The 56256-nt window shown below is 61.8% G+C and carries 56 protein-coding genes, 1 pseudogene and 1 riboswitch (2 of these 58 only partly in view); of the genes and pseudogenes, 29 read left to right on the top strand and 28 right to left on the bottom strand.

The window, feature by feature from the left end:
• The 9 genes from K1X15_RS12895 to K1X15_RS12855 all read right to left on the bottom strand — a co-directional run.
• Positions 1-656, bottom strand: the 5' portion of a protein-coding gene (locus K1X15_RS12895; protein WP_220304029.1) for a TolB family protein. It extends 238 nt beyond the left edge of the window; 656 of the gene's 894 nt are visible here — the first part of the coding sequence; it begins with the start codon at positions 654-656; its stop codon lies off the left edge, out of view.
• Positions 657-693: 37 nt separating this feature from the next.
• Positions 694-1254, bottom strand: a complete 561-nt coding sequence (locus tag K1X15_RS12890) for a cupin domain-containing protein (protein ID WP_220304028.1) — start codon at positions 1252-1254, stop codon at positions 694-696.
• 17 nt (positions 1255-1271) lie between these two features.
• Entirely contained in the window at positions 1272-1727 is a 456-nt protein-coding gene (locus tag K1X15_RS12885) for a heme-degrading domain-containing protein (RefSeq protein WP_220304027.1), read from the bottom strand.
• Between the two features lies 1 nt (position 1728).
• Complete coding sequence (locus K1X15_RS12880; protein WP_220304026.1) at positions 1729-2487, bottom strand: sugar phosphate isomerase/epimerase family protein; 759 nt, start codon at positions 2485-2487, stop codon at positions 1729-1731.
• A 50-nt stretch (positions 2488-2537) separates the two neighbouring features.
• Entirely contained in the window at positions 2538-3017 is a 480-nt protein-coding gene (locus K1X15_RS12875) for a VOC family protein (RefSeq protein WP_220304025.1), read from the bottom strand.
• An 87-nt stretch (positions 3018-3104) separates the two neighbouring features.
• The gene (locus tag K1X15_RS12870; protein ID WP_220304024.1) at positions 3105-4343 is read right to left on the bottom strand and encodes an ABC transporter substrate-binding protein; all 1239 of its coding nucleotides are present in this window, start codon (positions 4341-4343) and stop codon (positions 3105-3107) included.
• Positions 4344-4369: 26 nt separating this feature from the next.
• Positions 4370-5464 (bottom strand): ABC transporter ATP-binding protein, encoded by a 1095-nt coding sequence (locus K1X15_RS12865; RefSeq protein WP_220304023.1) that lies wholly within the window; start codon positions 5462-5464, stop codon positions 4370-4372.
• A gap of 4 nt (positions 5465-5468) precedes the next feature.
• Complete coding sequence (locus tag K1X15_RS12860) at positions 5469-6404, bottom strand: carbohydrate ABC transporter permease (RefSeq protein ID WP_220304022.1); 936 nt, start codon at positions 6402-6404, stop codon at positions 5469-5471.
• Positions 6404-7285, bottom strand: a complete 882-nt coding sequence (locus K1X15_RS12855) for a carbohydrate ABC transporter permease (protein WP_220304021.1) — start codon at positions 7283-7285, stop codon at positions 6404-6406. The genes K1X15_RS12860 and K1X15_RS12855 overlap by 1 nt, the downstream gene beginning before the upstream one ends.
• A 154-nt stretch (positions 7286-7439) precedes the next feature.
• Here K1X15_RS12855 and K1X15_RS12850 point away from each other — a divergent pair, with 154 nt between their 5' ends.
• The 4 genes from K1X15_RS12850 (at position 7440) to K1X15_RS12835 (ending at position 10658) form a co-directional block, all read left to right on the top strand.
• Positions 7440-8267: an aldo/keto reductase gene (locus tag K1X15_RS12850; RefSeq protein ID WP_240549489.1), complete on the top strand. Its 828-nt coding sequence runs from the start codon at positions 7440-7442 to the stop codon at positions 8265-8267.
• A 114-nt stretch (positions 8268-8381) separates the two neighbouring features.
• Complete coding sequence (locus tag K1X15_RS12845; RefSeq protein WP_220307540.1) at positions 8382-8822, top strand: VOC family protein; 441 nt, start codon at positions 8382-8384, stop codon at positions 8820-8822.
• A gap of 31 nt (positions 8823-8853) precedes the next feature.
• Positions 8854-9873, top strand: a complete 1020-nt coding sequence (locus tag K1X15_RS12840) for a LacI family DNA-binding transcriptional regulator (protein ID WP_220304020.1) — start codon at positions 8854-8856, stop codon at positions 9871-9873.
• Between the two features lie 392 nt (positions 9874-10265).
• Positions 10266-10658 (top strand): response regulator transcription factor, encoded by a 393-nt coding sequence (locus K1X15_RS12835; protein ID WP_220304019.1) that lies wholly within the window; start codon positions 10266-10268, stop codon positions 10656-10658.
• 28 nt (positions 10659-10686) lie between these two features.
• On the opposite strand, the gene K1X15_RS12830 is transcribed toward K1X15_RS12835, so the two are convergent.
• The 3 genes from K1X15_RS12830 to K1X15_RS12820 all read right to left on the bottom strand — a co-directional run bounded on the left by K1X15_RS12830 (position 10687) and on the right by K1X15_RS12820 (position 13765).
• Positions 10687-12153 (bottom strand): hypothetical protein, encoded by a 1467-nt coding sequence (locus tag K1X15_RS12830; protein ID WP_220304018.1) that lies wholly within the window; start codon positions 12151-12153, stop codon positions 10687-10689.
• 338 nt (positions 12154-12491) lie between these two features.
• Positions 12492-13316: a hypothetical protein gene (locus K1X15_RS12825; protein WP_220304017.1), complete on the bottom strand. Its 825-nt coding sequence runs from the start codon at positions 13314-13316 to the stop codon at positions 12492-12494.
• Positions 13310-13765, bottom strand: coding sequence for a hypothetical protein (locus tag K1X15_RS12820; RefSeq protein WP_220304016.1), 456 nt, complete (start codon positions 13763-13765; stop codon positions 13310-13312). The genes K1X15_RS12825 and K1X15_RS12820 overlap by 7 nt, the downstream gene beginning before the upstream one ends.
• A 115-nt stretch (positions 13766-13880) precedes the next feature.
• On the opposite strand from K1X15_RS12820, the gene K1X15_RS12815 reads away from it, so the two are divergent.
• The gene (locus K1X15_RS12815; RefSeq protein ID WP_220304015.1) at positions 13881-16037 is read left to right on the top strand and encodes a sensor histidine kinase; all 2157 of its coding nucleotides are present in this window, start codon (positions 13881-13883) and stop codon (positions 16035-16037) included.
• A complete protein-coding gene (locus tag K1X15_RS12810; RefSeq protein WP_240549487.1) occupies positions 16034-16672 on the top strand; it encodes a response regulator transcription factor in 639 nt (212 codons plus the stop codon). Before K1X15_RS12815 ends, K1X15_RS12810 begins: the two co-directional genes overlap by 4 nt.
• A 6-nt stretch (positions 16673-16678) precedes the next feature.
• On the opposite strand, the gene K1X15_RS12805 is transcribed toward K1X15_RS12810, so the two are convergent.
• Genes K1X15_RS12805 through K1X15_RS12795 form a run of 3 tightly spaced genes read right to left on the bottom strand, consistent with a single transcriptional unit; the run spans position 16679 to position 19115 of the window.
• Entirely contained in the window at positions 16679-17266 is a 588-nt protein-coding gene (locus K1X15_RS12805; protein ID WP_220304014.1) for a hypothetical protein, read from the bottom strand.
• Between the two features lie 9 nt (positions 17267-17275).
• Positions 17276-17536 carry a hypothetical protein gene (locus K1X15_RS12800; protein ID WP_220304013.1) on the bottom strand — a complete coding sequence of 87 codons (261 nt, stop codon included), beginning with the start codon at positions 17534-17536 and terminating at the stop codon, positions 17276-17278.
• 16 nt (positions 17537-17552) lie between these two features.
• On the bottom strand, positions 17553-19115 hold the full coding sequence (locus K1X15_RS12795) for a hypothetical protein (protein ID WP_220304012.1): 1563 nt from the start codon (positions 19113-19115) through the stop codon (positions 17553-17555).
• Between the two features lie 187 nt (positions 19116-19302).
• On the opposite strand from K1X15_RS12795, the gene K1X15_RS12790 reads away from it, so the two are divergent.
• From K1X15_RS12790 to K1X15_RS12775, 4 genes are all read left to right on the top strand, one after another.
• On the top strand, positions 19303-20091 hold the full coding sequence (locus K1X15_RS12790; protein WP_220304011.1) for a hypothetical protein: 789 nt from the start codon (positions 19303-19305) through the stop codon (positions 20089-20091).
• On the top strand, positions 20088-20690 hold the full coding sequence (locus K1X15_RS12785) for a hypothetical protein (RefSeq protein ID WP_220304010.1): 603 nt from the start codon (positions 20088-20090) through the stop codon (positions 20688-20690). Before K1X15_RS12790 ends, K1X15_RS12785 begins: the two co-directional genes overlap by 4 nt.
• 240 nt (positions 20691-20930) lie before the next feature.
• Entirely contained in the window at positions 20931-21839 is a 909-nt protein-coding gene (locus K1X15_RS12780; protein WP_220304009.1) for a tyrosine-type recombinase/integrase, read from the top strand.
• 3 nt (positions 21840-21842) lie between these two features.
• The gene (locus tag K1X15_RS12775) at positions 21843-23042 is read left to right on the top strand and encodes an IS91 family transposase (RefSeq protein ID WP_220304008.1); all 1200 of its coding nucleotides are present in this window, start codon (positions 21843-21845) and stop codon (positions 23040-23042) included.
• Between the two features lie 913 nt (positions 23043-23955).
• Here K1X15_RS12775 and K1X15_RS12770 read toward each other — a convergent pair.
• From K1X15_RS12770 to K1X15_RS12750, 5 genes are all read right to left on the bottom strand, one after another.
• Positions 23956-24936 carry an ABC transporter permease gene (locus K1X15_RS12770; protein ID WP_220304007.1) on the bottom strand — a complete coding sequence of 327 codons (981 nt, stop codon included), beginning with the start codon at positions 24934-24936 and terminating at the stop codon, positions 23956-23958.
• Positions 24929-26476, bottom strand: coding sequence for a sugar ABC transporter ATP-binding protein (locus K1X15_RS12765; RefSeq protein ID WP_220307538.1), 1548 nt, complete (start codon positions 26474-26476; stop codon positions 24929-24931). The genes K1X15_RS12770 and K1X15_RS12765 overlap by 8 nt, the downstream gene beginning before the upstream one ends.
• Before the next feature lie 5 nt (positions 26477-26481).
• Positions 26482-27645, bottom strand: a complete 1164-nt coding sequence (locus K1X15_RS12760) for a levoglucosan dehydrogenase (protein ID WP_220304006.1) — start codon at positions 27643-27645, stop codon at positions 26482-26484.
• Between the two features lie 82 nt (positions 27646-27727).
• The gene (locus tag K1X15_RS12755) at positions 27728-28846 is read right to left on the bottom strand and encodes a substrate-binding domain-containing protein (RefSeq protein ID WP_220304005.1); all 1119 of its coding nucleotides are present in this window, start codon (positions 28844-28846) and stop codon (positions 27728-27730) included.
• A 36-nt stretch (positions 28847-28882) separates the two neighbouring features.
• Entirely contained in the window at positions 28883-29698 is an 816-nt protein-coding gene (locus K1X15_RS12750) for a sugar phosphate isomerase/epimerase family protein (protein ID WP_220304004.1), read from the bottom strand.
• Between the two features lie 215 nt (positions 29699-29913).
• Between K1X15_RS12750 and K1X15_RS12745 the strand changes: the two genes are divergently transcribed.
• From K1X15_RS12745 to ribH, 10 genes are all read left to right on the top strand, one after another.
• Positions 29914-31245 (top strand): ROK family protein, encoded by a 1332-nt coding sequence (locus tag K1X15_RS12745; protein ID WP_240549486.1) that lies wholly within the window; start codon positions 29914-29916, stop codon positions 31243-31245.
• A complete protein-coding gene (locus K1X15_RS12740; protein WP_240549485.1) occupies positions 31242-32315 on the top strand; it encodes a substrate-binding domain-containing protein in 1074 nt (357 codons plus the stop codon). The genes K1X15_RS12745 and K1X15_RS12740 overlap by 4 nt, the downstream gene beginning before the upstream one ends.
• A 309-nt stretch (positions 32316-32624) precedes the next feature.
• Positions 32625-33335, top strand: a complete 711-nt coding sequence (locus tag K1X15_RS12735) for a hypothetical protein (RefSeq protein WP_220304003.1) — start codon at positions 32625-32627, stop codon at positions 33333-33335.
• Between the two features lie 36 nt (positions 33336-33371).
• The gene (locus tag K1X15_RS12730; RefSeq protein WP_220304002.1) at positions 33372-33782 is read left to right on the top strand and encodes a hypothetical protein; all 411 of its coding nucleotides are present in this window, start codon (positions 33372-33374) and stop codon (positions 33780-33782) included.
• A gap of 29 nt (positions 33783-33811) precedes the next feature.
• A complete protein-coding gene (locus K1X15_RS12725; protein WP_220304001.1) occupies positions 33812-35020 on the top strand; it encodes an EAL domain-containing response regulator in 1209 nt (402 codons plus the stop codon).
• Positions 35021-35057: 37 nt separating this feature from the next.
• The gene (locus K1X15_RS12720; protein ID WP_220304000.1) at positions 35058-37349 is read left to right on the top strand and encodes a hybrid sensor histidine kinase/response regulator; all 2292 of its coding nucleotides are present in this window, start codon (positions 35058-35060) and stop codon (positions 37347-37349) included.
• Positions 37350-37485: 136 nt separating this feature from the next.
• Positions 37486-37635, top strand: a riboswitch (FMN riboswitch).
• Between the two features lie 41 nt (positions 37636-37676).
• Complete coding sequence (gene ribD, locus K1X15_RS12715) at positions 37677-38774, top strand: bifunctional diaminohydroxyphosphoribosylaminopyrimidine deaminase/5-amino-6-(5-phosphoribosylamino)uracil reductase RibD (protein WP_240549484.1); 1098 nt, start codon at positions 37677-37679, stop codon at positions 38772-38774.
• The gene (locus K1X15_RS12710; RefSeq protein WP_220303999.1) at positions 38755-39363 is read left to right on the top strand and encodes a riboflavin synthase; all 609 of its coding nucleotides are present in this window, start codon (positions 38755-38757) and stop codon (positions 39361-39363) included. Before ribD ends, K1X15_RS12710 begins: the two co-directional genes overlap by 20 nt.
• Positions 39339-40559 (top strand): 3,4-dihydroxy-2-butanone-4-phosphate synthase, encoded by a 1221-nt coding sequence (ribB, locus tag K1X15_RS12705; RefSeq protein ID WP_220303998.1) that lies wholly within the window; start codon positions 39339-39341, stop codon positions 40557-40559. Before K1X15_RS12710 ends, ribB begins: the two co-directional genes overlap by 25 nt.
• Positions 40552-40995 (top strand): 6,7-dimethyl-8-ribityllumazine synthase, encoded by a 444-nt coding sequence (gene ribH, locus K1X15_RS12700; protein ID WP_220303997.1) that lies wholly within the window; start codon positions 40552-40554, stop codon positions 40993-40995. The genes ribB and ribH overlap by 8 nt, the downstream gene beginning before the upstream one ends.
• A 276-nt stretch (positions 40996-41271) precedes the next feature.
• On the opposite strand, the gene K1X15_RS12695 is transcribed toward ribH, so the two are convergent.
• The 5 genes and pseudogenes from K1X15_RS12695 to K1X15_RS12680 form a co-directional block, all read right to left on the bottom strand.
• Positions 41272-41580 carry a hypothetical protein gene (locus K1X15_RS12695; RefSeq protein ID WP_220303996.1) on the bottom strand — a complete coding sequence of 103 codons (309 nt, stop codon included), beginning with the start codon at positions 41578-41580 and terminating at the stop codon, positions 41272-41274.
• A 549-nt stretch (positions 41581-42129) separates the two neighbouring features.
• The gene (locus K1X15_RS12690) at positions 42130-42669 is read right to left on the bottom strand and encodes a tyrosine-type recombinase/integrase (protein ID WP_220303995.1); all 540 of its coding nucleotides are present in this window, start codon (positions 42667-42669) and stop codon (positions 42130-42132) included.
• 40 nt (positions 42670-42709) lie between these two features.
• A pseudogene (locus tag K1X15_RS21515) lies at positions 42710-42820 on the bottom strand (carbohydrate ABC transporter permease); the annotation flags it as partial.
• Positions 42821-42848: 28 nt separating this feature from the next.
• Positions 42849-43610, bottom strand: a complete 762-nt coding sequence (locus tag K1X15_RS12685; RefSeq protein WP_240549483.1) for a carbohydrate ABC transporter permease — start codon at positions 43608-43610, stop codon at positions 42849-42851.
• Between the two features lie 184 nt (positions 43611-43794).
• Positions 43795-44688 (bottom strand): helix-turn-helix domain-containing protein, encoded by an 894-nt coding sequence (locus tag K1X15_RS12680; RefSeq protein WP_220303993.1) that lies wholly within the window; start codon positions 44686-44688, stop codon positions 43795-43797.
• 152 nt (positions 44689-44840) lie between these two features.
• Here K1X15_RS12680 and K1X15_RS12675 point away from each other — a divergent pair, with 152 nt between their 5' ends.
• From K1X15_RS12675 to K1X15_RS12645, 7 genes are all read left to right on the top strand, one after another.
• Complete coding sequence (locus K1X15_RS12675; protein ID WP_220303992.1) at positions 44841-46070, top strand: amino acid ABC transporter substrate-binding protein; 1230 nt, start codon at positions 44841-44843, stop codon at positions 46068-46070.
• Positions 46071-46256: 186 nt separating this feature from the next.
• Positions 46257-47129 (top strand): branched-chain amino acid ABC transporter permease, encoded by an 873-nt coding sequence (locus K1X15_RS12670; RefSeq protein WP_220303991.1) that lies wholly within the window; start codon positions 46257-46259, stop codon positions 47127-47129.
• On the top strand, positions 47126-48058 hold the full coding sequence (locus K1X15_RS12665; protein WP_220303990.1) for a branched-chain amino acid ABC transporter permease: 933 nt from the start codon (positions 47126-47128) through the stop codon (positions 48056-48058). The genes K1X15_RS12670 and K1X15_RS12665 overlap by 4 nt, the downstream gene beginning before the upstream one ends.
• Positions 48058-48786, top strand: a complete 729-nt coding sequence (locus K1X15_RS12660; RefSeq protein ID WP_220303989.1) for an ABC transporter ATP-binding protein — start codon at positions 48058-48060, stop codon at positions 48784-48786. Before K1X15_RS12665 ends, K1X15_RS12660 begins: the two co-directional genes overlap by 1 nt.
• Positions 48779-49495: an ABC transporter ATP-binding protein gene (locus K1X15_RS12655; RefSeq protein WP_220303988.1), complete on the top strand. Its 717-nt coding sequence runs from the start codon at positions 48779-48781 to the stop codon at positions 49493-49495. Before K1X15_RS12660 ends, K1X15_RS12655 begins: the two co-directional genes overlap by 8 nt.
• A 27-nt stretch (positions 49496-49522) precedes the next feature.
• Positions 49523-50974 (top strand): aldehyde dehydrogenase, encoded by a 1452-nt coding sequence (locus tag K1X15_RS12650; protein WP_220303987.1) that lies wholly within the window; start codon positions 49523-49525, stop codon positions 50972-50974.
• A 5-nt stretch (positions 50975-50979) separates the two neighbouring features.
• Complete coding sequence (locus K1X15_RS12645; RefSeq protein ID WP_220303986.1) at positions 50980-51750, top strand: SDR family NAD(P)-dependent oxidoreductase; 771 nt, start codon at positions 50980-50982, stop codon at positions 51748-51750.
• Between the two features lie 88 nt (positions 51751-51838).
• On the opposite strand, the gene K1X15_RS12640 is transcribed toward K1X15_RS12645, so the two are convergent.
• Both K1X15_RS12640 and K1X15_RS12635 read right to left on the bottom strand, forming a co-directional pair.
• Complete coding sequence (locus K1X15_RS12640) at positions 51839-52372, bottom strand: 2,4'-dihydroxyacetophenone dioxygenase family protein (RefSeq protein WP_220303985.1); 534 nt, start codon at positions 52370-52372, stop codon at positions 51839-51841.
• A gap of 28 nt (positions 52373-52400) precedes the next feature.
• Complete coding sequence (locus tag K1X15_RS12635; RefSeq protein ID WP_220303984.1) at positions 52401-54104, bottom strand: thiamine pyrophosphate-requiring protein; 1704 nt, start codon at positions 54102-54104, stop codon at positions 52401-52403.
• Positions 54105-54323: 219 nt separating this feature from the next.
• Between K1X15_RS12635 and K1X15_RS12630 the strand changes: the two genes are divergently transcribed.
• Positions 54324-55094: an IclR family transcriptional regulator gene (locus K1X15_RS12630; RefSeq protein ID WP_220303983.1), complete on the top strand. Its 771-nt coding sequence runs from the start codon at positions 54324-54326 to the stop codon at positions 55092-55094.
• Between the two features lie 265 nt (positions 55095-55359).
• Here the strand turns inward: K1X15_RS12630 and K1X15_RS12625 are convergent, their stop codons facing one another.
• Positions 55360-55719 (bottom strand): hypothetical protein, encoded by a 360-nt coding sequence (locus K1X15_RS12625; protein ID WP_220303982.1) that lies wholly within the window; start codon positions 55717-55719, stop codon positions 55360-55362.
• A gap of 287 nt (positions 55720-56006) precedes the next feature.
• Between K1X15_RS12625 and K1X15_RS12620 the strand changes: the two genes are divergently transcribed.
• A protein-coding gene (locus K1X15_RS12620) for a DUF2087 domain-containing protein (protein WP_220303981.1) crosses the window boundary here: on the top strand, positions 56007-56256 show its 5' end (the start). The gene runs 272 nt beyond the window's last position; 250 of the gene's 522 nt are visible here — the first part of the coding sequence; it begins with the start codon at positions 56007-56009; its stop codon lies beyond the right edge, outside the window.

Below are 56256 nucleotides of genomic sequence, written 5' to 3'. Positions count from 1 at the left end.
CTGTCAAACGTCAGCTGCTCGACCCCGCTACCATCCTCGGCCTTCATCCGAAAAATCTGGGCATGCCCTGCCTGGGAGGCTGCCAGTTCGGAATTGAAATAGAGCCAGGCGCTATCGGGGGAATATTCCGGGCCGTCATTGGGCACGTTCACATGTGTGAGCCGCGTGTCCGGGCCGCCCGCGGCGGGAAGGGTGAAGATATTGACCATGCGCTCGCCCGCCGGACTTTCCACCGCGACATAGGACAGGGTCTGTCCGTCCGGTGAGATGCCGTGCAGGTAATAGTGATGTGGGGTGGCATGCTGGTTCGAGACCCGGCGCGGCGTGCCACCCGCAAGCGGCACCGCGTAGAGATGCCCATCATCCGAACTGACATAGGCGGTCGACCCATCCGGCGACAGGACATGGTCATTGTTGAGGTCGGACAGATGGCCAGTGTCGATCATTTCCGGCGTGCCACCAGTCGCTGCGATACGGAACAGCTTGCCCCCGGCATTGAACACCAAAGACGTACCGTCCGGCGTCCAATTGGGCGCCTCGATGACCTCATCGGCGGTGAAAATCACCTGCTGATTGCCGTCGAGATCGATGATGGTCAGTTCGGCAGACTGACCTTGCCCGAGGCTGCGGCCGCGGCGGGGAAATGTGAAACTCATATTGTGTCCTGAAGTATGCGCGGAGCTTTGAACCGGACTAGACCGGGTCCAGCCCGTCACGGAAATCGTTGAGGTCGGCGTCGACCGATGACGGCGCGTCGATCCATTCCTGCAGCACTTTGCCAAAGACAGGGTCCTTGGCGGGGATCGGCAGCATCATGATCCGCTTTGCTGCAGCGCGGCGGGTGTCTTCGGTGATGTGGTTTTCCTGAATATTGTCCCAGTCGCGCCCCTCTGGATAGCCACCGACGACCATGACATCATCGGAGTGCCCGACCATGGCGTGGGAAACACCAGCAGGCATGAGAACCACGTCACCGGCCGAAAATTTCAGGCGCTCGCCGCCCTTCCCAAACAGATCAAGCACCATCCAGCCGGTGGCGACGCCCAGACATTCATGCGTGGTCGAGTGAAAATGCGGATAGTCGTAAATGCCGGGATAGCGCCAATTATTGAGCCAGCCATTGGCGCGGAAGCGCTCGCGGACAGCATCTTCCCCGCCGCCCTCCACACCATTGCGATAGACCAGCAGCGGAAACCGGCTATTGGGCAGCATGCCATTGGGCTTGCTCCAATAGAGTTCAGTTGCGTTGGCCATTTTCTCCTCCGGGGTTATCACATGACGCTTCTTAGGGCGGCGACTGCCAGCTTGTGATCGTCGACATCGGGCAAGCCGCTAACGGCCACAGTTCCGACCACACCGGCACCGCGCACAATGATGGGAACGCCACCGCCACTGGCCGCGTAATCGGCTTCCTGCAACCGAAAGCGTTTGGAAAAATCCCAAGCATGGTGCTCGCATTCGAGCCGCATGGCCAGCGAACTGCGATGGAAGCGCAGCGCCACGGCGCGCTTGCGACGCGTCCAATCGGGATTGTCCGGGGTCGCCCCCGGCATGACCGCCAGAAAGACCGGCGCTGCGCCATGGGCCACCTCAATCGCGATTGGCAGATCGCGCGCCGCCGCCTCGCCGCGAATGAAGGCGCCAATCTGCCAGGCGATGGCATAGTCAAACGAGGGCAGTTGTACCTCATCCAGTTCCGCCGCCAGCGTTTCGAGGCTCGGTGTCATCTCACAGACCCAGTGAATTGAGATGCTCGATGGAGCGGCGGGCAAAGGCCTGCCAGTCGCTGGGATTGTCGTGCTCGGTGACAATGTGGTCGGCCTTGGTCTGTCTGAAGAGCGGCACCAGGCTCGCCCAGTCAATGATGCCGTCGCCGGTCGCCGTCCAGCCGTCATCCGCCTTGGTGCCGATGGGGGCCGTGTCCTTGGTCTGGATCACCACGATCCGGTCGGCGAAGCGCTGGAGTTCGGCTGCGGGATCGGCGCCCGCGCGCACAATCCAGCCGCAGTCGATCTCGAACTTCACGCCCGGCCCACCCGCATCAAAAATGTGGTCGATCGGCCGCGAGCCGTCGGACAGCCGCAAAAACTCAAAGTCGTGATTGTGCCAGGCGACCTGAAGGCCATGCTTGGCAGCGATCTCTGCACCACGCGCCAGCTTTTCGCCCAGGCCGCGCCAATACGCAACGGTGGGTTCGCGCTCTTCCAGCGTCACATAGGGCGGGATGAGATAGGTGGCGCCCAGGGTCTGGGCGATCTCAATAAAGCGCTGTGGTTCGGAAACGAGACCGGCCAACGGCATGTGAAAACCATAACAGGCCAGTCCCGCATCATCGAGTTGGCGCCGGAACAGGGCGGGATCAGCCTCATAGGCGGGCAGCCACGGCTCGATAGCGTCATAGCCCATGGCCTTCAGGATGGGCAGTTGGTCTGCGAGCGGCGGGAAATTGCGCGAGGAATAAAGCTGGTAGGCCTTGAGGTAAGTCATGGTCATCACATCCGGATCGGGGGCGCCGCTATCGGCGGCGCCGGGAGTATTCAGGGCTGGGCTTCTTTGTCTTTGTCGAACTCGAGCAGTTCGATCATGACGCCCAGATCCTTGACGGTGTCATAGTAGGCATATCGCCCATGGCTGCCGTCGAATTCGCCGCGTTGCAGCAGCTTGTGCCCCTTGGATTCGAGATAGGCATCGCGCTTGGTCAGATTCCTTGTGCGGAAGGCAATATGGTGGCAGCCGGGGCCTTTTTCTTCCAACAGATCGCGCCAGGCGCTTTTCTCCGGGCCGGGCTGAAGGAATTCGACGTCGATATTGCCGAACTGGAACATCATGATCCGGCAGCCGACATCGGCGGGCTGGCCATTATAGATGGCCTTGGCCTCTTCGGGTTCGGCGGCCTTGCCCTCTTTGGGCATGGGTTTACCGGTGAGGTCGGAGAACCACTGGGCCGATTTGACCACGTCGTGGGTGACGAAGCAGATCTGCATCACTTCGTCTTCATCAAGCAGGCGCTTGTCCATTGTCTTGTCCATGGGTTGGCGTGTGCCGGGCGGCCCGGAGCCAAAGGCTCCGGGTCGCCAGACGTCGCTGGGAGGCGTTGGGAGGGATTAGCCCAGGATGATGTCGTAGTTTTCCTGGATCTGGGCGATGGCATCATCCACGCTCATGGACGGGTCGCTCCAGAAGTTGAACACCACATCCCAGATCGAATTCTGCCAGTCCGCATCCACAGTGGAGTGTGGATTGGGGACCTGATGGTCAGCGTCTTCGAGGATATGGAGGACTTCGGTGGAGCAGGCATCCAGAACTTCGGCCGGAGCGTCGAGGCGCGTGGGAGTGGACCCCTTGGCGGCAGAGAAGTCAGCCTGGATCTGCGGATCGGCAACCACGGCGGCAAAGTCGAGTTCGGCAGCATCGACATCAGCAGGCTGGCCGCCCAGAATGCCCCAGCTATCGACGGTCACCGGAACGGCCTTGGCGCCGGGGATCTGCACGCAACCGAAATCGGTGCCCGCAACCTTGCCAGCGGCGGTCCATTCACCCTTCATCCAGTCGCCATGGATCTGCATCAGGGCCTTGCCGGTGATCACCATATTGGTGGTCACGTTCCACTCGCGATTGACCGAGCCTTCATCGGCTTCCTGCTGGAAGCGACGCAGCGTTTCGAGCAGTGTGCGCATATCGGCGCTGTCGATGACAGACGGGTCCGGCTCAGCCCCATAGAGACCATTGTAGAATTCCGGGCCGCCGGTCGCGGCCGCCAGGGCATGGGTCAGATAGCCAACCTGCCACTGCTGGCCACCGATGGCGATCGGGATATAGCCAGCATCCCGGATCTTCTGGAAGTCGGCAAACATGGCATCGAGCGAATTCCAGGATGCCGGATCAACACCGGCAGCCTTGGCCACGTCCATATTGTAATAGGCCATGCCGTCGATATGGATGGCTGTCGGGATCTTCATGATCTCGCCGTCCACCGTGATGGAGCTGACCACGGAGGTCGGGTAGTGCTCAAGAATGCCCTGCTCGGTGAAGAATTCGGTGAGCGGGCGGCCCAGACCAAGACCGATCAGATCGCGATAGACGCCGGGGCTCGATTCCAGGAACACATTGGGCGGGGTGCCGCCTGTGACCAGATTCATCAGGTTCACATTGGAGCCGGTATCGTGCGGAATGGCGATATCGGTCCAGGTGTGACCCTTGGCTTCGAGACCGGCCTTGAGGACGTTGAGCGCAGCCACTTCCGGCCCGGACGACCAGTTGTGGTAGATGATGAGGTCCGTGGCGCTGGCCGCGGAGCTGAGCATGAGAGCGGCAGTGACGCCACCCAGGATTGACTTCAACATCTTGGTTTCCTCCCTTGTGATGTTGGCTAAATCCGTTGCCCGGATTGGGCATCGAAAAGGTTGACCTTGTCGGTCTGGAACTGCACCGGCACCGTGCTGCCGACCTTGAGACCTGCGGCGAGATCAGGCGCGACGCGCAGCGCCAGCATTTCGCCTTCAAAGGACAGGTAGAGGGTCGCGTCCGAGCCTGTGCGCTCGGCCGATTGCACGGGCAGCGAAAACGCTTCGCCTGCTCCAGTCGGCTCGCCAACGGTGAAATGCTCGGGACGCATCCCCACCACGACCTGCTGATTGTTCTGCGGCTTGGCCATGAATGGATAGGACGAGACGTCGAGACGCGCTCCCGAGCCGAAAATTGCTTCGACCTTGCCACTCTCTACCGAGATCGTGGCATTGCGCATGTTCATCGCCGGAGCGCCTATGAAGCCGGCGACGAACAGGTTTGCCGGATGTTCATAGACCTCGTCGGGTGTACCGAATTGCTGGATGACGCCGCCATCCATCACCGCGATCTTGGTGGCCATGGTCATGGCCTCGATCTGGTCATGGGTCACATAGACGACGGTCGAGTTCAGCTCGTCATGCAGCTTCTTGATCTCCAGCCGCATTTCGGTCCGCAGCTTGGCATCGAGATTGCTCAAGGGTTCGTCGAACAGGAAAACGTCGACTTTCTTGATGATGGCCCGGCCGATGGCGACACGCTGGCGCTGTCCACCCGAAAGCTGGGCTGGCTTGCGGTCGAGCAGCGGCTCGATCTGCAGCATTTTTGCCACCCAGGCGATGCGCCGCTCGATTTCATCACCGGGCAGCTTGCTGGCCGCCAGACCGAATTTGAGGTTCCCGCGCACCGTTTTGGTCGGATAGAGCGCGTAGGACTGGAACACCATGGCCAGCCCGCGATCCTTGGGATCGAGCTCTGTCACATCACGCTCGCCGATCATGATCCGGCCATCGCTGACCTCAAGCAGACCCGCCAGCAGGTTGAGCAAAGTGGTCTTGCCGCAACCGGAGGGGCCCAGCAGCACAAGGAAATCCCCGTCTTCGACGGCAAGGTTCAGATCGTCCAGCACGGTGACCGCGCCATAACGCTTGACGATATGTTCGAAACTCACGGCTGGCATGGCACTAACCCTTGATGGCGCCGGCGGTCACGCCCTGGACGAAGAGCTTGCCGACGAGGAAATAGACGACGAGGGGTGGAATGGCCGTGAGCAGCGCCGCAGCCATGTTGTGGGCATAGTTGGTCGTGCCCGTGGAGATGGTTATGAGATTGGCGAGATTGACCGTCATGGGCTGGCCGCTCAGGCCGCCAAAGGTCACGCCGATCAGGTAATCATTCCAGATAGAGGTGATCTGCAGGATCAGCACGACGATCAGTATATTGCCGCTCATGGGCACGATGATCTCGAAGAAGATGCGCCAGAACGAGCCCGAGTCCATCATCGCCGCCGACATGATCTCGGTCGGGATATCCTTGTAATAATTGCGGAAGATCAACGTCAGCACGGGCATGGCGAGCACGGCATGGATAACTGCAACGGCCCAGAGCGTGCCGTAGATTTTGGTGGTAGTGGTCATCACGATCAGCGGATACATGATGATCTGAAAGGGCACGAAGGCGCAGATAAAGAGGAGGAACAGGAAGGCACCGGCCCAGCGCACATTCCACAGGGCCAAGGCAAAGCCGGTCACCATGGCCAGGGAAATGGACAGTATCAACGAGGGGAACAGAATGAAGACCGAGTTCCAGAACCCAACCTTGAGCCCCTCGCATTTGATCCCCGAACAAGCCTGGTTCCAAGCGTGATCCCAGGCCTCAAGGGTCCAGATCGTGGGCAAGCTGAAGATCGCGCCCTCGCGGATCTGATCCATCGTTTTGAACGAGGTCACCACGACCACATAGAGCGGCACGCAGAAGAACAGCGCGCAGATGGAGAGAAACACCAGAATGGCGATGGTGCGCGGCGTGATCCCCTTCTTCTTGCGCACAAAATAAGGGGCACGGGTCTGGGACATGGCGCCGGAGGCGGCTGCCCGTTCGGAGACGGAAAACTGGCTCATTATACGGCCTCCCGCTTGCGTTGCTGCCAGGCAGTGAGCGCCACCAGCGGAATGAAGATCACAAAGGTGATGGCGAGCATCATGACCGCGGCGGCCGAGGCATATCCAAGGTTGGACTTGGCCGAGAGTGCGTTGATGGTGAAATAGGCGGGCACCCAAGTGCTCTGGCCGGGTCCGCCATTGGTCATGGCGACCACGACGTCATAGGCCTTGATCACGCCGAGCGAGAGCAGGATGGCGCAGGTGATGAAGGTGAATTTCATCATTGGAATGATGATTTCGAGGTAAACCCGCCACATCGGCACGCCATCGAGCTTAGCGGCGCTCCAGATTTCCGAGTTGATGCCTTTGAGGCCTGCCAGCATCAGCGCCATGTAGAAGCCTGCGCTTTGCCAGACCGAAGCAAGAATGATGGCGTACATGGCGGTGTCGCCTTGGGCGAGCCAATTGAAATCCACATCCCAACCTAGACCGCGCAGGAAGCTCTGCGCACCCAGTGTCGGGTTCAAAATCCAGCGCCATGCGGCGCCCGTGACGATCAAAGACACAGCGAGCGGATAGAGAAATACGGTGCGGAAGAGACTTTCGCCGCGCTTTTCCTTGTCGATCAGTGCCGCGAGAACAAAGCCGAAGACAATGGCAAGTGCGCTGCCCAGACCGAGAACGATGAGGTTCCGCAGCGAAATTTCCCACCCGGCATCGCGGAACAGACGGTCGTATTGGCGGCCCCATTCAGACCAGTCGATTTCATATTCGGGCAATCGACGGCTGCGCGTGAGCGAGAGATAGGCGGTCCAGCCAATGGACCCGACAAAGGCGACAGCGGTGACCACCAAGGCCGGCGTCAGGGCGAGTTGGGGCGCAATGCGGCTCCAGCGCATGTAGATCCTCCCTTTGACCCGGCTGACCCTGTAATCGGGTTCTCTTCCGGTGTTGTATTAGCGTTAATCTAGGAGCATAATTGTTGATGCGTCAACTACCCAGCAGCAAAAGAGCAGTAACAAGACGCTGCGCCATGCAGGGCAAGGGTGCCAATTGGAGGAAAAAGATTTGAACTTACAAGAAGTTATGCCGCGTCTTGGGTTTGGCACCTATGGTCGTTGGAAGGAGGAGGGCGTCGAGGCCATTCTGGCTGCGCTTGAGATTGGTTACCGCCATCTTGATACCGCCCAGACCTATGATACGGAAAGCCAGGTCGGAACTGCATTGCGACGCTCGGGTCTGGCGCGCGGTGAGGTGTTTCTGACAACCAAGATTTCCACCGAGAACTATGGCGAGGGAAAGGTTGTTCCTTCTCTCGAAGCCAGCCTCTCCAATCTGGGTATCGATCAGGTGGATTTGACCCTGCTGCACTGGCCGTCGCCCAACGGTGCTCAGCCGCTGGCCACGTATCTCGAGCCGCTTCTTGATGCTCAGGATCGCGGTCTGACTCGCTATATTGGCGTCTCCAACTTCACCATTGCGCTGCTCGATGAAGCGCGCTCGGTTGCCGGAGAGGGGCGCATCGCCAACAACCAGGTTGAACTTAACCCATTCATTCAAAACAAGAAATTGGCGAATTACTGCGCTGAGCACGGCATTCTGGTCACCTGCTACCAGCCGATCGCTCACGGGCGTTTGGGCGAGGACCCGGTGCTGGTCGACATGGCTAACCGCTATTCCACAACCCCGGAGCAACTGGCTCTCGCCTTTGAACTCGCCAAGGGCTATGCGGCCATTCCGACGTCCGGGAAGGTGGAACGTATCCGCTCCAATTTTGCGGCGCAGCAGCTGAATCTCACGCCGGAAGACATATCGCTCATCGAAACCAGAGACCGCAATCTGCGCGCCATTGCGCCCGATTGGGGTCCGGACTGGGACTGAGGTCACGCATTGACACCTCATGGCCAAGCTGCGATGAGGCTCTGTATTAACGATCATACAATGTCAGCGTGGCTGACCTTGTTTACAACGACCCAAAAGGGTCAGGAGGAATTTATGCTTGGTGTTGTCGGCATCGGACATGTGGCGATCAAGGTCACAGACCTGGACCGGTCATTGGACTTCTATCGCGATCGCCTGGGCTTCCCAGAAATGTTGCGTCTCAAGCACGACAATGGCGAAACCTGGCTGGTTTATCTGCGGATCACCGACGATCAGTATCTGGAGATTTTCCCAGGCGCAGAAAATGATCGCGCACCCGGCTGGAATGCCAATGGCGTCAACCACACATGCTTCACCATCGAGGATTTGGACGGCACCTGCGAGCGCATCAAGGCTGCAGGCATCGCCCTCACCTCGGAAATCAAGCCCGGGCTGGATGGCAATCGGCAGGCCTGGATTGAAGATCCCGATGGCAATCGGATCGAGTTGATGGAAATGGCCGAAGACTGCCTGCAATTGCAGGCCATTCGGCGCTTGCGTACCGAGCGCGCATAAGCCATTCAGTCGGGAAACGGGGGCGAACGGGTTGGGCAGGCCGATTGTTCGATTAAAGGACGTTGCGGACAAGACCGGTTTCTCCGTGAACACGGTCAGTCTCGCCCTGCGCGGAAGCCCCCGCATTCCCGCAGACACGGCCATGCGTATCCGCGATGCGGCGCGCGATCTCAATTACATGCCCAACCAGGTGGCGAAATCTCTGGTCAGTCGCGAAACCAAGACTATCGGGTTGGTGCTGACCGACATCACCAACCCCGCCCTGACCCAGGTTGCGCAATCGATCGAACTGGCTCTGGCCGAGCGTGGCTACTCGACGCTCTTTGCCACTTCGAACAATGACCTGGACGAGGAAAAGCGCATTTTTGCCATGTTCCAGTCCCGACAGGTCGACGGCATGCTCATCTATCCGCGCAGTCACCGCGATCTGGCCCATATCAGGCAATTGCGCCAGGCCAACTATCCGGTGGTTTTGCTGGTGGCCGATCCCGATGCCGGCGTGGATGCCGTATCAGTAGACGAGCGGCGCGGCGCCTATCGGGCTGTCAGGCATCTGATCGACATGGGTCATAGTCGCATCGGTATCATCGACAGCGCCAATCCTATGGGCAATCACGAAAAGCGTGATGGTTATGTCGCCGCGCTCACCGAGGCGGGCATAGAGCCGGAACGCGCATTGTCTGCCGACCCGCAAGGTCACTCCGTCATTCGGGGGTATTGGGCCATGGATAAGCTGATGCGCCTGGCTGATCGCCCCACCGCCGTTTTTACGGCTAACGACTCCCTGGCAATCGGCGCGCTTCGCTGGACTCAGAAAAACGGCCTTAGGGTCCCCGAGGACGTAGCAATCGTCGGTTTCGACAATATTGAATTCGCCGAGCATGCGGCCACCCCGCTCACCAGCGTCAATTATGAGATCAAGCTGATCACCGACCTAGCCGTGGCTCGCCTGATCGAACTCATCGGCAACCAAGGCCCCTTGCCTGATCCAAGCGTGACCCTCATTGATCCAGAACTAATCGTCCGCGAAAGCACCCACCGCCGGTCCTAGTTAAAGCGCCAACAGTTGTTCTGCGCAGTCGACTATGCTCACTAATGGTTGCTCCTAACTCACAAAGCGCCGGAACGGCTATTGTTAGCTCCCGGCCGCTCGTCAGCGAGGCGCCCCATTCCTGCCGCTCAGCCTGTCATTTCGATTTCCAGAAAGCGGTCCGTCCGCTCCGGTTTTAGCAACGCCCACAATCGGGGTGGTTTGATGACCGTCTTCTCTTGAACGGCCATAATCGGTTAGCAGACTTTCGTCTGCTAGTTCGCGCGGACATACCTCAAGATGCGATCACCGCCGCAAGCTTGGCTCAGCGATCCCCTTATTCGGCCATTTCAGCTTTTTGTAAGAAGTTCCCACCCAAGTTCGCCTGGCTTCAATCTGGAGTATGAGCCGGTATGCGCGCCGGCTTCTCCTGTACATTCCACAAGGCCGATCAGCAGGGCATGGGCGGATGGAATATCGGGTCTACCCTGTCACGATCCGACGTGGAGGCCATCCGCAAGGAGCATGGCGACAGCCTGCGCGTCGCCGCACTCTATGCCCACGAACGCATGAAGGTGCTGCGAGCCTGTGATGATGACGAGATGTGTCCGGCCCTGTCGCCGCGTGAGCATGATTGTCTTGCTTACCTCGCCGCTGGCTTGCGGACCCAACAGATCGCAGACCGGCTGGGTATAAAACCGGCTACGGTGGAATTGCATGTTAGGGGGGCTCGAACCAAGCTCAATGCTCAGACGCGGGAGCAGGCATTGGCGAAGGCGATTTCACGCGGCCTCATAATGCCCTAGCGACAAATACGCGACCGGTCCTGTTGGGTCACGGCTCCACCCAGTCGTAGAACTCTTCCGCGTAGCCGCCCACGGCGCGTTCGAGGCAGAAGGCGATCATTCGCTTGCCGTCATTACGTCGAAGCTCGTCAATTTGCTCGTCCACGACCGGCTTTATGTCGGTTACGCGTTCCATGACCGCCTCGCGGGCCAGCCCCAGTTCGCTCCCAAGCCAGGCGGCTCTGTTGGTCAGCGACTCCATACCGTCCCTGAGCGCCGATCGCTTTTCGCGGTCGGTTTCGCTTCCTAGCACCCGCTCAAGACCGGCGATGCACCATACAATATCGTCCAACTCGCTGTCGGGCGCAGCGTCCGATGATGCAGGTTCGGGTGCTGAGGCTGACGAGGAATCCACCATGGCTTGAAGGCTGTCGACATCAAGCAATGCGCCGACATCGACTGCGGCGCGCGCGCACGATTCGTAGTCATATGACAGTGGGGACTCACCCGCGTTTGTGAGTGGGCGCGCGAATTCGTAGGCGGCCTGATGATAGGACTCCACCTCTACTTCTGCGAGCGTTTCCTCGCTAAAGCCCAGCCCCTTGGCTTCGCGCAACATCCTGAAATGCAGGTCCCCAATCAGGTCCGTCGCCTCTGAAACACTCAGCTTGCTATATGCCGGCATATTGCCGTCAGTGATGTAGTGCATGGCCCCATAGCACCAGGCGTTGAACCGGAAGTCAGCACTCAGCGGATAGTCCCAGCCCGCTGCCGTGAGAACGGGACGGTCCGGCGTCGACTGCTCCGGATCGGGTATATTGTCGCCGAGATCAGTCGGCGCGAGGCTAAGGCAGCTGATCGGATCAGCTTCGAACTTGCCCCGGTCCCCGGACTGGGTGAAGGCTTCAACTTGGGCGAGCGCCAGGTAAAGATAGCCCATACGCAGCATGTCATTGTCGCTGGCCGGAACGCCGAAAAATTCGAAAATCTCCGTTCGCATAAATTCCGCCGCGCCCATTGCCACTTTCGCGTCTGCAAGCTGCTCGGCGGTGCCCTCCAATTTACCGCGCTGTTCCAGAATAGTCAGCGTGTCGCCACACCACAGCCGCTGGTGCATGTTCTCGTATGGGTCGACATAAAGCGCCTTGTTCCGCATACCGCTTAGCCCCTTGGCCATACAGGCGTCATAAAGCATCCGTTCTGCGCCGGTCAGTGTGCCACCGTTCGCTCGCTCTGCGGCAGAAGCAGTCTTGACCACCATGTCCTGGTCATAGGCGACGAGAGCAGCCTGCTCGACGCCGGCGGCTTCGCCCAACCGCACAAACCGCGCGGCTGCATCAGCCGTTGCGAAGGCGGCCTGCATACGTGCCGCGCCGTCCGCAAAGCCAAATCGAGCCCCCTGATTGGCCATGACGTTGAAACACCAGGAATTGAATGCCAGCGGGTCGAGAGCCATCTGCTCGACTGGCGGAATGGCGGGGGCAGGGCTGGTGGACGCAGAATTTGGGTCGGACACGGCTTGGCTATCCTGCGATACAAGGTCCCGGATCGCACCTGGCTTGTCCATGGCCGGTACAAGCGCTTCGAGAGGAGCCTGGTGCGCGGCAGGAGGACGCTGGGGCTGAGAGATAGCGCCGGGTCCTGGCGCGGCTTCTGCCACCGTCAACATAGCAACCAGCGCAGTAGCGAACCATGTCAACCGATGTATCATTGTTCTCATCTCCCCGCGCATAGCAGCTACCGCTACCCATCTGGCCGCTATCCCGTGCCAGCACCATCCCCTGTTCGGGGGGCAAGCGAACATGCTCCCGCGACTTGCAAGCCGCGTGGTGGAGAGGGCTGGACAGATGCCGGCTATTGATTGGTCGCCGTCTGTGCCGACATTTTCCACGATGCGCTTGCATCCCGGGTGAAGCAGATGCCGCTGGCATATGGCTTGCTGATCACACTGGTTTCAAAGTCCAGGAAACCTGAGCCGCCCTCCGGCAAATGCACCGCGATCCAGCTGCCGGGTGCGTCGGTGTTATAGTCCAGGGCGTATAGCAGATCCGGTTCCAGCGTCGCCGCTACGGCAGCATCGGAGCTGGGCTTTGAGAGAACTGCGGTGGGCGCTTCGACGAAGAAAAAGCTTGAGGTCTGTATATCCAGCCGCTCGCCCAGGGCGGCTACGGCCCGCTGGTCGAAGACCCGGAAGGCATAGGTGCAGATCGCACCTTCCAGCAGCGGGTCGCGGCCCCATTCCTGGCCGTCGATGATCGAGGAGATGATAAAGTCGAGCTCCGCCGCGACGGCAAAGGGGGTGACATCGCTGCCATCGAATGGCTGTTCATAAGTTCCACCAATATTGTCAGCCAGGGCGACGAGAGCCTCATCGACACGCTTGAAGGGGCCGATCGTTTCGGTCCGCCTCGGCAGACCCAGTTCCAGCGCGCCGTCTATAAGCGTGGGCTGGGGCGCAAGCCGGGCAGCAATCGCTGCGCGGTCGTCATTGCGCGAGGCAACGAGCAACGCGGTTGCCGCTTCGATCAGGTCAGCAGGCGGTACTACCGCGTCCGCTGGCGCCAGGTTTGGTGGTGCATAGGGCTCCCCACCCACAACCATGGCTGAAGCCGTTGCTGATACCAGAAGCGCCAGAAGACAGGACTGCGTTTGCACTAAAAGTCTGGATTGCCTCAGCATCGACGGAACACCGTGGGGTTATCCCAGCGGGCCTTTCCGGTTGTGAGGTCGACGGAATAAACGAAGAACTCGTCACTGTTCGTCCATACGGCGATGCTGCTTTCACCCCATTCGGGCAGCCAGGTTGTTCGCCCGGCAAAAGACATCAGTTCAAATCTTGCCTCGACGCCCGATGGCGATCGATAGACCAGTTTATCCTCACCATTGGGGCGCAGCTCCACGGCCGACCCGCAATTGACGACCGGCTCACCATTTATGGTGCCGGCACCTTCGGGAAACCCCAGCCACCAACGGCCAGCAAAGGGCGCGGCGACGCCATTGGGTATTTCCGGCACGCCTTCGCGCGGAAATTCGAGGGCTTTGGACGCTGGTATCAGCACAATCAATGCCACTAGGCCCAACAGAAGAGCCAACAGCAGTTTTCGAGATAACTTAGTCGCCATGCGCATCTGGAGATCTCCCAAGCGGTCCTGAGGTCCATCGACCAGTGCAGGCTCTATACAGTTTGCCGCGTCCATGGCATCCCCGGTTCGGAGGATGATGCCGGGGCAGCGGAGTGGCAGTATGGGTCTGAAGATGGTGTCATCAGAAGCACAATTGCGACTGCCGCCAATGGCGCGCCTGCTGGCCGCCATTGGGATCTTTGCCATTTCGGCGCTAGCTGCGCTCTGGCTCGCAACGGCACAGCCCTGGCTGGGTCTGGTGATGCGCGCGGGTGACGATGGACTGGTTGGCCTGGTCGAAGTGCAGCGAACCGATCTGCCGGCAGAGTTACGTTCCGGCGTCCGGATCACGCATATCGGCACGACCGAACTCAGGGCTGGCGATGTCATCGAAGAGCCCGACACGCTGTCGAGCTATGAGCTGCTCAATGCATTCCGCGCTCGACAAGCCGAAATCTCGGCAACCTTGGCGCTGCCTCAGGTCGTGATCGACTGGTCTGACGAAAATCTGGCTGCTCAACAGGTAACAATTGCCCCCTATGCGGGTCGGCCGGCATGGTCGCTGCCATTCGAATTCTGGCTGCAGCTATTCGTGGGTGGCGCCGGCGCCATTGTTGGCGGTTGGGTCTGGGCGCTCAAGCGCGACAGGCCGAGCGTGTTTTTGGCCATCTCCGGATTTGGGCTGATGGCCTCCGCGCTAAGTGCCGCAGTCTACAGCACGCGGGAGCTGGCGCTGGACGCCGGATTGTTCAGGGCCCTGAATGCCGGAAACTATTTGGGCACCAATATCTTCGGCCTTGCGCTGATCAGTCTCCTGTTGAGCTATCCAAAACGGATTGGCGGAGCCTGGATCATTCTTGGGGTATGGGTGATCGGGTTTGGCCTGGTGGGGGCACAGCTGCTGCAATTGATGCCCTCGCAGGCCATCGGCTCCTATGGACCGATGCTCGGCCAATTTTGCATCATTCTGGCGCTGGTGGTCTTCCAGCTTTTCGCCTCTCGTCGCGCTCCGCTTGCGCGGGCGGCGCTTGGCTGGTTCGGCCTTTCCATCCTCTTGGGTACCAGCGTTTTTGTTTTTACCATAGCCGTGCCTGCCATGCTGGGTGTAGAGCCGCAAACCCGTCAGGCGCATGCCTTCGGCATCATCCTGATCATCTATTGCGGCATCGCCATCGCGGTTGCGCGCTACCGGCTGTTCGATCTGGGGATATGGTCGTTTCGCCTCGTCTCTTACCTGTTGGGCGGGATGCTGCTGATCGCCCTTGATGCCCTGCTGATCTATGGCATTGCCATCGAGCGCGTCCCGGCCTTTGGGCTAGCCTTGCTTGCGGTGGCGCTGTTCTACCTGCCCCTGCGCAATTTCTTGGGAACCATGCTGACGCGCCGTACCAGCGTCGATCCGCTTCGGGTGCGCGAAGTGGTCGATATTGCGCTTACCCCCAATGCACCGCTGCGGCAGGAAAAGTGGCGCGCCCTGCTCGATAGCGCCTTTGCACCGCTCAGCATCGATCTAGCCGACGCGACCGAGCGCGTTCAGCTCGTCGATGGCGGGCAGAAAATGACTGTCCCCTCCACAGGCGGCACTCCGGCATTGCGCCTGAACTATGCGCATGGCGGCAGGAAGCTGTTTTCGCAGACCGATTCCGACCGTGTGCAACAGCTGGTCGAGCTAATGGATCATGCATTGGCTAGCCGCAATGCCCAGGAGCAAGGCGCGCAGCAGGAGCGAACGCGCATGGCGCGCGATCTGCACGACAATATCGGCGCCCAATTGCTGCGGACCCTGCACAGCCAGGATACAGCGCGTAAGGATGCGATCATTTCCGAGACGCTGACCGATCTGCGCGACATCATCAATAATGCCCAGGGGACCGGTCTGGTTCTGGCGGACATTCTGGCCGACCTGCGGTTTGAAACCGATGAGCGGCTCGGTGCCGTCGAGATCGCCTTGCGCTGGCATAGCGCGATCGACGAAGACCGGGCTGTGGATGCGCGGCTGGCCCATACCTTGCGCTCGATTATCCGCGAGGCCGCCAGCAATACAATACGCCATGCCAAGGCGGATAATTTCGCCGTACGCCTGCGGGAGGTCGAAGGCGCCCTTCATATCGAAATGAGCGATGATGGTGTCGGCGCCAGCGGCATCAATGGCGCCCATGATGGTGGGCTGGTCAATATGGCGGCGCGAGCCGAGGGGCATGGCGGCACTTTGACCATTTCGACCGGGAGCGGCACCCAGATCGATATACGCCTCCCGCTGGAGGCACCGGGGCAATGAATATCGAAACCCTGCTCATCGTTGAGGACGTGCCCGAGGCCCTTGTCTGGCTCAGCGATCTTGCACAGAAAGCCTTTCCGGGCGTTGCGGTCGGCACAGCGCGGACCGTGCGCGAAGCTGCCGCCAGGATCGGCGACGGTGCCTGGGATATGGCGCTGGTCGATCTGGGCCTGCCCGATGGGTCGGGGCTGGATATCATCCGGCGGCTCAAGGCGGTTTCGCCTGACACAATTTGCATTGTCAGCACCGTTATGGGCGACGATGCTCATATCGTTGCAGCCCTGTCGGCTGGGGCGCAAGGCTATATCCTAAAGGGGCAGCCCGAAACGGTCGTGCACCGGCAGTTGCTGCAACTTCGCCATGGCATCCCGGCCCTGTCGCCGGCAATAGCGCGCCGGATCATGGAGCACTTTCAGCGCACTGGCCCGGTCGATGGCGAGATTCAGGCGCTGACGACGCGCGAGACCGATGTATTGACCATGGTCTCTAAGGGCTTTCGCAATGCCGAAGTGGCGCAGGCGCTGGGCCTGGCCGAGTCCACCATCGCCACCCATGTAAAGAGCATCTACCGAAAGCTGGGTATTTCCTCGCGTGCCGAGGCGGCTCTGCATGCCGCGCGGATGGGCCTCACCTGACCTGCTTCAGGGCCAGGCGCGCTCTGGCAGCACGTCACGGCAAAGATCTGGCTTGAAGACGCCGCGCGGCATCGGATCACGATCTGCCGAGGCGTCGTCAGTCAACTGACCCGCGCCATACCACAGGCTCAGGCCCATCTCAGGCACCATGATAAAGGCGGGCGCAGTCTCGCCCTCATTTGGCGGCTCAAACCAGAAGGTGAAATCCTCATCAAGCGCGTAGAAACGCAACGAGCGCAGGGTGTCGAGGTCGACTGGATTGTCGCTGCCGAGCGCGATCAGTTCGCGCGGCCCATCCGGCACAGCATCGGCACGTGTGGGATCAGTCACGGGGATCAGCGTTATGCCGCTGTAGCCGTTGGACACCGAAAAGGTGAACCAATAGGTGCGCTGCGGCGTGGTGAGGTACATGTATAGGTCAGACGCGATCGACGCATAATTGTGCGAACGCTGGAAGCCGATTTCGAAACGGCTTCCTTCATCCACCAGTTCATAGACGGCGCGTTCTGCCGGACAGGCATCGGCAGCCCCTGCATCACCGGCCAGGCAAAGCGGCAGGACAAGAGCCAGTCCGGAAAGCAGCCAAATGCGCATCACCTCACCTCATGCAGGAGCCAATATTGGAACCAGTGCCGCGCTGGCGACAAGCAGCGCGGCAGAACACAAAATCGCCCAGCGCAGCCGCGCATAGCGGGGGTTTGAAAGACCATCCTTGAATGCAGAGAGCGTGTCTCTGAGGCCGGGCAAGGTGCTGCCCGAGCGGCTGACGGCGAAGCGCCGCAGCGCGAACAGCCACCAGAATGCGGCGATGATGAAAACCAGGAAGACCAGGCCCTGGGCAACCAGAAGGGCGATCAACGCCATAACTGTCTCCGGGTCATCAGCACGTCAGCGCGTGCTGGAAGAAGGAGAAGCTGCAGGCCAGGAAATCCTGCACTGCGACTGCGGCCTCCAAATCATCCGGCACAGTCTTGGCCTCGATTTCAACCAGAGCGACCATCCGCCTTTCCTCATCATAGAGGCTAAACCACAGGAAGGGCCGCCCGGATGGATAGGTGCCGCCATAGACGAAGCCGTCAGGGGACACCGAGTTCAGGTCGATCACGACATCTCTGTTTGCGAGGGCGGTTTTCGCGTGTTCGAGCAACAGGTGATTGCCCATCTGCACAACAATACGATGATTGCCATGCTCCAACGTGTCGGCGGAAGGGGTGGACACCGCCACTGAGAGAGATGGGTGGGCCTGGGGGCGCGGCATGGCACCGTCGACCAGAAAACCCTCATTGAAATAGCCGAACTTCTGGAACCACAGGTAGTCCAGGACATCTGTGACCTGATCGCCCATGTTCATAAACGGATGTGTGAACATGGAATTGAAGCCGCCTTTCTTGAACAGCCGTCGGCTCGCCGTTTCGCCCGTCCCCAGGCTGGACCAACCCTCTGGGCGGTGAAAGAGGCTGACGAGGGGCCGCGCGGCGCCGCTTATGCCGGGGGCGGTATAGAGCGCGAGGTCGACATCGCCTGTCAGCCCGGCCTGCTCGGTTGGCAGGCCGCAATAGGTGACGCCGAGTGGGTTGTCCGGCCCAATCCTGAACCCGGTCAGCATCTGGCCCGCCTCGTTGGCCGCAAAGTCGTTGAGCAGCGTTTCCGAAATCACCTCGGGCGCCGCATCAATGAAGGCGCCGCGGTGATAGGCCAGGAGGCGGAGGCAAGCATTGCGGATCGCCTCACCACTGTCACCGATCCACTGGCCGAGAGGCGATGGCGGCAAATGTGCGCGGGTGACGTAATAGTCTTCGCCCGTTTCAACATCATAGCTCTCATCGGGACCCATGCTGACGATATGGGACAGCACGCTGGCGTCGACATTCCAGTCGACCAGTTGCTTGATCATGAGAGCGATGTCGTCCCGGCTCGCACCAAGAACCGCGTCCATGCCAAAATCGGCAACGAGCGTGTCGAGGTCGTCCGGTGCGAAATAGGGCGCGTGAAAACCCAGCGTGGCATACGGTTCCACCATGCGGTCGATATAGACCCCGACACCTTCCTGGCTGGAAGAGCCCGAACCGCCCAGGAAGGCAAAGGCGCAGGCGGAGTAGCAGCTTGAACCGGCTTCCACCACGGTGGCCACCGCCCTTTCGCGCAGCAGCAGTGCCAGTTTCAAACCCTCGATGTAATTGCCGCCGGGGCTGCTCAAGGTCAGCACGGCACAATTGCCGCCTTCCGCCGGTAGTGTGGCGACGTCGCATTCGAGGACTTCGTCAAACAGGCTTGCCAGCGCCTCGGCGTCCCCTTCCATGACCGGGCCTGCGTAATGGAGATGAGGCACGAAGCGCTCGGCGGAAAAATGATTGGAAACCAGCCACATGTCAGCCGCCCAGGCAGGCGCAGATAGGGGCGCAAGGGTCAGGACAAGCATCAGATGTCGCACGAGCAGGTTCATATCGTCTCCTCTCAAGACGAGCGGACGATAACCATGGCGCAATGCGTGCATATACCCCGATCAGGGGAGGGCGGCGCAGCCGACGCGCCTCTAGGCTGCCGCAAAACCAGAAAACCCGAGGTCGCAAACACTGCTCATGACTATGCGTCTATGCCTTTTGAGCGCCGCGTCGGTCCTGGCGCTTGGTATGTCTTCCATCAGTGCGCAGGAAGCTGAAGTCATCGCGCTAGGCGACGGCTCAACCATTACTGTCGAAGACTATCTTCTCGAAACGTCGGACACGGGCCCAACAACCATTGTGGTGAAGGCTCGACCCAATTTCGACCCCGAGCCATACGGTGCTGTGCCCTCGGACGACTTTGCCCGCAAGGTGCAGCCTCTATGTTCGGGCCTCGTGCAATTCAGTCGCGCGGCGATCGAAGAGGAGAATGCAAAGGCCATTCGCATCCGTTGGGATTTCGACCCCACCTATGACACCGGCGCCCCGGGCGCTGTCACCATCACCCGCTTTCACGAGTTTCTCTTCGCGCTTGACGAGAACCTGATGTGTATCCCCCAGCCCCTGGGGGTCGGTCTGGACAATCTGGAACCAGCGCTGCCAAGCGGGCTGCCCGTCGTCCTCCGCTATATCGAGCCGGGTCCGCGTGCCCGCCAATTGACGCTGACCTATGAGGTGAATGCCGATCTGGCGGACGTCTCGACAGAGAAGCTTGAAAACGCGGCAATCGAGCTTTGCATCCTCCATGCAGATATCGTGCTGGATGAGCAGAGCAAATACTATAACCAACGCGAGACAGAGCTAGTCGCGCTGGCTTTCGCCCAGGCCGATGGCCGCGGACAGGAGCTGGAGCGGCGGGTGCTTTTCGGCGTCGAACGCAACCGTTGCGACACCGGCCTTAGCCAGAAACTGGCCGATGCCATTCGCGGCATGGCGGGCAGCGAGCCGGCTGCCGATGCCATCGAGGTGCAGCAGTGAGCGTCGAGCCCGGCTGGCAGGCCGTGCTTCCGGACCGCGAGCGGCTGCTGTGGCACGGTCGCCCCAATGGCGGAGTGCGACTTACGGATTTTCTTACGGCCCGGTTGCCCTTCGGACTGGTCTTCAGCGCATTCGCGGTGTTCTGGATGGCAGCAACTTCACAGATGGCTCAGATGGGAGCCTCCAGTGGTGGCGCGTTAGACCTTTTCCCGCTGTTCGGCCTGCCCTTCATTTGCGTCGGACTTTACGTGGCATTCGGCATACCGATCTGGGACGCCTATGAGCGCCGGCACGCCAGCTATGCTTTGACCGACGAGGCCGCATACATCGCCACTGAATTGTTCGGGCGGCGGAGCTTCAAGCGCTATCCCATCAGCGACATGAATGCGCTCGAGCTTGAAGACGGGCCGCAAGGAACCGTGTGGTTCAGCCGCGAGGTGCAAGTCTACCGTAGAACCAGCAGTTACCGAACCACCAATTCGATACGCGGGACCTACACCACGACGAGCAAAATCGGATTCAAGTGTATCGACGCACCGCGGACGGTTTACCAGATGATCGTCACCAGTGCGAAAAGATCTGATCACGCAACATATTGACAACTGCAGTAAGCAAACCAAGCCCTTTTCCAACCGTTCACTGCCCCTATCGACCCAAGGGCTAACCGGAATATCCTCTTTCCCATGTCGGCTTTATTGGTTTCGTGGCCGGTGAACTAACCCGCTGCGCGGGAGGGTGCGCGCGGTGAGATAAGGGCAAGGCATTGGTCGTCACGGCTTTATTGAGGATCGCCTGGTTCAGGCGTTCCCTTTTGGCTCCTTCAACCCAGGAGCCGAACGATGACCACGCCACTCCCCAACACCCCTGTCAGCCCGCTGCGCCAGAAGCTGATCGACGATATGAACATGCGCCACTTCTCGGTGGCGACCCAGCGCAACTACATCCGTGATGTGGGGCGCTTCGCCAGCTTCCTGCGGCGGCCACCGGATACCGCGACCACCGAGGATGTGCGCCAGTTTCAGCTGGCCCAGAGTGAAGCCGGCGTTCCGGTGCCCACCATGAACAGCGTGGTCTCGGCGCTGCGGTTCTTCTTCACCAATACCCTGGATCGGCCCGATCTGGCGCGCAAGCTGGTGCGCGTGAGCCGTCCCCGCAATTTGCCAGTGGTGCTGAGCCGCGACGAGGTGGCGCGCCTGCTCAACGCCACCACCAGCCTCAAGCACCAGGCGGCGCTGTCGGTTGCCTATGGCGCCGGACTGCGCGTTGGCGAAGTGGCCATGCTCAAGGTGCGCGATATCGACAGCGAACGCATGCTGATCCGGGTCGAGCGCGGCAAAGGTGGGCAATATCGCAATGCCATGCTCTCGCCCGATCTGCTCACCCTGCTGCGCCAGTGGTGGCAGGTCGGCCATCGCCAGGGCGTGCTGCACCGCGACGGCTGGCTGTTTCCGGGCCAGCACGCGCTCAAGCCAATCAGCACCAGGCAGCTCTATCGTGTGGTCGTCGAAGCAGCCCAAGCGGCCGAGATTACCAGGCGCGTCGGCCCGCATACCCTGCGGCACAGCTTTGCCACCCATCTTCTGGAAGATGGCGTCGATATCCGCATTATCCAGGCGCTGCTCGGTCACGCCAAGCTGGAGAACACCGCCCTCTACACCAAGGTGGCAACGCGCACGGTGCGGGCCGTGACCAGTCCGCTTGACCGTCTGGGCATCTTCGTTCCGACGGAGGAACCACCCGACCCCTGAGCGGTGCGCGCCACCATTGAGGTCGCCGATATCTTCCGGGCTGCCGGTCCAACCTATCGCGCGGCCCATGCAGGGCATCTGAGCCTCAGCCAGCTCAAGGTCATGTCGGCGATCGAGACCTGTCGCACTGCCGCTCTGGGTGGCCACGTCGAAGCCTGTTCCGACTGCGGGCATCAGCGGATCGCCTACAACTCCTGTCGCAACCGGCATTGTCCCCGGTGCCAGGGCGCGGCGGCACGCACCTGGCTCGACGCCCAGGAGGCCAATCTCCTGCCGGTCGGGTACTTCCACGTCGTGTTCACGCTACCCGCCCAGGTTGCCGACATTGCCTTCCACAACAAGGCGCTGATCTATGACCTTCTGTTCAAGGCGGCGTCCGAGACGATGCTGACGATCGCGGCCGACCCAAAGCACCTGGGCGTCCGCATCGGCATCACCGCCGTGCTTCACAGCTGGGGCTCGGCCATGACCCACCATCCGCACATCCACATGATCGTGCCGGGTGGCGGCCTCACACAGGATGGGCGGTGGATCTCGTCGCGCCCGGCCTTCCTGCTGCCGGTGCGGGTGCTCGGCACGCTGTTCCGCCGCCTGTTCCTCACCCGGCTGCTTGATCTGCATAATGCCGGAAAGCTCGTCTTCTTCGGCAGGCTGGCGGGGCTCAGCGACCGCCGGACCTTCATCCGTCACCTTACACCGGTCCGCAAGAAGCGCTGGGTGGTCTATGCCAAAGCGCCCTTTGCCGGGCCTGAGGCGGTGCTCGCCTATCTCTCGCGCTATACCCATCGCGTCGCGATCTCGAACAGCCGCCTCATCGCCTTCGACGGCAATGAGGTCACCTTCCGCTACAAGGATTATCGCCGCAGCGGCGCCAACCGGCAGCAGGTCATGACCCTGGCCGCCGACGAGTTCATCCGCCGCTTCCTGCTGCACACTCTGCCGCGTGGGTTCCACCGCATCCGGCACTACGGCCTGCTCGCCAGCTCCGCCCGCAAGGACTGCCTCGCCCAGGCCCGCGACATGCTGGGGGTGGCGCCGGCGCCGGACGAACCGCCGACCGCCGAGACCTCAGACCCGCACCCGCCCTGTCCCTGCTGCGGCGGCACCATGGTGATCATCGAGACCTTCGCGGCGTGGTGCCAGCCCCGGGCGCCGCCAACCACGAGACCACCAACCCGGGAGACCGTCCATGACCCGGCATAACCGATTGCGTGCTCAGACCGCGATAACACCATCGCGGCCTTCGAGAGACCTCGCGCCCCTCCATACATGGATCGTCATCACCCGCTCGCTCGGTCACAACTGCCGCCGCAGACTCCATCTCAACGGCCCCAACATTGACCTGTCCAACCCTGGCGCTGCAGCCCGATCACACCATCTGGGCGGCCCCCAGATTGGCCAAATCGGGAAAAACCCATAGCCCCCATCCCGTGGCTCGCGGGTTCGTTCTTCGGGGACTTTCGGGCGCCTGCCGGCAGCCGAAACTCTCAACGCTTGCGGTCTGTCGGCTGTTGGTCCCAGACAACTTCAAAGCAGACGTTCTACAGGTGAGGAATGGCGCGACCTGCGCATGGGGTGCAGTCAAGGACCATGCGGACTTTCAGCGATGCGCACAGCGAACTGGCACTCAGCGCGGTAGCCTGCTGAGCTTTGGCCCATTGATATCTGATGCCATGCGATCACTTGGACGCGAAGATGATTGAAGCCAGGCCGTGAAGGCCTATGGCGGCATTCAGGCGGCGGCCTACCCGGCTTTGGTCTACGGATCGCTACCGTGTCATCATGACGACGGCCTTCGAAACCAGCCCGATCAGACCGGTAGACGACCCTGTCCTGAAGCACTGGTCCCTGGCGCTGCAGCCTCGCGAGCGTCGGTTGGCCAATGCGTCTTCAGAATCCGGCACTTCTGGCGCCCGAGGGACAGAGACCCATGATGCTCAACTGTGGGCTTTTTCAGCAGGCCTGTGAGTGTCCCGCAAGCTGCGGAGCCTGAAGGCCAGGCCGAGCAAGGTGACGCCGAGCACGACTGCATGCGCGCCGATCCACCAAGTCAGCACCAGCGCTCCGAGGAAAGGGCTGACGAACAGCAGCCCGCCCTGACAGCTGGACGTGGTCGTCAGGCGGGGCGCGTGCCCGCCTGGCTCAGAGCCACGGCCAGGATGATGATCCCGCCGCGAGCGATGAGTTGCTGGGAATATTCGAGGCCCATCAGGATGAGGCCATTGTTGATGACGCCGATCATCAGCGCCCCGATGATCGAGCCGACCACGGTGCCCTTGCCGCCGAAGAGGCTTGTGCCGCCCAGCACCACGGCGGCGATCACCGACAGTTCGTCGCCTTCCCCCAGCTGGAAGCGCCCGGTCTGCAACCGGCCGGCATAGAGCATGCCGGCGATGGAGGCCGTGACGGCGGAGATGACGATGACCCAGAGCTTGATCCGGCCGGTATTGATGCCGCTATAGCGCGCCGCCACGACATTGCCGCCCACAGCCAGGATCTGCCGACCGAACTTGGTGCGACGCAGGACAACGTGGCCGATGACACCGATGACCAGCATCCAAAGCAGTAGGGTCGGGATCGGCCCAATATTGCCGCCGCCGAAAATGGCCGGATAGGTGCGGTCGAGTACAGGAATGGCGGCGGTGCCGGAAATCCACATGGCGGTGCCCTTGGCGATGCCCATCATCGCCAATGTCGTTAGGAAGGTCGGAATCATCAGCCGCGTCGACAGGAGCCCGTTGATCAGCCCGACGGTGACGCCGGTCATGATGCCTGCGGCGATGCCCGCCGGCAGTCCACCCCAGGCGACAGCCATGGCCGTCGTGACCGAGGCCAGCCCCGCCACCGCACCGACCGAGAGGTCGATCTCCCCGGATGACAGGACCAACGTCATTGCCACCGCCATCACCGCGATCATCGCCGTCTGCCGGGCGATGTTGAGGATGTTGTTGGGTGCCAGAAACCCCTTGTCGTAAAGGGTGATGGCAAAGAACGCGAAGACGACCACGAAGCCAATATAGATGATGTTCTGCCGCCACGTGCGCTTGAAATAGGCCAAGGGTGTTTCGCGGCCCGCCACTGCCATGGTGTCAGACATTGTTTCCTCCCCGCTGCACGATCAGTTGCAGCTTCTGTTCGGCGCGCAATTCAGCTGCGTCGCCAGTCGTGGTCAAAAGGTCCGCCTTGTCGATCGTTTCGACCAGACGCCCGCCCGACATCACCGCGATGCGGTCGCTGACGGCGGCAAGCTCGGCAAGTTCGGACGAGATGAAGATGATGGACTTGCCTTCGGCGGCGAGCGCGCGGACCAGCCGCAGCACCTCCCCCTTGGAGCCGATGTCAATGCCAGCCGTGGGCTCGTCCATGATGAGAATGTCGGGATCGGTCGCAAGCCATTTGCCGATAACGATCTTCTGCTGGTTGCCGCCAGACAGGGAATTGGCCGGTGCCTCGCGCGAGGCCGTCTTGATGGCGAGGCGCTTGATCAACTCGTCCGTCGTGTGGCGCGATTTCATCCGGTCGACGAAAGGGGGCGAACCGAGGCGCTTGAGGATGGGCAGCTCGATATTGTCCTGGATGGAATGAGCGAGCACCAACCCCTGCCGGCGCCGGTCCTCCGGCACAAGGGCAAGGCCCAGTTCGGTCGCCTGCCGCGCCGACCCGATGGAAATAGTCTCGCCCCGCAGCGTAATGGTGCCGCTTGCTATAGGTTCGAGCCCGAAGAGCATGCGGGCAAGCCGGCTGCGCCCTGCCCCCAGCAGGCCCGCAATTCCGAGCACTTCGCCGCGCCGCAGCGAAAAGCTGACTTCGCCGCCCCGCCGCAATTTGCTTGAGAGATGCTCGACCTTGAGGATGACGTCATCCTGCGCGGTGGACGCGGTCGTGAACTCGGAGAGGTCGCGGGTTTCCTTGCCCATGATGTCCGCAATCAGCGTCGTAAGGGTGTAGTCGGCAATGGGGCGGCTATCGATCAGCCTCCCGTCGCGCAGCACGGTCGCATGGTCGGCGATGCGGAAAATTTCATCCATACGATGGCTGACATAGATGATGGCCTTGCCTTCGCTGCGCAGGCGCCGCAGTAGATCGAAGAGGATATCCACCTCGCCGGCGGTGAGCGCCGAGGTCGGCTCATCGAGCACCAGTATTTCGGCGTTCTGCGAAAGGGCCTTGGCGATTTCGGTGAGCTGTTGCTGGCCGGTGGAGAGGTCGGCCACCATTGCAGTGGGATCGACGCCCACCCCCATCGAGGCAAAGATGGCGGCACTGCGCTGCTCCATCGCCCGGTCGTCGATCAGTCCCGCCGATGTCAGCGGTTCGCTTGCGAGAAACACGTTCTGCGCCACGCTCAGCGTCGGCACCAGGCTCATTTCCTGGAAGATCATGCCGATGCCCTTTTGACGGGCCAGTTGCGGGGAAAGGCGTTCGAACGCCTCCCCTCCAATGATGATGCTGCCGCTATCGGGCGCCTGAACACCGCGCAGGATCTTGAGAATGGTGGACTTGCCGGCCCCGTTCTCCCCCAGCAGCGCATGGATCTCGCCATTGCAGACGCTGAGGCTGACCTCACGCAGCGCGTGGACGCCGCCGAAACGCTTGGAGATGGCATCCATCTCCACCGCGATCGGCTTGATCGACATCTCGGTCACGGAATGTCCACCCACTGGCCGCTCTCGCCCGAGGCGAGGATGGCGTCGGCGATGAGGGCAATGCGATACCCGTCCTCGAAGTTGGGCGAGGGCTGCTTGCCCGTGACGATGGCGGTGCACAGATCGTAACATTCCACGATCTTGGTCTCGCCATAGCCGATGCCGAGCGCCGGAATGGGCCATAGTCCAGATCCGTAGGGATGGGCGGGACCCGTATAGACCGTGCGGAAGCCGCGCGCATCGCCAACATCGTCGGCGAACATGACCTGCAGCTCGTCGCGCCGCTCGTAGTTGAAGGCTAGAGAACCCTTGGTGCCGTGGATCTCGAAGGTGAGGAAATTGTTGCGGCCATAGGCATTGCGGGTGGCTTCGATCGAGCCGATGGCGCCGTTCGAAAACTTGAGCATGGTCAGCATTTCATCGTCGACATCGACCGGACCGCGCTCCGCATTCCTGTCGCCACCGCTGACGCCCAGCTTGTCGACGCCGCCAGACTGCTTGGGCCGGGTGGGGATATGGGTCTTGACCAGCGCGTTGACCGAAGCGATTTCGCCGACCAGATAGCGGGCAAAGTCAACGACATGGGTGCCGATGTCTCCCACGGTGCCGGAGCCCGCGACCGATTTCTGGAAGCGCCAGGACAGCGGGCTGTCCGGGTCGGCGGACCAATCCTGCAGATAGGTGCCGCGGAAGTTCAGGATGTCGCCGATGCGGCCTTCCTCGATCAGCTTCTTGGCCAGCGCCACGGCCGGGGTGCGACGGTAGTTGAAGGCGACCATGTGGATGGAGCCAGACCCCTGCACCGCATCGAGCATGGTCTTGGATTCCGCGCCGGTCCGCGCCAGCGGCTTCTCGCAGATGATGTGCTTGCCCGCCTTGGCTGCCGCAATGGCAATCTCGGCATGGGAACTGTTGGGCGTGCAGATGTCGATGATGTCGATGTCGGACCGCGCGATCACGGCGCGCCAGTCGGTGGAGGCCTCCTCGAAGCCGAAGCGGTCTCGTGCCGTCTCGGCCATTTCCTGATTGACGTCCACGACCACCTTGCGCACCGGGATGGCCGGCGCCGGCCAGAAGAACATCGGCATAGCGGCATAGGCCATGGCGTGGGCCTTACCCATGAAACCGCCACCGATCATGGCGACATTGAGCTTTCGCATTTTGCTGTCTCGCTTTTGGAAATGTTGTGCGGGGGCGGTTGGAGGGAGGGGCCGCCCCCGCAATAGGCGCCGGGAGGAGCGCCTAGTTCATGGAGTCACGGATCGTGGCGGGTGCCTCAGTGGAATAGACCGTCTGCCAGGCATCGAGCAGGTTGCCCTTTTCGACCGGCAGAGACGGCAGGGCCACATAGGGCGGCGCGTCTTTGCCGAGCAGGCCAAAGCCGGCGAGGTTGGCCTCAGTTACACCCTGATCGAACGGCCGCTGCGCGCCCAAACCCTTGATGAAACCGCCACGCGCCATGTCAATGGCGACATTCTCGCCCAGATCGATGGTGGTGATGACGAGGTCATCGCGGCCATTTGCGCGGGCCGCGGCGATGACGCCTTCGGCAGGCACGTCCCAAACCGCCCAGATACCGTCGATACCGGCATTGCCCACCATCATGGCCGAGGCGGCGCGGTCGGCGTCACCGGTAAAGTCGGGACCACCAATTCCCTGTTCGGCGACGATCTCGATATTAGGGTAATTCTGCTCGATCGTCGCCTTGAACGCATCGTAGCGCTGCCGCGTCACGAAGAAGTCGGCGGCGTGATAGACGATGCCGATCTGGCCCTCGCCATTGAGCGCCTTGGCCATGAGATGGGCAGACGCAACGCCATTGCCGTAATTGTCGGCGGAAACGACGCTGACATAGTCGGTGCCGGCGACGAACCCGGCCGGGACATTGTCCATGAACACCAGCTGGACGCCGGCCTCGGCAGCCTGGCGGTAGGCACCTGCCGTCGCGGTCGGGTCGGTGGGGATCGACACGATGATGTCGGGGTTCTGCGCCATGATGGTTTCGATGTCGGAAACCTGCTTGGCCGAGTTAAAACCGGCATCGGTGGTGGCAATCACCTCGATACCCATGGCCTCGAACTGGGTCTGCAGACCGTTGATCTGGGCCTGGCTCCAGTCGTCGCCACCATAGTGCATGACGATGGCGGCGGTGGCGCCCATGGCCTTGATCTCAGCCAGTTCCTCATCGGTGAGGGTGATCTCGGAGGCCGAGACCGGGCTTTCACCGCCCGGGCCGGTGCTCAGCGTCTGGTTGGCGAGGGCAGCCAGCGCCTCGTCTGGGCTTTGCGCGAAAGCCGCTCCAGCGATCGTGCTGGCCAGCAAGGCTGCACTCAGCAGCGCCGTTGTCTTCAAATGTCCCATGGTTTCCTCCCTGTGGTGACTTTGGTGTTGGCCTGATCAGGCGAAATGCCGTTTCAGGAATGCGTGGCTGCGCGCCGCTCCCTCATGGGGATCGGGCCAGCTGTCGAGCTCGGCCATGACCCAGCCGGAATAGCCAATGTCCTTGAGCGCCGCGATGACGGTTGTGTTGTCGAGGTCACCCATATCGAGGGGGGTGAAGCCGAAGGGTTCGCGCTGCAGCCCCTTGAGGTGCACAAGCGAAATGCGCCCGGCAAATTCGCGCACCTGCGCCGCCGGATCGCCACCCGCCGCCGCGAGATGAGCGGTGTCGGGACAGAAATCGAGGCCGGTAAGCCCAAAAATCCGGGTCACTTCAGCCGGTCCCTCCACGATGGTCGAGAGGTGCGGATGGTAGTGGGGCCGCAGGCCGGCGCGACGGGCGATTTCCCCGGCCTTATCCAGCGCTTCGCCCAGCCGCTTGTAGTCGTCGTCCTGGATGCCGTTGGCACGCTTGGCACCGCCACCGATCACGTAGTGGCTGGCGCCGGCTTCGGCGGCGACTGTTGCGACACGCCCAATCCGGTCCAGTTCCTCTGGGAGGATATCGGGAAAGATGAAATTGCAGCCCGAATAGGTCGAGACCAGTTCGAGGCCAGCATCGGCCAGCTTGCGGCGCAGGTCCGCCGGCCTCTCGTCGAGCAAGTTGCCATCGAAGATTTCGACGCCTTCGTAGCCGGCCCGCGCGATATCGGCGAAGGCACGGTCCATGTTGGCAAAGGTCCGGTAGGTCAGCTGGGTGATGGACGTCACCCCCACGGCATTGCCGCCGAGCGGCCCCCAGCAATTGGCGTGATAGGCCAGTTTGACGGCCATGCAGTCCTCCTCAGAGCAGATCCGGTCGCGCCGGGACTTGGCTGGCGTGATCGCCGCCGGTTGTTGGCCGAAAGTTACGCATCGTAAAACTGATAAGTCAACACGGAAACAGCATAAGCATGGTATCTTTTGCTGAAAAATGAGCAAAAGAGATTGCTTGAAGCGAAAAACGAGCCGGGATAGGGTGCGCCGAAGCCGGAACAAGGGGTGGAATCGTGGCGGAGGAGAAAACAACGCTGCGGTCGGTTGGCCGCCCCCGCAGCGTCGACGCGGCCCAGGCAAGCCTCGCCTTGCTGCTCAATCTGGTGCGAACCGGAGCGGCCACGACACGGCAGGAACTTGAACGCAGGTCCGAACTGGGCAGAGCAGTCGTCGCCGACCGGTTGGCAACGATGATCGAACTAGGCCTGCTCAAGGAGGGCGAGTTGGGCCAGGCCACCGGCGGCCGCGCGCCCCGGCAGATGCGGTTCCGCCAGGATGCCGGCTCGCTGCTGGTTTCCGCGATCGACCAGAGCTCCATCGCGCTCGGAATTGCCGATCTCAATGGCCAGCTATTGGTGGAGCATCACGAAGCGGCCCAGCTCGATGCCGGACCCGAGGCCATTCTGGACCGGCTGGCGACCATTTTCGACTGGCTGCTCCGGGAAACCGAGAAACCAGCCCCGTGGGGCATCGGCCTCGCCCTGCCAGGTCCGATCGAAAAGCCGGCGGCAGATTTCGAGACCGTGCCGGTCCTGCAGACCATACAATCATGGCAGGGGTTTCCCTTCCTCGAGCGTCTCTCGATGCGGTTCGGCGTGCCGATCTTTGCGCGCAGCGGCGTCCAGACCATGACCATGGGCGAGGCCAAGGCAGGCGGAGGCCGGGGCCTCAGTGACATCATCTACGTCAAGCTCGGCCGCTCGATCAGCGCGGGCCTGATTTCCGAAGGCCGGCTTCACCGCGGTGCCCAAGGCGCGGCAGGCATGATCGGGCATAGCAGGGTTGGCGACGAACTGCTCGAAGCGGTGGCCGGTGCAGACGCCATCGCCCGTGAAGGCATGGCCGCCGCCGAGGACGGGCGGAGCCCCTACCTGACACAGACACTGGCCCGGCAGGGCGAACTCTCCGTCGTCGATATCGGGCATGCGGCGCAACTGGGCGACCTGTTCTGCGTCGAGCTGCTGGGAAGGTGCGGCCGCCTGGTGGGTGAAGCGCTCGCACCGCTGACCAACCTAGTCAATCCATCGCTGATCGTCATCGGTGGTGTCGTTGCGGAGTCGGGGGGCGATAGCCTCCTCGCCGGCATTCGCGAAGCCGTGTATCGTCAATCTCACCCCATGGTGTCACGCGACCTGCAGATCGTTCGCTCGCAGATGGGAGCCTCCTCCGGCCTGGTCGGCGCGGCCCAGGTGGTGGTGGAGGAATTGTTTGCACCTGCCACCTTGCAGGGATGGATTGGACTGGGCTCGCCCCTGCGTCATCCCGAATTCCAGAAGCGCCTGGAGCGCATGATGGCATCGGTAGAAGCGAAGGCCGCACCACCAGCAGGGCGCGTTGCGCCATGAACATAAAGATACCGGGCCAGACGCCAGGGGATACCGCCATGACGATTGCCGGCCTCGGCCCCCATGGGGAGCGCGCCGTACCCGCCGACCAGCTCCAGCTCACCGAGACCAATGCCGCCGAGGTCCGGGCCCGGCGGTTTTCAGTCGCGGTCATTCTGCACACGACCACCAGCGACTGGTCCAAGCAGGAACTGGCGGGCATTGCCGCGACACTGGGTCTCTATTCGGCCGCGCTGGTGGAAGTGGTCGACTGCAATTTCGACGTCAACCTGCAGGTAGCAGCCCTCGAACGGCTGGCCCGCGAACCGGTGGATGCGGTCATCTCCATTCCCATTGGCAATGCGCGCGTGGCGGAGGCGCATCGAGCCCTGACGCAGAGCGGACGCAAGCTGGTTCTACTCGACAACGCCCCGACCGGCCTGCTCCCGGGCACCGACTATGCCAGCGTCGTCTCCACCGACAATTTTGGCTTGGGGCAGAGCTGCGCCGCGATGCTGTCGGCGCACATTCCGCAAGGCGGGGCCGCCGGCATTCTCGGCTATGGCATCGACTTCTTCGCCACCCACGAACGCGAGATCGCCTTCCGCAAGTGGATGGGCACCAACCGGCCGGACGTCACCCTCGTCCGGGAGCGGTTTGCCGACCTGGATGGCGCTGGCCCGGCGGCCCTGACCATGGTCGAAAAGACCCCCGGGCTTTCGGGCATCTTTGCGGTCTGGGATGTTCCCGCAATGAAGGCGGTTCGGGTGCTGGCGCAGCACGGCATCGACCTTCCAATCACCACGGTCGACCTGGGCAATGACGTTGCCCTCGACATGGCCCGTCACGGCATGATCAAGGGGGTGGGCGCGCAGCTACCCCATGACCAGGGCAGCGCCGCGGCGCGGGTAACGCTGGCCGCCCTGCTGGGCCTACCGGTTCCACCCTGGGTGGCGCTGGCCGGCCGCGAAGTTACGCCGTCCGATGTTATCGAGGCGTATCAGGTCATCTGGCACCTGCCGGCGCCCAAGGCGATCATCGACAGCGTTCGAGCCGCCACCGCGGCGCAGGACGCCGTTGGGGAGGACTAGCCATGCAGGCTGGCGCCGATGGCAAACGCTGCATTCTGGGCGCAGGATACATAGGTTCCTTAATCAATTCTGAGCAGGTTGACGGGCAAGGCGTGCGTCGAGTCCTTCCCTTATGACCGTGTTCAGCATAATAAAGACGCTCTTCGGAAAGAGGCTGAGCCGCCCCAATCCCTAGCCAAGCCTGCACGTGCGATTCCCACCGATGCTCGTGCATGGGCCTCTGGCCAACCCCAGCGGCCGGTTCGTTCGTCGCACGATGACCCGCTTGCAGATATGATCGGCCGGCAGGGCCCCTCGTCGCAGTCGCTCATGGCAGGCAGCTTCGAACTTGTGGGGCTCGACGAGATCAAAGGGGCCCTTGGGGAGCGATGGGTCGGTCTGGCGGCGCGTGCCAGCGAGCTGGCGGAGCAGGGTATCAGGCGGCGCATCTCCGACAGCGACGTCCTGCAGGTGCTGAGCGAGACCGAATTCTCAATCTGCTTTGCCAAGCTCAATCGGGAGGCGGCCGTCGAGCGCGCCAAGCAGATATCGCGCGAGATCAAGCAGGAGATCTTTGCCGAGCTGCCTGAGTTTTCCTCAAGCGTGACCGTCAAGCAGTATGTCGCGGAAATCGAGCTCAAGAACCTCGCCGGGGATACCGGGAGCCTTGCCGATCGGTTGGTGCTGACCCTGCGCCGTATGCGGATGGAAGCGGACCGGGCGATCCTCAATTACCGCCGCCTGCTGCTGAAGGACTTCCAGTTGCTCTTCGCCCCGGTATGGGATCCCGAGCGGGCGATCGTCAACCTCAATCGCTGCGTCCTCGACCTCTCCCTGGGCTGCACCACCCTGTCTCAGTTCCAGGCCATTGCCGATCCGGACCAGATGGTCGCCACGCTTGCCGACATGGACTGCCTGGCGCTGACACGCGCACTGGAAATGCTGCACCGCTATGGCCGGGCAAGCAACGTTGCGGCTGTGCTTGTGCCGGTGGGTTATCAAACACTGGCCCGCACCTCCACCCGGCGTGAATATCTTTAGCTGCTGGCCAGCGTGCCGGAGGTCTATTCGCCCTTTGTGAAGCTCGAAGTTACCGGCGTGCCGTCACGACCCGATATCGACCAACTGAACGACCTGCTCTTCACCGTAGGCGCGATGCGTCCCGGTCTCACGCTGCAGGTTGCTGGTAATGCCGGATACCTTGCGACACTCGATCCGACGCCGCTTTGGGGCCTGTCATGCAACCTCTCCATGGAGCAATTGCGCGACCCGACCCACTTGGCCGTTGCGCCTTCGTTCATGGAATTTGCCAAGAGCAATAACCCCCGCACCATGGCGCATGCCGCCAATACGATCGGCCTGGCGCTGGCCGCGGTTGAAAGCGGCTTCACCTATGTCAGCGGCACGGCAATCCATCTCTCGCAGGATACGCCGCGCGCGCCATCACGCCTGCACCCTCTGACATTTCCAAAACGCGTTTCGGGATGACCCAAATGAACATCCCTCGTGGAGAAAGCATGACTGACCTGCCCTCCGAGCCCCAAGAGCAGGCTTCGGGCTCCCACCTGCGTTTGCTGATCCTCGACGATGATCCGCTTGTCGGCGAAACCGTGCGGCTGATGGCGGCCTCCCTCGGTGCCGAAAGTGCCTATTGTCGGACGGCTGATGAATTCTTCACCCATGTTTCCGAATGGGAGCCCAGCCACATTCTGCTTGATCTGGTCATGCCCGGCGTCGACGGTGTCGAGGTCATCCAGCGGCTGGCAAAAATGGAGTGCCAGGCGACCCTGATCATTGTCAGCGGCGTCGATAGCCGGGTGCTGGACGCCGCTCAACGTTCCGCAAGACAACATCGGCTGCCGATCGCGGGCGCCCTGTCCAAGCCATTCAGCCGCAGCGCTCTTGCCACGCTGCTCGAGACGGTCGAAGTCACACCACGGCTCAAACTTGTCGCAACGTCCCCCAATGCAACGCCGACCAGCCACGATCTGGCGCGCGCCATGGCGGAAGGCGAGATCGGCCCGGTTTTCCAGCCTAAGGTCAGGTGCAGCGACGGCGGGTTAATCGGCTACGAAGCGCTGGCGCGCTGGACCCGCGGCGACACACACATTTGCGGCCCCGATACATTCGTTCCCCTGGCAGAGCAGAGCGGCCAGGCGGCCAGGCTCACCGAAGTCATGGCGGATCGTTCGCTGGCCTGGCTCGGGGGCAATTTTGCCGCCCTGCCCCATACGATAGCCATTAACATTCCCGCGCAGTGCCTGAAGGATGACCAGTCCGTGCGGACCATTGCCGATGCCTGTTCGCGTTACGGGGTCGCGCCGGAACGCGTTGTCCTCGAAGTCACCGAAAGCGGCGCGATCGACCCCTATTCTGGTGCCCTGGACGTGCTGACTCGGGCGCGACTGATGGGCATGAAACTGTCCATCGACGACTTCGGTGTCGGCTATTCGTCCCTCGTCCAATTGGCCCGTATGCCCTTCTCCGAAATCAAGATCGACCGCAGCTTCGTCGCTGAGTTGTGCCATTCCTGCGAGGCGCAGGCCATCATCGCGGCCATTATCGGCATGAGCAATGGCCTGGGGATGATTACGGTCGCGGAGGGCGTGGAGGACCTCGACACCTATATGCGCCTGCGCGAGATGGGGTGCTACGCCGCCCAGGGCTATTTCATCGGCCGCCCGATGCAGGCAGCCCGCGCCGTGGCCTGGTCCGACACCGCCTGAGCGCTGGACCATGCACGATCCCGATCCTTTCCCACCCATGAACCGCGATACTGGCGGCGATCCGATACCGCTCCCGGAACGGCCCGAGGCCGAACGCCTCCGGCGCATCGCCGGATGCATGGCCCGTCTTGGCGCCTGGCGCGTCGATCTCAATTCGATGAGGGTCCACTGGAGCCCGGAAACAGTCGATATCCATGAAGAGGCTCAGGGCTTCTCGCCCACGTTCGAGCAGGCGCTGAACTATTATCCCCCCGAACAGCGGCCGATGATCAGCAGAACGTTCGCCCTTTGTGCAGAAAACGGCCGGTCCTTCGACGACATTCAGCAACTGGTGACAGCCAAAGACAATCGTATCTGGGTCCGTGCCATCGGTCAGGCCGTTCGCGACGACACAGGCACCATCGTTGCCGTCGAGGGCGCCTTCCAGGACATTACCCACCTCGTCTCCATGCACAACGAAGCCGATGCCCTAGCCCGTCGGCTGCGCCAGACGCTCGAAAACATCAGCGATGCCTTTTTCCTGCTCGATCGGGAATGGCGGTTTTCCTTCCTCAATCCCCAGGCCGAGGCTTTGCTGGGGCGCCGACGGGGAGAGTTAGAAGGGTGCAACATCTGGGGCGAATTCCCCCAGGCGATCGGGAGCCAGTTCGATACCTGCTATCGAGAAGCGGTTCAGAATGGCCTGGCAGTCCGGTTCCAGGAATATTACCCACCGCTGGAAGCCTGGTTCGATGTCGACGCCTACCCGACGCCAGAGGGGCTCGCCGTCTATTTCCGCGACATATCGCGGCGCAAGCGGGCCGAAGAACACGTCCGGATCAGCAACGAGCGGTTTCTGCTTGTGGCGCAGGCCACCAATGATGTGATCTGGGACTGGGACCTGGTCGGCAACACCCTGTGGTGGAATGAGAACTTCAAGACGCTGTTCGGCTATGACCCTGACGAGGTGGAGCCAGGTCCCGGGTCTTGGATGAACCGCATCCATCCCGAAGACGCCGACCGGGTGATCGAGAGCATTCATGCGGTTATCAACGGCACAGAGAAAACCTGGGTCAGTGAGTACCGCTTCCTGCATAGCGACGGGCACGCGCTCAGCATCATCGACCGCGGCTCGGTCATCCGCGACGAAAGCGGCAAGGCGGTACGGATGGTGGGCAGCATGCTCGATGTGTCAGCCCAGCGTGAGCTCGAGGGCCGCTTGCGGCAGGCGCAAAAACTCGAAGCCATGGGCCAGCTCACAGGCGGTGTCGCGCATGACTTCAACAACCTCCTCACCGTCATCGCGGGCAGTGCCGAGCTGCTATGCGAGGCGCTTGAGAGCGGGCAGGAGTCGCGTCACCTCGCCGAAATGATTTCCACGGCCGCCCAAAGGGGAGCGGACCTGACAAGTCGCCTGCTGGCCTTTGGCCGCAAGCAGCCCCTGCAGCCGCAGCTGCTTGATTTGGGCAGCCTCATTGCCGGCATGCATACCATGCTGGTTCGGACATTGGGCGAGCACATTGATGTCGAGGTCGACCAGCCAGAAGGACTGTGGCCCGTCGAAATCGACCCGGCTCTGCTGGAAAGCGCCGTTCTCAATCTGGCCATCAACGCCCGCGACGCCATGAGCGATGGTGGGCGCCTGACGATTAGCATGGCCAACACGACGTTCGACACCAGTCAGGCGATAGCAGCCGATGTCGCGCCCGGACAGTATGTGGTTCTGGCGGTATCTGACACCGGCCACGGAATAGAACCGGAACTGCTGTCCAAAGTCTTTGAGCCCTTTTTCACCACAAAGGATGTTGGCAAGGGATCGGGCCTCGGTTTGAGCATGGTCTATGGCTTCGTCAAGCAATCGGGCGGTCACCTCCGCCTTCGCTCCGATGTGGGCCACGGAACCTCGGTCAGTCTGTATTTTTCTAGGGCCAATCAAAGCGTGGGCAAATGCCCGGAAAATCCAGCGCGTCAAGTGCCCGAAGGGGGCAACGAACTGATCCTGGTTGTCGAGGATGACGCCCTGGTCCGCCGTCACGTCTGCGGCCTGCTTGGAGGGCTGGGCTACCGCGTCCTGGAGGCGACCGCCGCGACCCCGGCCATGGAACTACTCGCGGCCAATCCCGACGTCACGCTGCTGTTCACCGATATCGTCATGCCCGGTGGCATGAATGGCGTCGACCTTGCGAAAAGAGCGCGGGTCTTGCGACCAGACCTCAAGGTCCTGTTCACGTCCGGCTATGCCGAGAACGCCGTCGAAACAGATGGGCGCCTTGATCCGGGCATCGATCTGCTCAGCAAGCCCTACAGTCGCGACCACCTGGCTGCCAGCCTGCGCAAAATCTTGCAGTAGAGCAAGAATCTGGTGTTACGGCGATGCTGATCCCGATCTTGCGCGTGTGCGCTCGGAGGTCCGCATCGACACTCGTGCCGGTTACGCCTTTGTGCCCACTTGATCTTGCGGCCCACGCTCCCTATTCAATGCGGATGAGTGTTCTCAGGGCGGGGTGAAATTCCCCACCGGCGGTAATTGTGTCTTTGCGCACATCAGCCCGCGAGCGCCCATCCTTCGGGGTGGGGTCAGCAGACCCGGTGTAATTCCGGGGCCGACGGTATAGTCCGGATGGAAGAGAACCGATGATCGTCGACGCGCGCTTTCCGTTCACCGGACAGCGCGTGCTTGTCGTCATTTGCCCTGGAACGCGTCTTTGGTGACGACGGGACGGGCATGGACGAAAGCGCAGTTTATCCCCATCCATATCTTCCGCCGCAGCCGATCCTGAGCGCCTTTGCGCGTGCCTTGGATCTGGCGCGGGCCCATGAGGGTGCGACGGCCCCCAATCCGCCGGTCGGCTGCATCTTGCTCGACGCTCTGGGACAGGAGTTGGCCAGCGGCGCACATCGGCGGGCGGGTCTGCTCCATGCCGAGGCCGAGGCCATCGCCCAGGCCCGTTCCGCAGGCCTTGCAGACAATATCGACAGCGTCGTGGTAACGCTCGAACCCTGCAACCACCACGGCCGCACGCCACCCTGCGCTGAGGCCATCTTGAGCACGGGGGCCCGTCACGTCTGGATTGCCTGCCGTGACCCCAATCCCAAGGTCGCGGGCGGAGGCGCCGAACGCCTGCGCGCAGCGGGACTCGATGTGCACTTCTTGTCCGATCTGCACCACCCCGAAGCCGCTGTGCTGCTTGGAGAAGCCAACCGGCTGCTCGCGCCATTCGCAAAACGCGTCCGGACCGGACTGCCTTTCATCACCATCAAGCAGGCCATTTCCGCATCGGGAAGCATGGTACCGGCCGCCGGGCGCAAGACCTTTACAAGCTCTTCCTCGCTGGACCTGGCCCATCGTCTGCGGCGCCGGGCCGATGCCGTCCTGACAGGCTCGGGGACAGTGCTGGCCGACAACCCTCTCTTTACCGTGCGGCGGGTGCCAGACCATCCGGAAAAGCAACGCATGTTGGCCATTCTGGACCGGCGCCGGCGGGTCACCGAGACCTATCTGGATGCTGCCCGAGAGCGCGGCTTTGCCCTGCACCTGGCCGATGACGTGCACCACGCCTTGGAAGCGATTGGCATGGCGGGCGGCATGGAAGTGCTGGTCGAAGCTGGTCCGACTCTGACCGCGCGTCTGCTCACAAGCGGCCTCTGGGACGAGCATGTCCTGATCGAACAGGCCGCCAATCCCGACGGGACCGACCGGGTAACCGTTCGGCACAACCCGGCTTCCCAAGCTTATTCACACGGAAAGGAAAAAGATGTTCTCGGGCATCATTGAAAAACGCGCACGCGTCTCTCTGGCCGCGCCCAATGGCGGCTCGCTGGAGATCGAACTTGAGAGCGGCTGGCCGGACTTGTCGCTGGGCGAGAGCATTGCAGTCAATGGCGTGTGCCTGACGGTCACCCAATTCGATGGCGCCGGCCGCGCCCGTTTCTTCATCAGCCCCGAAACGCTGGCGCGCACCAATCTGGGTGGCCTGGCCGTCGGCCAATACGCCAATCTGGAACGTGCGGTAACGCTCGACACGCGGCTTTCCGGACATCTGGTGCAGGGTCATGTCGACGGACTGGCGCGACTGGTGGAGCGGGTCGAGGCCGATGGCGCCTACAAGCATGTCTTTGTGCTGCCCGACGCCCTTGGACGCTATTGCGTCGAAAAAGGCTCCATCGCCCTCAATGGCATCAGCCTCACCATCAATGACCTAGACCAGCGGGACGGGGGCGTTGCCGTGCTGGTGACCATCATCCCCCACACCTGGGAGCACACCAATCTCAACACCCTCGCCATTGGCAACGATCTCAATGTCGAGGTCGACGTGATGGCCAAGTACGTGGAGCGCCTATGCCTGCCCTATCTCAAGCCCTGACCCAATTGCGCAATGGCGGCATGGTGATCCTGGTCGATGACGAAGATCGCGAAAATGAAGGCGATCTGGTCATTGCCGCCGAATTCGCCACCCCTGAAGCGATCAACTTCATGGCTCGGCATGGCCGTGGCCTGATCTGCCTGGCGCTCACCGGCGAACAGGTCGACCGGCTGGGCCTGCCCCAGATGGTGGCCGACAACCGGGCCCGCCGTTCCACCGCCTTCACCGTGTCCATCGAGGCCGTCGAGGGGATCACCACGGGCATTTCGGCGCATGACCGGGCCAGAACGGTTGCGGTTGCCGCCGATCCCGAAGTGCGGCCCGCCGATATCGCCTCGCCGGGGCATGTTTTTCCCCTGCGGGCCGCCGACAATGGCGTGTTGGCGCGCGATGGCCATACCGAAGGGGCGATCGACCTCATGCGACTGGCCGGACTGCGGCCCGCCGGCGTGATCTGCGAAATCATGCGGGACGACGGGCAGATGGCGCGGCGGCCCGATCTCGAGGTCTTTGCCCGGGAGCACAATCTTCCCATCCTCACCATAAGGGACATCATTGCCCATCGCCTCGCCAACGAGACCTGGGTGGACGAGGTGGCGCGGTCCGAATTACCGACGGCACACTCCCCCGTCCCGTTGGAGGTGTGCGCCTTCCGCAGCCGGTTGGACGGCACCGAGCATCTGGCACTGATCCGCAACCCCCTGGGGCGCACGCCGCTGGTTCGTTTGCATTCGGAGTGCCTGACCGGTGATGCACTGGGTTCGCTCAGATGCGATTGCGGACCGCAATTGCAAGAGGCCCTGCGCCAGATCGCCGCTGGTGATGGCGGCGCCCTCATTTATCTACGCGGGCAGGAAGGGCGTGGCATCGGCCTTGCCAACAAGATCCGCGCCTATGCCCTGCAGGACCAGGGCCACGACACGGTGGAGGCCAACACGGCTCTGGGTTTTGCACCCGATGCCCGCGACTATGGCATTGCCGGTCAGATCCTGCGCGCGCTGGGTATCGAAAGCCTGAGGCTCCTGTCGAACAATCCGGACAAGGCCTTGTCGCTCGAACAGTTCGGCATCGATGTCACCAAGCGCGTGCCGCTCGAAATCCCGGCCAATCCCCACAACTGGCGCTATCTCGCGACCAAGCGGGACAAGTTTGGCCACACCTTCACCCATCAGGAACATGAGAACCAGAATGTCTGAAACCACACATCGCCTTGCCCTTATCGTCAGCCAGTTCAATCCCGATGTCACCCACGGCCTGCGCGACGGTGCACTGGCCTATCTCGCCGAAAACGGCGTTTCGATTGCACCGGACCACGTCTATTCGGCGCCTGGCGCCTTCGAAATTCCACTCATCGCCAAGCGCCTGGCGCAATCAGGCTTCGACGGCGTGATTTGCCTCGGCTGCGTCATCAAGGGCGATACGGCCCATTTCGAATATATTAGCGAGGCCACTGCTCATGGCCTGATGCAGGCCGGGCTCGAAACCGGCAAGCCCATCACCTTCGGCATTTTGACCACCTATACGGACGAACAGGCCATCCTGCGCAGCCGCAAGGACGAGCACAACAAGGGCCGCGAAGCAGCCGCTGCCTGCCTGGAGTCCCTTCGAACGCTCGACACGATCGGCGCATAGACTCTAGCGATGATCGATGCGGCCTTGCCGATCTCAAGAAGCGGCAGGGCCTGTCGACGGTTCGCCGTAGAAGCGATGAGCAAACCCCACCCTCAGCGTCCAAGCAATATGACTTCGAGGAAGCCCATCCGGACTGTCAGCTCGTAGGAATCGGTGAAGACGATTGAATGACCGAAATGGGGCCAGTCGCTGCCAGACTGCTGCCGACCCCAATTCAGCCACGAACAAGCTTTTGAGCGACGTTGCAAAGCCGACGCAGTTAGGCCAACCGATCCGTTAGGCAGCGACATCTGGGTTATCGATCCTGACCACAGCCACGATATTCGCAGCGGGCACATCGCGCTTGATCATGACGTCCCAACCATAATCCATCGCCTCCCAATTGCCCTCGCTTTGGAGGAACAGCTCGATCATTGACTGCGGCATCCGCCCCGCCGTGAACGAGCACCATTCCTTGCCGTAGGCGGGATACCGAAACTGCACAACTGCCGGCGTTCCCATTTGCCGCAGTCGCCTCAACAGTTTACCGCCGGCGTGGCCCGCGATCCGCTCAATAGCCTCACCGCCGTATGTCTTATAGAACACGTCACAGCCACCATCATGTAACGATTCTCGATGTGGAGTAGCCCAAGCGCTCTGCACGCAGTTCTGAAGACTGCGCTGCTAGAAAGTCGGTGATTTCGACCGGCCAGGTGGTTATGTGACAGGCTTCGACTTGTCCTCGTCCTTGCCGACAGCGACGAACTTTTCGCGCCTGCTGATCAACTGCGCGAGCATTTGGTCGCCGCGCTTGTCCGAGGAGCTCGATCGTATAAAGCGAGAGGTTGAGATGATGCTCAATCACCCCGACCTTTATACGGACGACATGGAAAGAGCATGGGAGTTCTTTCGGAGCAAAGCAGGTTACGGGGACCGCAGGGGGACCGGTTCCCGTGAACGCAATAAGAACCTGAGTGAATGAGGGTATCTCAAAAGTAGTGGAAGACCGGGCGTTTTGGCTTCTATTGCCCACCTTTCAGGACGCTCATAACGGTCTGGTTCCAGGTTCGAGTCCTGGTGGGCCCACCACACTATCCCTTTGAAATCATTCATTTTCATACCACATTTTGCGGATGGTTCCAAGGTTTATTGAACCTAACTCACTGCCCTGACGCGCTTAGTGAAGTCCAGAACTTCGGCCTCTTCGCGCAAGTGATCCGGCGCAAATCGCGCATAGACCCGGCGCGTCACGTCCACAGACGAATGGCCCAGATATTGCGAAATACGTTCCATTGGCCTGCCAGCCGCCGCCATGTGAACTGCTGCCGTGTGACGCAGAACGTGCGGTGTGACGCCCTTTAGGCCAGCCGCCTTGGTCGCCTTATTGAAGCCGGTACGAAGGCGCTGCACAGGCTCCCCAGCCCACTCTATGACGTAATCCGTCATTGACGCCCCTTCGGCTTGGGAAAGGGCTGCCCGCAACCCGTCATTCATTGGCACTACAGCGCGACCCTTACGCGGCCCCGTCTCGTTGGTGCGCAGGTTGACGGTTCCGGCCTTGAAGTCCACCCGGTCCCATGTCAGTTCGAGAATGGCCCCGATCCGGCCTGCTGTTGCCAGCATAAGCAGGATGGCTAATTGAACATGGTGCGCTTTCGGCGCGTCCTGCAGGCGGTCGATTTCTTCCCTGGTCAACCAACGGTCTTTCGGCGCTGGCTTCGCCGGTCGCTCTACCGCTGGCGCGTATCTGCTGCACATCGGCCGCAGGCTTCAGCGACGTTGAAACGAGATAGACGTAGGGCAGGGCATAGGAGAGGACCAAAGCCAGCGCCGCCAGGTTGATCAAGGTCTTGCCGAAGTCCGGCGCGGTACGATCAGCCTTTGTCTGTCCTCCAGATCTTCCAGTAGGCCAGGGCGACCAGCCCCATCATGAAAATCAGGAACAGCGTGGCGGATGCCGAGGCCTCCCCCAGGTCGCCATAGTGCACCATGCGCTGGTAGATATTCATGGAGAACACTTCGCTCGCCTGACGTGGCCCACCCTGTGTTTGGATCCAGATGAGATTGAAGGTTTTGAGCGCGTCAATTCCGCGGACGATGACGACGACAGCAATGACCGGACGCATCAGTGGCAGGGTGACGTGCCAGAACCGCTTGAGAGCATTGGCGCCATCAATCCGGGCGGCTTCGAGCAGATCCGTGGGAATATTGGTGAGGCCCGCATAGCTAACCAGCGCAACAAAGGAAGTGGTCAACCAGATGTCCGCGAAGGCAACCGAGTAGATCACGATGTCGGTGTCCGACAGCCAGTTGATGGCCTTGGGGCTCGCAATGATGCCGAAGGCCGAGAGCGCGTGGTTGAGGATGCCGATGTCTCCGACCAGCAGGAAGCGCCAGAGCAGACCGGCCACGATGGGTGAAATCATGAGGGGTAGAGCAAAGATGGTGCGATGCCAGTGCGACCTGTCGGCGATGGCCGAGAACAGCAGCGCCGCGCCAAATCCGAAGACGAACTCGAAGAACAGCGCAAAGGTGGCGTATTGCAGGGTGCGCAGCGTTGCCTCGTGGATGCGCTTGGATGTCAGCGCATCGGCATAGTTGGCGAACCCAATCGAGCGCAAAGCAGTCTGGGGCATGAGATCGAAGACGGCATCCAAAGCGACCTCTGGAGCACCAAGGCAATAAGGATATTGCCTCTTTCCTGCCATTGGGTTGCCCCCACTGCTTGCCAAAATCGGCCATCCCGCCCAACGCAGTGCAACCGGATTGGTGCGCCATCTCTGAAGAGAGGTTTACCAGGGGCCGGCAGAGCAACTCGAGTCATGGCCAAGCGGCATAAGACCCGCCATCGCGGACTTGGCTCATGGCTGCATCCTGCCGGAATTGTCTTGGTGACTTGCCGCTCAGCCGCTTGAAGAAGCGCGAAAAGTAGGCCGGATCGTCAAAGCCAAGATGGGCCGAAATTTCGGCAATCTGCAGGCCGGAATTCTCGATCATCAACCGCGCCTCAGCAAAGAGCCGCGCATGGATCAGACCAAGCGGAGTCTGCCCGGTGGCACGCTGAACCGCGCTGGTCAGCCGGTCGACACTGACGCCCAAGTAGCGCGCATAATCGCCCACTGACCAATGGCTACGCATTTGCAGGTCCACCATGGAGAGAAAGTTGCTGACGATGGTGCGCGGGGCCGGCCGGGCGGTGGAGGGCGCCAGGTCGGATATGCGCCAGAGCAGAATAGCCACGATCGCCAATTGGTGTCTCACCATGTCCTCCGAGCCGGAGACGCTGGCGCGCAATTCCTCAGTCATGAGGGTGAAAAGGGTCGCGAGACGGGCGGCGACTTCTCGCTCGATCCGCGTTCCCAGTTGAGGCCTGGCCGCAAACCGCCGCATGTCTTCGGCAATATGGCCGGGCAGGGCGATTTGCCCTAGCGCTGCGTTCGACATAGTGAGCCAAGCCCCCCGCGATCCGGCCAGCAGCATCAGCTCGGCCCGCTGTCCGGCGGGAATCCAGATCAGGTTGGGCGCCTGCAGGGGTACGGCTTCGCTTGCCGTGGTTACTGCGCCTGATCCCGAAATCAGCACGAAGACGCAGTTCTGATCGCCCGGCAGGGTCCAACGCGAAGTATCGAGGGTGGTGGCGACGACCTGTCCGTCCAGTTCGCGCGCCAGTTCGACGAATGGGTGACCACCTAGAGTCGTGTCTAGCTTGCGCAAATCTCGCTCCAATTCGCGGTAAAAGTACAAGTTTCTCCGCAAAAAGTCTATTCTTGTGAGGCGAGGTTCCCGTGTAGCGTTTGTCCCGTGGCCGGAGAACAGTCAAAGGCGTCCCGGCACCGTCGGCCCGAACAGGGCCCAAGGAGGAACCCATGACTCTGTTTTCCCGCAGGTCCGCCCTGCGTGCCATCGGCCTTGCCGCGACCCTGCTGGCCAGCGTCGGCGTTGCAGCCGTTTCCGCCCAGGATCGTACTTCGGTCAAAATCGGCTATGCCATTTCCAAGACCGGCGCCAATGCCGGCGGCGCCGGCATTACCACGCTCCCGAACTATCAGCTCTGGGTGCATGAAGTGAACGAGGCCGGCGGTCTCGAGCTGCCCGACGGCACCCGCCTGCCCATCGAAGTCATTGAATATGACGACCGATCGGCCTCCGAGGAAGTTGTGCGCGCTGTCGAGCGCCTCGCCACCCAGGACCAGGTCGACTTCATCCTGCCGCCCTGGGGCACCGGCTTTAACCTCGCCGTCGCGCCGCTGTTCGACCGTTTCGGCTATCCCCAACTCGCCGTGTCTGCGGTGACCGACAAGGCCCCGGAATTCGTGCAGCGCTGGAAAAAGAGCTTCTGGCTGCTCGGCGGTGGCCACGACTATACCGAGGCCCTTGCCCAGATCCTCAACGACCAGAAAGCCGCCGGAACCATCAACAATGACGTCGCAGTCATTTCGGTGGCCGACGGTTTTGGCATCGACCTGATCACCGCCGCCCGCCAGTCCTTTGCCGATGCAGGCATCAACATCGCCTATGACGTGACCTACCCGGTGGGGACCACCGACTTTACGCCGATGTTGAGCGAAGCGGCCGCTTCGGGCGCTGATACATTCGTGGCCTTCTCCTATCCGCCTGACACGTTTGCGCTGACCCAGCAGGCCCAGGTGGCCCAGTACAATCCCAAGGTCCTCTATATGGGCGTGGGCGTCGGCTTTCCGGTCTACCAGGCCAATAATGGCGACAAGATCGAAGGCGTCATGAGCCTGGGCGGCATCGACCCGACCAATGAGGCTGTGATGGACTATCGCGCCCGCCACACAGAATTCATCGGACAGGCTCCGGATTGGTGGGGTTCTGTCGTGACCTATAACAGCCTGCAGATGCTGCAGGAGGCCATCAAGCGCCGTGGACTGGATCGTGAAGCGGTCTCCGAGGAACTCTCCAACGGAACGTTCGAAACCGTACTGGGCGAGGTCAAGCTCGAAGACAACCAGCTGCGCACGCTCTGGTTCGGTGGCCAGTGGCAGGACGGCGTGTTCGTTGCCGTGGCCCCCGCGGACCGCGAAGGCGCGGTTGCACCAAGGCTGCCCAAGGCCCCCTGGCCGGCGCAGTAAGACTACCCCGACGCTAATCCTCCCCCTCCAGCAGGGGGAGGGAGTTGGTCCGGTGGGTTCTTCTCACTTCCGTCTTCAGCGGGGCCGGGAGGGGGCGCCTCGAACACCTGCCCTCGGCGATGAACCGTTCCGCCAATGCATAGCGCCACTAGACTTGCGATCTGGCGGCAGCCGGAGAAAGACGAAATGATCGCCACACTGATTACCGGGCTGGTGCTGGGCGGCACTTATGCGCTGGTCGCCATGGGGTTGACACTCCAATACGGCATCTCGCGCATCATGAACCTCGCCTATGGCGAGATCCTGATCTTTGCCGCCTTTGCCGCCTTCCTGCTCTTTTCAACCTTCGGGATCAACCCGATCCTGGGCCTGGGCATCATCCTGCCGGCCGCCTTTGCCTTCGGCTACGTCATCTATGGCGTGATGATGCGGCCACTGGTCACCCGCTCGAAAAAGAGCGGCACACTGGAAGTGGATTCGATCCTGGCCACTTTTGGCCTTCTATTCGTCATCCAGGGTGTGATGCTGGTAACCTTTGGGTCGAACTATACCAGCTACAGTTTCCTCAATACCGGCATCAACGTGCTGGGTGCCAATGTCGCCGCCAATCGCCTCTTGGCCTTTGCGCTGGCCGTCATCATTGGAGCAACCCTGTTCACTGTGCTGACCCGCACCCGCTGGGGCACGACCATCCGAGCCATAGCCGTCAACCTCGATGCAGCGCCCCTTGTCGGCATCGACGTCAACCGCACAGCCCGCTTCGCCTTTGCGCTGGGCACCATGCTGGCCGCCTCGGGCGGGGTGATGATCTCCATGTACCAGACCTTCAATGCCTCCATGGGTGTAGTCTTCACCATGAAGGCGCTGGTCATCGTCATCATGGGAGGGCTCGGCAATCTCATGGGTGCGCTCATCGCCGGGCTGCTGCTGGGCGTCGTTGAAACCCTGGTCGCCACCTATGTCGACCCGGGGCTGACCCTCGCCGCCACCTATTGTCTCTTCCTCGTGGTGCTTCTGTGGAAGCCCGCGGGCCTGTTCGGAAAGGCTGCCGGACGATGACCCGCACTATTCTCGTTTCTATTCTTGTTGTCCTCGGCCTCGCGGCTCTGGCCTGGATGCCAACTCAGCTCGGCGCCTATGGAGTTGGCCTGTTGCTGGGCATGACCGGCTATGTCGCGCTGGCCAGCGCCTGGGCGCTGTTCTCGGGGCCGACCCGCTATGTGTCGCTGGCCACGGTCGCCTTTTTCGGCATTGGTGCCTACACGGTGGCGGTCCTGAGCGAAACCTTGCCTTACTGGGCGGTGTTGATGGCGGCGGCTGCGATTGGCCTTGCCGTGGCGCTCATCGTGGGGCTCGCGACCCTCAGGCTCGCAGGCGTCTATTTCGTCATCTTCACCTTCGGTCTGGCCGAGCTCATCCGCCAGCTCGTCACCTGGTATGAGGTCAATATCACCGGCACGCTTGGTCGCTATATCTTCCTGCCTATCACAGCCGAGCAGATCTATTGGCAATTGCTGGCCATTGCGGCGGTGACCATCGCCATTGGCTGGTTGATCTCCCGGTCGCGGCTCGGCCTTGCCCTCAAGGTCATTGGCGATGACGAGACCGTTGCTGCTCATACCGGCATCAACATTGCCGGTGTGAAACTCGCGCTCTTTGCGGTCAGCGCTACAATCATCACGCTGGTCGGCGCCATTCAGGCGCCGCGCTGGACCTATGTCGAGCCCTCGATCGTCTTCAATCCGACTATCTCCTTCCTGACGCTGATCATGGCGCTCTTGGGTGGAGCCAACCGGCTATGGGGTCCGGCTTTGGGGGCCATCCCGCTCTTCCTGCTGTTCGAATGGCTCAGCGCCAACTTTCCCAACCACTATTCGATCATCCTCGGCCTTCTCTTCATCGCCATCGTCTTCGTGGTGCCGCGCGGTGTGCTCGCAGGTGTCGAGGATGGATGGAAACACCTCAAACGCAGGGGGGAGGCCGCCTAATGACTACGCTTCTCGATATCAGGACCCTGCGGAAGCAGTTCGGCGGCCTTACGGCGGTCAACGAGGTGAGCTTCACGGTGGCCGAGGGCGAAACTGTCGCGCTGCTCGGGCCCAATGGCTCGGGCAAAACCACAGTGCTCAACATGATCTCCGGCGCACTCGCGCCGACGTCTGGCAGGATTACACTTTCGGGGCAATCCATTGGCGGGCTTGCCCCAAACCGGATTGCCCATAAGGGTGTGGCGCGTACCTTCCAGCTTGTGCGCATCCTGCCTTCGCTGACCGTGGCCGAAAACGTCGTCGCGGCGCTCGCCTTCCGCCCCAATCATCTGTGGGGGCGGGCAGCGGAAGAACGCGCCGAGGAGTTGCTCGCCGAAGTCGGCCTGGGTGGGCGTGGTGGCGAACATGCAAATGACCTGACCTATATCGACCAAAAGCGCATGGAACTGGCGCGGGCCCTGGCCGCCGAGCCTCGCCTGCTACTGCTGGACGAATGGCTTTCTGGTCTGAACCCGACCGAATTGCGTACCGGCATCGATCTGATCACAGCGCTCAGCAGACGCGGCATGACCGTACTGCTCGTCGAGCACATCATGGAGGCGGTGCGGGCGTTGTGCAGCCGGGCCGTGGTGATGAATGTCGGTACAAAAATCGCTGACGGTCCGACCGCCGATGTGCTGGCTGACCCCGCCGTGATTTCCGCCTATCTGGGAGAGGGCCATGCTTGAGACCCAAAACCTCTCGCTGCGCTATGGCCGCCATCTGGCGCTCCACGACATCAGCATCCGCATTGCCGAAGGCGAAACGGTCGTCATTCTTGGGGCCAATGGTGCGGGGAAGTCCTCGCTGCTCAAGGCCATTGCGGGCCCGGCAAAGGCCGAGATGGGTTCCAATGTTCTGCTCGACAGCAAGTCTATCCTGGGCACCAAACCGCATCTCATTCCCGAGGCTGGGATTGCGCTGGTGCCCGAGGGGCGCGGGGTCTTTGGTGACCTCAGCGTTGAGGAGAACCTGCTTCTGGGTGCCAATCCGAAGCGTGCCCGCTCCGGCGAAACTGAGCGCAATGCGCTGATCTATGATCTTTTTCCGCGCCTTGCCGAACGCAAGAGCCAGCTGGTGCGCACCATGTCGGGGGGCGAACAGCAGATGGTGGCCATCGGTCGGGCGCTGATGAGCAATCCGAGATTTCTCATGCTCGATGAGCCGAGTCTTGGCCTGGCGCCAATCGTCGTGACCGAGCTGTTCAATGCGCTCCGCCGCGTCAAGGAAACGGGCGTCGGGCTGCTTTTGGTCGAGCAAAATGTCTCGATTTCTCTATCGATTTCCGACCGCGGCTATCTCATGGAGGCGGGCCGCATTGTGGGTGAAAATTCTGCCGAGGCACTCAAGACCGATCCGGCAGTGCAACAGGCCTTCCTTGGCGGCGCGGCCGCATAACAGCATCCAGAAGTGAGGAGAAGAGCAATGGACCAACTGGGCTTGCTCATTGGCAATGAAGATCAACAGGCGACCGGTGGTGGCGTCTTCAATCGCTTGAACCCCATCACCGGCGAAGTGGCAACCTGTGCCGCAGCTGCGACGGTGGACGACGCGCAGCGCGCCGCCGATGCCGCTGCGGCGGCCTTCCCGACCTGGTCGAAGTCCTCCCCCAAGGAGCGTCGCAAGATCCTCCTCAAGGCGGCCGATGTGCTTGAGGAAAAGGGTCCACTTTTCGTCGCCGCCATGGGCGCCGAAATCGGCGCTACCGCCGGCTGGGCCATGTTCAACGTCATGCTGGCGGCCGACATGCTGCGCGAGGCCGCCAGTCTGGTGACCCAGATCAAGGGCGAGATCGTACCCTCCAACCGGCCAGGCTCTACGGCCATGGCCGTGCGTCAGGCCGCTGGCGTGGTTCTGGCCATGGCGCCCTGGAATGCGCCGGTCATCCTGGGTGTCCGCTCGTTGGCGACGCCGCTGGCCTGCGGCAATACGGTCGTGATGAAGACCTCCGAGCTCTGCCCGCGCACGCATCGTCTGATTGTCGAGAGTCTGCTCGAGGCCGGCTTGCCCAAAGGTGCCCTCAACGCTGTTTCCAATGCTCCGCATGATGCCGCCGAAATCGTCGAGGCCCTGATCGCCCACCCGGCGGTACGTCGTGTGAACTTCACCGGCTCGACCCGCGTGGGCCGCATCATCGCAGAAAAGGCCGGTCGCCACCTCAAGCCCGCCCTGCTCGAACTGGGCGGCAAGGCCCCCTTCATCGTGCTCGATGATGCCGACCTCGACGAGGCGGTCGCGGCGGCGGCTTTCGGCGCCTATATGAATCAGGGCCAGATCTGCATGTCCACCGAGCGCATTGTCGTTGACAACACTGTCGCTGACGACTTCGTCGAAAAGCTCGCGACCAAGGCCAGGACCCTCGTCGCCGGCGACCCGGTCAAGGGCCAGACGCCGCTAGGTTCGGTGGTTGACGCAACCGCCGCGACCCGCATCGACCAATTGGTCAAGGACGCCGTGGGCAAGGGCGCGGTGCTGGCCGCCGGCGGCAAGATTGAAGGCACACTGATCGATGCGACTGTGCTCGACAAGGTCACGCCCTCGATGCGCATCTATGCCGAAGAATCCTTTGGTCCGGTGGTGACCGTGGTCCGTGTCGGTTCAATCGACGAGGCCGTTCGTGTCGCCAACGATACCGAATATGGTCTGTCCTCCGCCGTCTTCGGCAAAGACGTCAACCGGGCGCTGGCCGTGGCCCGCCGCATTGAAAGCGGCATCTGCCATGTCAACGGACCGACCGTGCATGACGAGGCGCAGATGCCCTTTGGTGGCGTCAAGGCTTCCGGCTATGGCCGCTTCGGCGGCAATTGGGGCATCGCCGAATTTACCGAATTGCGCTGGATCACGGTGCAGGACGGACCCATCCACTATCCGATCTGACCGCGATGGGCCTGCTTGGGGGAAAAGTCGCCGTCATCACCGGTGGCGCCGGTTCGATCGGCGCCGCCACCGCGCGGCTTATGTTGGCGGAAGGGGCGCGGATCGTCCTCTCTGACCTCGACCTTGCCGCGCTGGAAAGGGCCCGCGCCGCCCTGCCGGATGGCGACGTACTGCTGGTGGCGGCCGACGTCTCACGGCCCGAGGATGTGGCGGCGCTGGCGGTCCGGGCCAAGGATCGTTTTGGGGGTGTTGACGTAGTGTTTTCAAATGCCGGCAATTTCGGCACGGTTGCGCCGATTGCCGACTATCCGCTTGAGACGTTCGAGGCCGTCCATGCCGTGCATGTACGAGGGGCCTTCCTGATGGCAAAGCACTTCAGCCCGCTCATGCGATCGGGCGGCAGTTTCGTCATTACCTCCAGCGTGGCGGCAACGCGCGGCGATCCGGGTGTCTATGCCTATGTTACAGCCAATGTTACAGCCAAGCATGCCCAGGTGGGGCTGATGCGGTGCCTCGCAAAGGAACTGGCGCCGCGCAATATTCGCGTCAACACCGTGCATCCCGGACCCATCGACAATGACTTCCAATTGCGGGTGGAACGGGGGCTCGGCGCCGAAATTGGCCGCGATGGGACAGAGTTCTTCAACGAGATTATCCCCATGGGCCGCCATGGCAGCGCCGAGGAAGTGGCCCGCGCCGTGATGTTCCTTGCGTCCGACATGTCGAGCTTTACGACCGGCGCGATGATCATGGCCGATGGCGGAATGAGCGCGTGATTCCAGCCCCGTCCAAGGCGGAACGACTGAGGCCCTGCACGCGGCCACCTGCAGGGCCCCTTCTCAGGGCAAGTCCCTTGTTGCTGGCCTACCGGAACAGCGAATTCACGTAGTCTGCGCCAATCCCCACTTTGTCGTAGTGGTCGCGGCACATGGCGATGTAGTTGTGGACGTCGAAGAAGCCGTTGGGCTCCCCGTTTTCGTCGAGCCAGATCAACGGACCGGTGACGGTGAAGAACACTTTCATCGGCTCTTCGTGTTCATAGGCGACAAGGGTGTGTCCCTCGCCCGGGGTCTCATAGACGAAGTCGCCTTTGGTGGCGGTCCAGTCGTGTTCCAGATATCCCCACTTGCCTGACAGCGTCAGCGCGAAGACCTCGTGCGGGTGATAGTGCCGGTTCACCAGCCCCGCCCTCTTGGCCATCAGGATGTCGCACCACTTGTTTTGCGTCGGCGAAATCCATAGCGGCCGCGACGAGACCGTTTCGGTAAAGGGCACGTAGTAGTGCTCGTCCTCGGTCGGGGCGTTGGCAAGGTACACTTCGGGCAGCGCATCGGGCTGGAACACCCTGGTGATGGGTTTCAGGTCCTTCCAGAATTCAGTCTTTGCCAGTTCGGGCATGGGGCCTCCTCTTCTTCTTGGCTGGGCGTCAATTGCGCATTGTGACGTCGAGCAGCGCCAGGCTGCGCTTCTCGGAGATATGGGCGAGGGCCGCCTTCAGCGCCTCATCGAGTTCGTTGGCGTTGGTAACCCTGGCCGCAAAGGCGCGACTGGCGCGTGCCACCTGCACGAAATCGGGGCTGGGATTGAGCGCCGTCAGCGGCATCTGGTTAGCCTTGGCCGCATAGCCATTTGGGTAGATGTCGGTGACCGAATGGCGCACGGCAGCCCATTCATTGTTGTTCATGATGATGACCAGTAGAGGCAGCTCGAGTGCTTCCGCTATCTGGTGGCAGGCGACCGGATTGGCGAACATGTAGGAGCCATCGCCCATGGTGGCGACGACGAGCCTGTCGCGATCGGCCAGCTGCATGCCCAGAGCGGCCGGGAAGGACCAGCCAAGCCCGCCGGCATGCGGCTCCTGATACCAGGCCTGGAAATGGGCAAGTCTCATCGCGCCCATCGGGCAGCCGCGCTCGGACAGGAGGATGGCGTTCCGGCCGGCAATGGCGTCGGAAACGGTCTTGGCGACATAATCGGCGCTCATCACCCCATCGCGGCCGGCCTCAGCCTTGGCCAGAGCGGACTGCCGGGTCTGGCTGTTGCGGGCGATGATGCCGGTACGGCGGGCTTCGACCTGCGAACCGGGCAGGTGCTGCTCGAGCGCCGCCGCCAGTGCCAGGATCGCATCGGGCAGTTCGCTGGCAATACTGAGGTCCGATCGGAAATTTCGGATCGGCGTCCGGGCCTTGAGCGGATCGGCGCCAATATGGACGACGAAGGCATCGTCCCTGGCCGCATGCGCCTGCTGCGACCACGGCGCCAGACTGTCGAGCACGATGACGAGATCGGCCTCGGCAAGCAAAGGTGCCGGATTGCCACCCGCATTCATGGGGTGATCCGTCGGCAAAGCAAGCTGCACTGCCCAGTACTGGCATACCGGTATGGCCCAGCGCTCAACCATGGCCGAGAGGGCGGCAAAGGCCTCGGCATTGCCGGCGCCATGCTGTGCGACGATCACCGGGAACTTTGCTGTCGCAACGCGCTCCGCAAGAGCCGCAATCTGCCGGTGGTCGGCCGAGATCGGCGCTGGCTGCATGCTGAGTGGACGCGCAACATCTGGTCCGTCATAGCCTTCGCACAGCACCTCGCGGGGAAGGGCGACATAGACCGGTCCTTTGGGTGTGGAATTGGCGATCGCATAGGCACGGTCGGCCAACTCGCCCACTTGTTCAGGGAAGCGCAGCTCATAGTCCCACTTGCTTGCCTCTCGGACGAGAGCGGTCTGGTCGCGCATTTCCTGCCCCCAGCCAATGGGCACGGTGCGAGCGCCGAACCGACCCTGCTCAGTGGTCGGCGTGCGGCCTGAAAACAGAAGCACCGGAATATTCTCGACCGCCGCATTGATGGCGCCGATGGCGCAATTGGCCAGGCCCACATTGGTGTGGGCCATGACCGCCTGCGATCTGCCCGTGGCTAGGTAGTATCCATGCGCCATACCCATGGCCGCGCCTTCATGCGGCATGACCAGGGCCTCGGGCAGCGGCACGCTCTTGGCGGTCGCCTCCGCCAGGCCCTCGATAATGGGCGGAAAATCGGTGCCGGAATTGGCGAAGATATAGTCGACGCCGATGGCCTTGAGCCGCGCCAGCAAAGCGCCGCCAGCGGTTAGGGAAGGGGTGTCTGTATGCATTTATCTATAATAGTTTTCGATGTTTCGATAAAAGCGTGGTAGGTGATGACACTGCTGTCAAGCGAAGTACTCGATGCAGTCGAAAAGCCCAGATTTTGGGGCAAGCCACGACCTGACATCGGTGATGAAGGCCGTGGCACACTTCGCTCTGAATGGCGGCAAACGAGTCACGGCGGAATAAGAGGGAAAACAATTGTCTATTATTGAGAGTTTGAGCGAATGGCGCAGCAGCTGAACAATTCAGTGGCGCGGGCTTTTGAGATTCTGCGTTTGCTGGGGCGTGGACGGCCTCGAATAGGGGTTTCCGACCTGACGCGAGAGTTGGGGCTGAACGCCATTACCGCACACCGATTTCTCAAGACGCTGGAGGCCGAGGGCGCGCTGGTGCAGGTCGCCAAGGGCAGCTACCGCCTCGGCTATTCCCTGGTCGATCTGGGTGATCGGGCGCGCGACGAAGACCGACTGGGCCAGTGGCTGCAGCCGGTGCTCGACGACCTCACGGCCGAACTTGGGGAAGCCAGCATGGCTACGATCTATCAGGCTGGCAAGGTGGTCTGTATAGCGCGTGCCATGCCGCCACGTTCCTTGTCGGTCGATATTCGTGTTGGCGACCGACTTGAGGCCTATTGCACTGCCCATGGAAAAATGTGGTTGGCGCATGTCAGCCCCAGCGAACGGGCGCGCTATCTCGCCAGTGTGCGCCTCGATGCCTTGACCGGCCGAACCATCACCCACCGTGCCCAGCTTCAGCATGAGATCGACACGAGCCGTCAGCGCGGGATCTCGTTCAATCTGGGTGAGCGAGAGGATGGCATCACGGCAGTCGCCGCACCGGTCCTGGCAGAATCCGGTCGGATGGTTGCAGGTCTTTCGGTATTCGGCCCGAGTACGCGAATGGATCTGGTAGCAATGAAGCGCGCCGAGAAATTGCTGGTGTCGGCAACGGAAGACGCCAGGGCCATATTGTACGGCAGATCAACGTCGACCTAGGGCGCAGTTTCCCAAACAAACAGCGCCGGAAGACCGGATGGCGCCTCTGGAGCCTGGCGGCGATACGCGCAAAGCTGCGCCTGACGATTTTCAAGGATGAGGATTGAGGCGAACTCCACGATCGCCGGGCCGATCCCGGTTCCGGGACTTCGGCCATAACTTCACCGCTTACAGGACGGTCATGACGGTCTGGTTCCAGCTTCCGCCCTGGTGGGCCCACCACTTCTCCTCAAGCAATGGTGCAATGTGTCCGGATGGATGCGGATCAGTTGGCGCTGTCCGGCGGCTCGGTGACAAAGGGCATGATGTCGACGCTGTCGCCGGGGAAGATGGAGAAGTGCGGATGGTTCTCGAAGAGGCGCGCCGCGGCTTCGATATCGGGCGCTTCCACCACGACATAGCCGCAGAAGGGGTTGCTGGCTGGCGCGATTCCGTCGCGGGAGACGCGAAGTGTCTTGCCGACCATGCCGCCGCGGTCGACGAAGCTGGCGGCGTGCTCCTTCTCCCAGGCCACCCATTGCGGCAGGCCGGCGGCATCAATGGCATCCTGCTCCGCCTTGGGCAGGCCGCGAAAGCGGGCCAGACTTTCCGGATGCATGATGTAGACGGCAAGGAAACGGGCCATGGCGGATCCCCTTTGCTCGGTTTGAGCCAAGCAAGCCTAGATCGAAGCCTTGGCGAAGTCACCCTGCGTGGCGGGTTTGCCCCGCTGGAGCCATATTGATTTTGCCCGGGTGCCGGCGTATTGGCTCGTCACGGTCTGCAGTTCACCGAGGCGTCGCCGTCCCGAGAAGGGAAGCTAAACCTGCCCTATCCCTGACTTCGACACGCACCTCACCGGTGCCCCGTCGCAAGCCGGCGACCATCGACACCGCCCTTGGGGCGGGCCTGGGGCACGCTCGAGGATGAACCATGTCGAGACAAATCCATTCCCTTTCCATTGCCGACCTGTCGGCCTTTACCAAGAGCCTGCGCGCGCAACTGGGCCGTCTTGATGGCCAACCGAGCCATGCCGAACTGCTCAATATGCTGGCCCGCGCGGCGGGCTATCGCAATCACCAGCACCTCAAGGCGCTGACCGAGGACGCGCCGCAGCCGGAGCCGGTTGACCTCAAGCTGGTGGAAAAGGTGAGCCGGCATTTCGATGCCGACGGGGTCTTGC

The sequence above is a fragment of the Devosia salina genome, assembly GCF_019504385.1.
GTDB classification, from domain to species: domain Bacteria; phylum Pseudomonadota; class Alphaproteobacteria; order Rhizobiales; family Devosiaceae; genus Devosia; species Devosia salina.
This window is presented reverse-complemented; position numbering and strand designations above follow the sequence as displayed.

Excerpts from the sequence above, each read along its gene's own strand:
- K1X15_RS12670 (WP_220303991.1), top strand. The coding sequence starts at position 46,257 with ATGATCGCCACACTGATTACCGGGCTGGTGCTGGGCGGCACTTATGCG.
- K1X15_RS12865 (WP_220304023.1), bottom strand. The coding sequence starts at position 5,464 with ATGCCAGCCGTGAGTTTCGAACATATCGTCAAGCGTTATGGCGCGGTC.
- K1X15_RS12755 (WP_220304005.1), bottom strand. The coding sequence starts at position 28,846 with ATGGGACATTTGAAGACAACGGCGCTGCTGAGTGCAGCCTTGCTGGCC.
- K1X15_RS12675 (WP_220303992.1), top strand. The coding sequence starts at position 44,841 with ATGACTCTGTTTTCCCGCAGGTCCGCCCTGCGTGCCATCGGCCTTGCC.
- K1X15_RS12770 (WP_220304007.1), bottom strand. The coding sequence starts at position 24,936 with ATGTCTGACACCATGGCAGTGGCGGGCCGCGAAACACCCTTGGCCTAT.
- K1X15_RS12890 (WP_220304028.1), bottom strand. The coding sequence starts at position 1,254 with ATGGCCAACGCAACTGAACTCTATTGGAGCAAGCCCAATGGCATGCTG.
- K1X15_RS12815 (WP_220304015.1), top strand. The coding sequence starts at position 13,881 with ATGGGTCTGAAGATGGTGTCATCAGAAGCACAATTGCGACTGCCGCCA.
- K1X15_RS12835 (WP_220304019.1), top strand. The coding sequence starts at position 10,266 with ATGCGCGCCGGCTTCTCCTGTACATTCCACAAGGCCGATCAGCAGGGC.
- K1X15_RS12740 (WP_240549485.1), top strand. The coding sequence starts at position 31,242 with ATGAACATAAAGATACCGGGCCAGACGCCAGGGGATACCGCCATGACG.
- K1X15_RS12780 (WP_220304009.1), top strand. The coding sequence starts at position 20,931 with ATGACCACGCCACTCCCCAACACCCCTGTCAGCCCGCTGCGCCAGAAG.
- K1X15_RS12630 (WP_220303983.1), top strand. The coding sequence starts at position 54,324 with ATGGCGCAGCAGCTGAACAATTCAGTGGCGCGGGCTTTTGAGATTCTG.
- K1X15_RS12725 (WP_220304001.1), top strand. The coding sequence starts at position 33,812 with ATGACTGACCTGCCCTCCGAGCCCCAAGAGCAGGCTTCGGGCTCCCAC.
- K1X15_RS12685 (WP_240549483.1), bottom strand. The coding sequence starts at position 43,610 with ATGCCCCAGACTGCTTTGCGCTCGATTGGGTTCGCCAACTATGCCGAT.
- K1X15_RS12880 (WP_220304026.1), bottom strand. The coding sequence starts at position 2,487 with ATGACTTACCTCAAGGCCTACCAGCTTTATTCCTCGCGCAATTTCCCG.
- K1X15_RS12805 (WP_220304014.1), bottom strand. The coding sequence starts at position 17,266 with ATGCGCATTTGGCTGCTTTCCGGACTGGCTCTTGTCCTGCCGCTTTGC.
- K1X15_RS12790 (WP_220304011.1), top strand. The coding sequence starts at position 19,303 with ATGTCTTCCATCAGTGCGCAGGAAGCTGAAGTCATCGCGCTAGGCGAC.
- K1X15_RS12645 (WP_220303986.1), top strand. The coding sequence starts at position 50,980 with ATGGGCCTGCTTGGGGGAAAAGTCGCCGTCATCACCGGTGGCGCCGGT.
- ribB (WP_220303998.1), top strand. The coding sequence starts at position 39,339 with ATGCCTGCCCTATCTCAAGCCCTGACCCAATTGCGCAATGGCGGCATG.
- K1X15_RS12760 (WP_220304006.1), bottom strand. The coding sequence starts at position 27,645 with ATGCGAAAGCTCAATGTCGCCATGATCGGTGGCGGTTTCATGGGTAAG.
- K1X15_RS12825 (WP_220304017.1), bottom strand. The coding sequence starts at position 13,316 with ATGCTGAGGCAATCCAGACTTTTAGTGCAAACGCAGTCCTGTCTTCTG.
- K1X15_RS12635 (WP_220303984.1), bottom strand. The coding sequence starts at position 54,104 with ATGCATACAGACACCCCTTCCCTAACCGCTGGCGGCGCTTTGCTGGCG.
- K1X15_RS12820 (WP_220304016.1), bottom strand. The coding sequence starts at position 13,765 with ATGCGCATGGCGACTAAGTTATCTCGAAAACTGCTGTTGGCTCTTCTG.
- K1X15_RS12855 (WP_220304021.1), bottom strand. The coding sequence starts at position 7,285 with ATGCGCTGGAGCCGCATTGCGCCCCAACTCGCCCTGACGCCGGCCTTG.
- K1X15_RS12650 (WP_220303987.1), top strand. The coding sequence starts at position 49,523 with ATGGACCAACTGGGCTTGCTCATTGGCAATGAAGATCAACAGGCGACC.
- K1X15_RS12735 (WP_220304003.1), top strand. The coding sequence starts at position 32,625 with ATGGCAGGCAGCTTCGAACTTGTGGGGCTCGACGAGATCAAAGGGGCC.
- K1X15_RS12655 (WP_220303988.1), top strand. The coding sequence starts at position 48,779 with ATGCTTGAGACCCAAAACCTCTCGCTGCGCTATGGCCGCCATCTGGCG.
- K1X15_RS12795 (WP_220304012.1), bottom strand. The coding sequence starts at position 19,115 with ATGAACCTGCTCGTGCGACATCTGATGCTTGTCCTGACCCTTGCGCCC.
- K1X15_RS12625 (WP_220303982.1), bottom strand. The coding sequence starts at position 55,719 with ATGGCCCGTTTCCTTGCCGTCTACATCATGCATCCGGAAAGTCTGGCC.
- K1X15_RS12885 (WP_220304027.1), bottom strand. The coding sequence starts at position 1,727 with ATGACACCGAGCCTCGAAACGCTGGCGGCGGAACTGGATGAGGTACAA.
- K1X15_RS12720 (WP_220304000.1), top strand. The coding sequence starts at position 35,058 with ATGAACCGCGATACTGGCGGCGATCCGATACCGCTCCCGGAACGGCCC.
- ribH (WP_220303997.1), top strand. The coding sequence starts at position 40,552 with ATGTCTGAAACCACACATCGCCTTGCCCTTATCGTCAGCCAGTTCAAT.
- K1X15_RS12710 (WP_220303999.1), top strand. The coding sequence starts at position 38,755 with ATGTTCTCGGGCATCATTGAAAAACGCGCACGCGTCTCTCTGGCCGCG.
- K1X15_RS12870 (WP_220304024.1), bottom strand. The coding sequence starts at position 4,343 with ATGTTGAAGTCAATCCTGGGTGGCGTCACTGCCGCTCTCATGCTCAGC.
- K1X15_RS12765 (WP_220307538.1), bottom strand. The coding sequence starts at position 26,476 with ATGTCGATCAAGCCGATCGCGGTGGAGATGGATGCCATCTCCAAGCGT.
- K1X15_RS12640 (WP_220303985.1), bottom strand. The coding sequence starts at position 52,372 with ATGCCCGAACTGGCAAAGACTGAATTCTGGAAGGACCTGAAACCCATC.
- K1X15_RS12665 (WP_220303990.1), top strand. The coding sequence starts at position 47,126 with ATGACCCGCACTATTCTCGTTTCTATTCTTGTTGTCCTCGGCCTCGCG.
- K1X15_RS12845 (WP_220307540.1), top strand. The coding sequence starts at position 8,382 with ATGCTTGGTGTTGTCGGCATCGGACATGTGGCGATCAAGGTCACAGAC.
- K1X15_RS12810 (WP_240549487.1), top strand. The coding sequence starts at position 16,034 with ATGAATATCGAAACCCTGCTCATCGTTGAGGACGTGCCCGAGGCCCTT.
- K1X15_RS12875 (WP_220304025.1), bottom strand. The coding sequence starts at position 3,017 with ATGGACAAGCGCCTGCTTGATGAAGACGAAGTGATGCAGATCTGCTTC.
- K1X15_RS12660 (WP_220303989.1), top strand. The coding sequence starts at position 48,058 with ATGACTACGCTTCTCGATATCAGGACCCTGCGGAAGCAGTTCGGCGGC.
- K1X15_RS12800 (WP_220304013.1), bottom strand. The coding sequence starts at position 17,536 with ATGGCGTTGATCGCCCTTCTGGTTGCCCAGGGCCTGGTCTTCCTGGTT.
- K1X15_RS12750 (WP_220304004.1), bottom strand. The coding sequence starts at position 29,698 with ATGGCCGTCAAACTGGCCTATCACGCCAATTGCTGGGGGCCGCTCGGC.
- K1X15_RS12860 (WP_220304022.1), bottom strand. The coding sequence starts at position 6,404 with ATGAGCCAGTTTTCCGTCTCCGAACGGGCAGCCGCCTCCGGCGCCATG.